Source organism: Achromobacter sp. FW305-C-28, from assembly GCF_058783235.1.
In genome coordinates this window covers 402423-457610 of the sequence record NZ_JBYSYL010000004.1, presented here as the reverse complement: position 1 = coordinate 457610, position 55188 = coordinate 402423, and the positions used below count along the sequence as shown (strand labels likewise).

Annotated in this window: 59 protein-coding genes (2 of these 59 running past the window's edge); 38 read left to right on the top strand and 21 right to left on the bottom strand. The window is 65.9% G+C overall.

Features of this window, described 5'->3' with window-relative positions:
* The 4 genes from AC3WMR_RS14230 to guaB all read right to left on the bottom strand — a co-directional run.
* On the bottom strand, positions 1-497 hold the 5' portion of the coding sequence (locus tag AC3WMR_RS14230) for a DEAD/DEAH box helicase (protein ID WP_492265551.1). The gene continues 2503 nt to the left of window position 1, outside the view; 497 of the gene's 3000 nt are visible here — the first part of the coding sequence; the start codon lies at positions 495-497; its stop codon lies off the left edge, out of view.
* Positions 498-764: 267 nt separating this feature from the next.
* Positions 765-2024 (bottom strand): tyrosine-type recombinase/integrase, encoded by a 1260-nt coding sequence (locus AC3WMR_RS14225; RefSeq protein ID WP_492265550.1) that lies wholly within the window; start codon positions 2022-2024, stop codon positions 765-767.
* Positions 2025-2348: 324 nt separating this feature from the next.
* Positions 2349-3941 (bottom strand): glutamine-hydrolyzing GMP synthase, encoded by a 1593-nt coding sequence (gene guaA, locus AC3WMR_RS14220; RefSeq protein ID WP_175192160.1) that lies wholly within the window; start codon positions 3939-3941, stop codon positions 2349-2351.
* 120 nt (positions 3942-4061) lie between these two features.
* Positions 4062-5522, bottom strand: coding sequence for an IMP dehydrogenase (gene guaB / locus AC3WMR_RS14215; protein ID WP_175192159.1), 1461 nt, complete (start codon positions 5520-5522; stop codon positions 4062-4064).
* 209 nt (positions 5523-5731) lie between these two features.
* Here guaB and AC3WMR_RS14210 point away from each other — a divergent pair, with 209 nt between their 5' ends.
* The 6 genes from AC3WMR_RS14210 (at position 5732) to AC3WMR_RS14185 (ending at position 11548) form a co-directional block, all read left to right on the top strand.
* Positions 5732-6382 carry a DUF2239 family protein gene (locus AC3WMR_RS14210; protein WP_492265549.1) on the top strand — a complete coding sequence of 217 codons (651 nt, stop codon included), beginning with the start codon at positions 5732-5734 and terminating at the stop codon, positions 6380-6382.
* Complete coding sequence (locus tag AC3WMR_RS14205; protein WP_492265548.1) at positions 6379-6942, top strand: hypothetical protein; 564 nt, start codon at positions 6379-6381, stop codon at positions 6940-6942. Before AC3WMR_RS14210 ends, AC3WMR_RS14205 begins: the two co-directional genes overlap by 4 nt.
* A gap of 17 nt (positions 6943-6959) precedes the next feature.
* Positions 6960-7343: a DCC1-like thiol-disulfide oxidoreductase family protein gene (locus AC3WMR_RS14200; protein ID WP_492265547.1), complete on the top strand. Its 384-nt coding sequence runs from the start codon at positions 6960-6962 to the stop codon at positions 7341-7343.
* 84 nt (positions 7344-7427) lie between these two features.
* Positions 7428-7931 carry a sigma-70 family RNA polymerase sigma factor gene (locus tag AC3WMR_RS14195; protein ID WP_492265546.1) on the top strand — a complete coding sequence of 168 codons (504 nt, stop codon included), beginning with the start codon at positions 7428-7430 and terminating at the stop codon, positions 7929-7931.
* A gap of 15 nt (positions 7932-7946) precedes the next feature.
* Positions 7947-8891, top strand: coding sequence for a FecR family protein (locus tag AC3WMR_RS14190; RefSeq protein WP_492265545.1), 945 nt, complete (start codon positions 7947-7949; stop codon positions 8889-8891).
* 206 nt (positions 8892-9097) lie between these two features.
* Positions 9098-11548 (top strand): TonB-dependent receptor, encoded by a 2451-nt coding sequence (locus AC3WMR_RS14185; protein ID WP_492265544.1) that lies wholly within the window; start codon positions 9098-9100, stop codon positions 11546-11548.
* Positions 11549-11556: 8 nt separating this feature from the next.
* On the opposite strand, the gene AC3WMR_RS14180 is transcribed toward AC3WMR_RS14185, so the two are convergent.
* Complete coding sequence (locus tag AC3WMR_RS14180) at positions 11557-12435, bottom strand: LysR family transcriptional regulator (protein WP_175192154.1); 879 nt, start codon at positions 12433-12435, stop codon at positions 11557-11559.
* Positions 12436-12671: 236 nt separating this feature from the next.
* Between AC3WMR_RS14180 and AC3WMR_RS14175 the strand changes: the two genes are divergently transcribed.
* On the top strand, positions 12672-13667 hold the full coding sequence (locus AC3WMR_RS14175) for a Bug family tripartite tricarboxylate transporter substrate binding protein (RefSeq protein ID WP_492265543.1): 996 nt from the start codon (positions 12672-12674) through the stop codon (positions 13665-13667).
* A gap of 56 nt (positions 13668-13723) precedes the next feature.
* Positions 13724-14689, top strand: coding sequence for a 2-hydroxyacid dehydrogenase (locus AC3WMR_RS14170; protein ID WP_492265542.1), 966 nt, complete (start codon positions 13724-13726; stop codon positions 14687-14689).
* Between the two features lie 161 nt (positions 14690-14850).
* Here AC3WMR_RS14170 and AC3WMR_RS14165 read toward each other — a convergent pair whose 3' ends face one another.
* Positions 14851-15090 carry a hypothetical protein gene (locus AC3WMR_RS14165; protein ID WP_492265541.1) on the bottom strand — a complete coding sequence of 80 codons (240 nt, stop codon included), beginning with the start codon at positions 15088-15090 and terminating at the stop codon, positions 14851-14853.
* 64 nt (positions 15091-15154) lie between these two features.
* Here AC3WMR_RS14165 and AC3WMR_RS14160 point away from each other — a divergent pair, with 64 nt between their 5' ends.
* From AC3WMR_RS14160 to AC3WMR_RS14145, 4 genes are all read left to right on the top strand, one after another.
* Positions 15155-15592, top strand: a complete 438-nt coding sequence (locus AC3WMR_RS14160; protein WP_492265540.1) for a GNAT family N-acetyltransferase — start codon at positions 15155-15157, stop codon at positions 15590-15592.
* Positions 15589-15795 carry a DUF7661 family protein gene (locus AC3WMR_RS14155; protein WP_025136133.1) on the top strand — a complete coding sequence of 69 codons (207 nt, stop codon included), beginning with the start codon at positions 15589-15591 and terminating at the stop codon, positions 15793-15795. Before AC3WMR_RS14160 ends, AC3WMR_RS14155 begins: the two co-directional genes overlap by 4 nt.
* Before the next feature lie 167 nt (positions 15796-15962).
* Positions 15963-16349, top strand: coding sequence for a hypothetical protein (locus AC3WMR_RS14150; protein WP_492265539.1), 387 nt, complete (start codon positions 15963-15965; stop codon positions 16347-16349).
* Between the two features lie 51 nt (positions 16350-16400).
* Positions 16401-16907, top strand: a complete 507-nt coding sequence (locus AC3WMR_RS14145; RefSeq protein WP_492265538.1) for a GNAT family N-acetyltransferase — start codon at positions 16401-16403, stop codon at positions 16905-16907.
* A 62-nt stretch (positions 16908-16969) separates the two neighbouring features.
* Here AC3WMR_RS14145 and AC3WMR_RS14140 read toward each other — a convergent pair whose 3' ends face one another.
* Positions 16970-17122 (bottom strand): hypothetical protein, encoded by a 153-nt coding sequence (locus AC3WMR_RS14140; protein WP_492265537.1) that lies wholly within the window; start codon positions 17120-17122, stop codon positions 16970-16972.
* Between the two features lie 151 nt (positions 17123-17273).
* On the opposite strand from AC3WMR_RS14140, the gene AC3WMR_RS14135 reads away from it, so the two are divergent.
* From AC3WMR_RS14135 to AC3WMR_RS14090, 10 genes are all read left to right on the top strand, one after another.
* Positions 17274-17567 carry a hypothetical protein gene (locus AC3WMR_RS14135; protein ID WP_492265536.1) on the top strand — a complete coding sequence of 98 codons (294 nt, stop codon included), beginning with the start codon at positions 17274-17276 and terminating at the stop codon, positions 17565-17567.
* 732 nt (positions 17568-18299) lie between these two features.
* On the top strand, positions 18300-19277 hold the full coding sequence (locus tag AC3WMR_RS14130; protein WP_025136128.1) for a LysR family transcriptional regulator: 978 nt from the start codon (positions 18300-18302) through the stop codon (positions 19275-19277).
* Positions 19274-20761 carry an NAD(P)-binding domain-containing protein gene (locus AC3WMR_RS14125; RefSeq protein WP_492265535.1) on the top strand — a complete coding sequence of 496 codons (1488 nt, stop codon included), beginning with the start codon at positions 19274-19276 and terminating at the stop codon, positions 20759-20761. Before AC3WMR_RS14130 ends, AC3WMR_RS14125 begins: the two co-directional genes overlap by 4 nt.
* Positions 20758-21732: an ABC transporter permease gene (locus AC3WMR_RS14120; protein WP_492265534.1), complete on the top strand. Its 975-nt coding sequence runs from the start codon at positions 20758-20760 to the stop codon at positions 21730-21732. Before AC3WMR_RS14125 ends, AC3WMR_RS14120 begins: the two co-directional genes overlap by 4 nt.
* On the top strand, positions 21729-22646 hold the full coding sequence (locus tag AC3WMR_RS14115) for an ABC transporter permease (RefSeq protein WP_492265533.1): 918 nt from the start codon (positions 21729-21731) through the stop codon (positions 22644-22646). The genes AC3WMR_RS14120 and AC3WMR_RS14115 overlap by 4 nt, the downstream gene beginning before the upstream one ends.
* Positions 22643-23677, top strand: coding sequence for an ABC transporter ATP-binding protein (locus AC3WMR_RS14110; protein WP_492265532.1), 1035 nt, complete (start codon positions 22643-22645; stop codon positions 23675-23677). Before AC3WMR_RS14115 ends, AC3WMR_RS14110 begins: the two co-directional genes overlap by 4 nt.
* Entirely contained in the window at positions 23674-24744 is a 1071-nt protein-coding gene (locus AC3WMR_RS14105) for an ABC transporter ATP-binding protein (protein ID WP_492265531.1), read from the top strand. The genes AC3WMR_RS14110 and AC3WMR_RS14105 overlap by 4 nt, the downstream gene beginning before the upstream one ends.
* Before the next feature lie 77 nt (positions 24745-24821).
* Positions 24822-26393, top strand: a complete 1572-nt coding sequence (locus AC3WMR_RS14100) for an ABC transporter substrate-binding protein (protein WP_492265530.1) — start codon at positions 24822-24824, stop codon at positions 26391-26393.
* 4 nt (positions 26394-26397) lie between these two features.
* The gene (locus AC3WMR_RS14095; RefSeq protein WP_492265529.1) at positions 26398-27720 is read left to right on the top strand and encodes an acyl-CoA thioesterase/bile acid-CoA:amino acid N-acyltransferase family protein; all 1323 of its coding nucleotides are present in this window, start codon (positions 26398-26400) and stop codon (positions 27718-27720) included.
* Between the two features lie 20 nt (positions 27721-27740).
* Entirely contained in the window at positions 27741-28910 is a 1170-nt protein-coding gene (locus tag AC3WMR_RS14090) for a CMD domain protein (protein ID WP_492265528.1), read from the top strand.
* Positions 28911-28991: 81 nt separating this feature from the next.
* Here the strand turns inward: AC3WMR_RS14090 and AC3WMR_RS14085 are convergent, their stop codons facing one another.
* Positions 28992-29891 carry a LysR family transcriptional regulator gene (locus AC3WMR_RS14085; RefSeq protein ID WP_492265527.1) on the bottom strand — a complete coding sequence of 300 codons (900 nt, stop codon included), beginning with the start codon at positions 29889-29891 and terminating at the stop codon, positions 28992-28994.
* A gap of 111 nt (positions 29892-30002) precedes the next feature.
* On the opposite strand from AC3WMR_RS14085, the gene AC3WMR_RS14080 reads away from it, so the two are divergent.
* The 6 genes from AC3WMR_RS14080 to AC3WMR_RS14055 all read left to right on the top strand — a co-directional run bounded on the left by AC3WMR_RS14080 (position 30003) and on the right by AC3WMR_RS14055 (position 35619).
* Complete coding sequence (locus AC3WMR_RS14080; RefSeq protein ID WP_492265526.1) at positions 30003-30998, top strand: Bug family tripartite tricarboxylate transporter substrate binding protein; 996 nt, start codon at positions 30003-30005, stop codon at positions 30996-30998.
* Between the two features lie 47 nt (positions 30999-31045).
* A complete protein-coding gene (locus tag AC3WMR_RS14075; RefSeq protein ID WP_492265525.1) occupies positions 31046-32125 on the top strand; it encodes an Ldh family oxidoreductase in 1080 nt (359 codons plus the stop codon).
* 30 nt (positions 32126-32155) lie between these two features.
* Complete coding sequence (locus AC3WMR_RS14070; protein ID WP_492265524.1) at positions 32156-33139, top strand: Bug family tripartite tricarboxylate transporter substrate binding protein; 984 nt, start codon at positions 32156-32158, stop codon at positions 33137-33139.
* Between the two features lie 4 nt (positions 33140-33143).
* The gene (locus AC3WMR_RS14065) at positions 33144-33914 is read left to right on the top strand and encodes an MBL fold metallo-hydrolase (protein WP_492265523.1); all 771 of its coding nucleotides are present in this window, start codon (positions 33144-33146) and stop codon (positions 33912-33914) included.
* Between the two features lie 40 nt (positions 33915-33954).
* Positions 33955-34689 carry a transporter substrate-binding domain-containing protein gene (locus tag AC3WMR_RS14060; protein ID WP_492265522.1) on the top strand — a complete coding sequence of 245 codons (735 nt, stop codon included), beginning with the start codon at positions 33955-33957 and terminating at the stop codon, positions 34687-34689.
* Between the two features lie 72 nt (positions 34690-34761).
* Positions 34762-35619: a class I SAM-dependent methyltransferase gene (locus AC3WMR_RS14055; protein ID WP_492265521.1), complete on the top strand. Its 858-nt coding sequence runs from the start codon at positions 34762-34764 to the stop codon at positions 35617-35619.
* Between the two features lie 110 nt (positions 35620-35729).
* Here AC3WMR_RS14055 and AC3WMR_RS14050 read toward each other — a convergent pair whose 3' ends face one another.
* A complete protein-coding gene (locus AC3WMR_RS14050; RefSeq protein WP_492265520.1) occupies positions 35730-35939 on the bottom strand; it encodes a hypothetical protein in 210 nt (69 codons plus the stop codon).
* A gap of 226 nt (positions 35940-36165) precedes the next feature.
* Between AC3WMR_RS14050 and AC3WMR_RS14045 the strand changes: the two genes are divergently transcribed.
* Positions 36166-36825, top strand: coding sequence for a DUF7716 domain-containing protein (locus tag AC3WMR_RS14045; protein WP_492265519.1), 660 nt, complete (start codon positions 36166-36168; stop codon positions 36823-36825).
* 21 nt (positions 36826-36846) lie between these two features.
* On the opposite strand, the gene AC3WMR_RS14040 is transcribed toward AC3WMR_RS14045, so the two are convergent.
* The 3 genes from AC3WMR_RS14040 to AC3WMR_RS14030 all read right to left on the bottom strand — a co-directional run bounded on the left by AC3WMR_RS14040 (position 36847) and on the right by AC3WMR_RS14030 (position 39160).
* The gene (locus AC3WMR_RS14040) at positions 36847-37929 is read right to left on the bottom strand and encodes a hypothetical protein (RefSeq protein ID WP_492265518.1); all 1083 of its coding nucleotides are present in this window, start codon (positions 37927-37929) and stop codon (positions 36847-36849) included.
* 349 nt (positions 37930-38278) lie between these two features.
* On the bottom strand, positions 38279-38572 hold the full coding sequence (locus tag AC3WMR_RS14035) for a helix-turn-helix domain-containing protein (RefSeq protein ID WP_492265517.1): 294 nt from the start codon (positions 38570-38572) through the stop codon (positions 38279-38281).
* A gap of 150 nt (positions 38573-38722) precedes the next feature.
* Entirely contained in the window at positions 38723-39160 is a 438-nt protein-coding gene (locus AC3WMR_RS14030; protein ID WP_492265516.1) for a bleomycin resistance protein, read from the bottom strand.
* Between the two features lie 253 nt (positions 39161-39413).
* Here AC3WMR_RS14030 and AC3WMR_RS14025 point away from each other — a divergent pair, with 253 nt between their 5' ends.
* Positions 39414-39725 (top strand): hypothetical protein, encoded by a 312-nt coding sequence (locus tag AC3WMR_RS14025; RefSeq protein ID WP_492265515.1) that lies wholly within the window; start codon positions 39414-39416, stop codon positions 39723-39725.
* Between the two features lie 90 nt (positions 39726-39815).
* On the opposite strand, the gene AC3WMR_RS14020 is transcribed toward AC3WMR_RS14025, so the two are convergent.
* A complete protein-coding gene (locus AC3WMR_RS14020; protein ID WP_492265514.1) occupies positions 39816-40547 on the bottom strand; it encodes an SOS response-associated peptidase in 732 nt (243 codons plus the stop codon).
* An 89-nt stretch (positions 40548-40636) separates the two neighbouring features.
* Positions 40637-41020, bottom strand: a complete 384-nt coding sequence (locus AC3WMR_RS14015) for a hypothetical protein (RefSeq protein WP_492265513.1) — start codon at positions 41018-41020, stop codon at positions 40637-40639.
* A gap of 310 nt (positions 41021-41330) precedes the next feature.
* Between AC3WMR_RS14015 and AC3WMR_RS14010 the strand changes: the two genes are divergently transcribed.
* Positions 41331-41759: a VOC family protein gene (locus AC3WMR_RS14010; protein ID WP_492265557.1), complete on the top strand. Its 429-nt coding sequence runs from the start codon at positions 41331-41333 to the stop codon at positions 41757-41759.
* A 106-nt stretch (positions 41760-41865) separates the two neighbouring features.
* Positions 41866-42459, top strand: coding sequence for a BPSL1445 family SYLF domain-containing lipoprotein (locus AC3WMR_RS14005; RefSeq protein WP_492265512.1), 594 nt, complete (start codon positions 41866-41868; stop codon positions 42457-42459).
* A gap of 30 nt (positions 42460-42489) precedes the next feature.
* Here the strand turns inward: AC3WMR_RS14005 and AC3WMR_RS14000 are convergent, their stop codons facing one another.
* Positions 42490-44403 carry a B12-binding domain-containing radical SAM protein gene (locus AC3WMR_RS14000; RefSeq protein ID WP_492265511.1) on the bottom strand — a complete coding sequence of 638 codons (1914 nt, stop codon included), beginning with the start codon at positions 44401-44403 and terminating at the stop codon, positions 42490-42492.
* Between the two features lie 99 nt (positions 44404-44502).
* On the opposite strand from AC3WMR_RS14000, the gene AC3WMR_RS13995 reads away from it, so the two are divergent.
* Positions 44503-44925, top strand: coding sequence for a hypothetical protein (locus tag AC3WMR_RS13995; protein ID WP_492265556.1), 423 nt, complete (start codon positions 44503-44505; stop codon positions 44923-44925).
* A 62-nt stretch (positions 44926-44987) separates the two neighbouring features.
* Here AC3WMR_RS13995 and AC3WMR_RS13990 read toward each other — a convergent pair whose 3' ends face one another.
* From AC3WMR_RS13990 to curA, 3 genes are all read right to left on the bottom strand, one after another.
* Positions 44988-45656: a hypothetical protein gene (locus tag AC3WMR_RS13990; protein ID WP_492265510.1), complete on the bottom strand. Its 669-nt coding sequence runs from the start codon at positions 45654-45656 to the stop codon at positions 44988-44990.
* Positions 45656-46801 (bottom strand): alpha-hydroxy acid oxidase, encoded by a 1146-nt coding sequence (locus tag AC3WMR_RS13985; RefSeq protein ID WP_492265509.1) that lies wholly within the window; start codon positions 46799-46801, stop codon positions 45656-45658. Before AC3WMR_RS13985 ends, AC3WMR_RS13990 begins: the two co-directional genes overlap by 1 nt.
* A gap of 205 nt (positions 46802-47006) precedes the next feature.
* Entirely contained in the window at positions 47007-48035 is a 1029-nt protein-coding gene (gene curA, locus AC3WMR_RS13980; protein ID WP_492265508.1) for an NADPH-dependent curcumin/dihydrocurcumin reductase, read from the bottom strand.
* Between the two features lie 123 nt (positions 48036-48158).
* Between curA and AC3WMR_RS13975 the strand changes: the two genes are divergently transcribed.
* Entirely contained in the window at positions 48159-49112 is a 954-nt protein-coding gene (locus tag AC3WMR_RS13975; RefSeq protein WP_492265507.1) for a LysR family transcriptional regulator, read from the top strand.
* Positions 49113-49121: 9 nt separating this feature from the next.
* Here the strand turns inward: AC3WMR_RS13975 and AC3WMR_RS13970 are convergent, their stop codons facing one another.
* Positions 49122-49901 (bottom strand): hypothetical protein, encoded by a 780-nt coding sequence (locus AC3WMR_RS13970; RefSeq protein WP_492265506.1) that lies wholly within the window; start codon positions 49899-49901, stop codon positions 49122-49124.
* A gap of 1 nt (position 49902) precedes the next feature.
* Entirely contained in the window at positions 49903-50559 is a 657-nt protein-coding gene (locus tag AC3WMR_RS13965; RefSeq protein WP_492265505.1) for a GntR family transcriptional regulator, read from the bottom strand.
* Between the two features lie 411 nt (positions 50560-50970).
* On the opposite strand from AC3WMR_RS13965, the gene AC3WMR_RS13960 reads away from it, so the two are divergent.
* Positions 50971-52053, top strand: coding sequence for a porin (locus tag AC3WMR_RS13960; protein ID WP_492265504.1), 1083 nt, complete (start codon positions 50971-50973; stop codon positions 52051-52053).
* Positions 52054-52103: 50 nt separating this feature from the next.
* The gene (locus AC3WMR_RS13955; RefSeq protein WP_492265503.1) at positions 52104-52577 is read left to right on the top strand and encodes a VOC family protein; all 474 of its coding nucleotides are present in this window, start codon (positions 52104-52106) and stop codon (positions 52575-52577) included.
* A 55-nt stretch (positions 52578-52632) separates the two neighbouring features.
* Here AC3WMR_RS13955 and AC3WMR_RS13950 read toward each other — a convergent pair whose 3' ends face one another.
* Positions 52633-53607: an NAD(P)-dependent oxidoreductase gene (locus AC3WMR_RS13950; protein WP_492265502.1), complete on the bottom strand. Its 975-nt coding sequence runs from the start codon at positions 53605-53607 to the stop codon at positions 52633-52635.
* A 169-nt stretch (positions 53608-53776) separates the two neighbouring features.
* On the opposite strand from AC3WMR_RS13950, the gene AC3WMR_RS13945 reads away from it, so the two are divergent.
* Positions 53777-54703 (top strand): fumarylacetoacetate hydrolase family protein, encoded by a 927-nt coding sequence (locus AC3WMR_RS13945; RefSeq protein WP_492265501.1) that lies wholly within the window; start codon positions 53777-53779, stop codon positions 54701-54703.
* Positions 54704-54780: 77 nt separating this feature from the next.
* Positions 54781-55188: the 5' portion of a VOC family protein gene (locus AC3WMR_RS13940; protein WP_492265555.1), read on the top strand. Its footprint extends 162 nt past the window's final position; only the first 408 of its 570 coding nucleotides appear in the window; the start codon lies at positions 54781-54783; its stop codon lies off the right edge, out of view.

The window sequence follows — 55188 nt, the reverse complement described above, 5'->3', positions numbered from 1 at the left end:
TTGGTTGCACAGGCTGCAAGCAGAATGCGCCCTTCGCCGTACACGCCAGTCAACGCAAATGCGCTTCGCGGGCGCGCTGCAGCCTCCAGCACGCGCGCAGGTGCCTGGCCGCTGAAGCAGCAGTCAAGAACGCACAGCACCGCACGCGCCTTCGTCGCTTTGAAGGCATCGCCCAAGTCCGCCATTGACAGGCCTGTGCTGGAAAGATCAGTTGGGTTGGTATCGAACAGGACCAGGTTCCCATCGGGAGAACCGTGCCCAGCGAATGTGATGACGACCACGTCGTCCCGGCCCGCAGCCGACAGTGCCCCAAGGATCGTCTGCGACACCTCGGCATGTGTGGCTGCCTCATCGACAAGCAGTCGACCAGCCAAACCCTCAATGGTGTCGGTGAACAGTGCCCACAACGCAGTCGCGTCGCGGCGGGCTCCGCTCAGCTCTGGGATCTTCGCATCGAGATGTTTGTTGATACCGACGAAAATCGCTTTGATCGCCACGCAATCTCCTAGCTTCCAGCTTGGTAGACGCCTTCCGGCAGGAATGCATCGTTCGAGGAATTCTTGGTCATCCGTGCCATTCGAAAGATCGGAGAATGGAGCGGCAAGTCGCCAATACCTTATAGGTTTGAACCAGATTGGGCGCAGCAAGATGTCGAGACACCGGCCCACGTCGATCGGCGGATTCCTCATTTGGACCTGGGCGCTGTGCGGCCGACATGGCCACACAGCGCCCAGGTCCAATATTACCCAAAACGTTACCTGAAGCTACAATCCCCGACCATAATGAACAGGAACCGCCAAGTTTTCCGGAAACAGTCTCGGAACATAGGTCTGCTCGTTGATCCAGGCATCCACCATGTCCGCCCACTCTTGCAACATGTGTCGCCGTTGCTCAGCGTACTCGGCCTTGTTGTAGATCGAGCGCGAGGATCGTCCGTCTTCATGCGCAAGGCACTTCTCGATCCAATCCCGGTTGAAACCCAATTCGTGCAGCAGCGTTGATCCCGTACGGCGCAAATCGTGAACGGTAAACGGCTCCAGTGGTAAGCCCGCGACTTTGGCTCTCTCGACCACAAGCTGCGTGACACGGTTCAGGGTCGCCTTGGACATGCAACTGTCAGCGTTGTAGCGCGACGGCAGGACAAACTTGGAACTGACCGCACAAGTATGCAACGCCACGAAAATGTCGAGCGCCTGACGTGAGAGATAAACCACGTGCGGCCTCCTCCCCTTCATTCGCTGCTTTGGAATGGTCCAGGTTGCCTTCTCGAAATCGACCTCGTCCCAAGTCGCCTCGATCAGCTCACTCTTTCGCACCAACGTCAGCAAGATCATGCGCAATGCTAATCGGATCGTCGGATAGGTAGCCACGCACTCTAATTGCTTGGACATCAGATGGATTTCCTGCGGGGACAAGGCACGATCCTTCGGTACGAAAGTCGCAATGGAAGCCGCTTCTACACTATCAGCAGGGTTTGCCACCTTCTCCCCATGCAGATTCGCGTAGCCGTATATCTGCTTCACAAGGTCCCGAATATGAACGGCGGTAGCTGGTGCGCCTCGCGCTCTCACACGCATGCACAGAGCGCGTAGATCCTCCCCATGGATTTCGCCAAGAAGGCGTTTGTTGAACGCTGGCAAGATGTCGCGATCCAGTACGCTCTTCCGCATCGAACGGGTCGACTCGGCCATCGTGGCCCCATAAAGCCAACGGGTGGCATGATCGCTGAAGGTCTGGGTCTCCGGCCCACGTCCCTTCTCTCGTTGCTTCTGTAGCGCTGGCGAAGTGCCCTCGCCCAGCAGCCTCCTGGCGCGCCGCAGTTTTTCTCGGGCTTCGGCTAGTGAAATTCCTCCGAAGCCGTAACGGCCTATGGTCAACGTCTCTCGTCGGCCATTGATCCGGTAGTCGTATCGGAAGGTAATGGTGCCTTTCGGCGAAACGATGGCGTACATGCCATCGCGATCGGCGACCTTGTAGAGGATCGCGCGGGGTTTCAAGTTCCGCAGGGAAAAGTCTGTAAGCACGGGAATAGTCTCCTGATTGAAACGGCCGATTGCCGTCACCTATCACGAGACCTACATGCCCTTGCGAGCTCGCATAAATCCTGATGTCTAAGGAAGAACTACCGTCGCTGACGGTAGTTCTTTCGTGGCTACGCCAACCCCAGTCCAAAGAGCTTGCGCACCCCGTCAAATTTACCGTCAGCTTCGCTGCCTGGAAGCTCTTAAAAACAAATTACTCACACGAAATAGTCTTTAAAATCAACAACCTAGAAGAATCACATTCTTGTTGATGATCTTTTGAGAGACCTTCTAGACTGTTGATTTAGAAGGGAAAACTGCTTCCCCTCACTCCCACTCGATCGTCGCAGGCGGCTTGCTCGACACGTCGTAAACAACCCGATTGATCCCGCGCACTTCATTGATGATCCGCGACGACACCCGAGCCAGCAACGGATGCGGCAGCGGTGCCCAGTCGGCCGTCATGAAGTCAAACGTCTGCACCGCACGCAGGGCCACGACGTATTCATACGTACGGCCATCGCCCATCACGCCCACCGACTTCACCGGCAGGAACACGGCAAACGCTTGCGAGGTCAGCTCGTACCAGGTCAGGCCGCTGGCTTCGTCCTTGGTGTTGCGCAGTTCTTCGATGAAGATGGCATCGGCGCGGCGCAGCAGTTCGGCGTATTCGTGCTTGACTTCGCCCAGGATGCGCACGCCCAGGCCGGGGCCGGGGAACGGGTGGCGGTAGACCATCTGCGGCGGCAGGCCCAGGGCCACGCCCAGCTCGCGGACTTCGTCCTTGAACAGTTCGCGCAGGGGTTCCAGCAGTTGCAGGTTCAGCGTGTCCGGCAGGCCGCCCACGTTGTGGTGCGACTTGATGGACGTGGCCTTGCCGGTCTTGGCGCCGGCAGACTCGATGACGTCGGGGTAGATGGTGCCCTGGGCCAGCCACTTGGCGCTTTGCTGCTTGCCGGCTTGTTCCTGGAAAACTTCGACGAATTCGCGGCCGATGATCTTGCGCTTGGCTTCGGGGTCGGCCACGCCGGACAGCTTGCCCATGAATTGGGCGGTGGCGTCGACGTGGATGATCTTGACGCCCATGTTCTCGGCGAAGGTCTGCATGACCTGCTTGCCTTCGTCCAGGCGCAAGAGGCCGTGGTCAACGAACACGCAGGTGAGCTGGTCGCCGATGGCCTTGTGGATCAGGGCGGCAGCCACCGACGAATCGACGCCGCCGGACAGGCCCAGGATGACTTCGTCGGTGCCGACCTGCTCGCGGATGCGGGCGACGGCTTCGGCGACGTAGTCGGGCATGTTCCAGTCGCCCTGGCATTCGCAGATCTCGTTCACGAAGCGGGCCAGCATGGCCTTGCCTTGAACGGTGTGCGTGACTTCGGGGTGGAACTGGACGGCGTAGAAGCGGCGGTCTTCGTCGGCCATGCCGGCGATGGGACACGACGGCGTGGACGCCATGATCTTGAAGCCCGGGGGCAGCTCGGTGACCTTGTCGCCGTGGCTCATCCAGACCTTGAGCATGCCGTGGCCGTCGGCGGTGGTGAAGTCTTCCAGGCCCTCCAGCAGCTTGGTGTGGCCGTGGGCGCGGACTTCGGCGTAGCCGAATTCGCGGTGGTCGGAGAAACTGACCACGCCGCCCAGTTGCTGCGCCATGGACTGCATGCCGTAGCAGATGCCCAGCACGGGCACGCCCAGCTCGAACACGGCGTGGGGCACGCGCATGGAGCCTTCTTCGTAGGCCGATGCGTGGCTGCCCGACAGGATGATGCCCTTGAGGCCCTGCGCCATTTGTTCGCGCACGAAGGCGTCGTCGACGTCGCCCGGGTGCACTTCGGAATAGACGCCGGCTTCGCGAACGCGACGGGCGATCAGTTGGGTGACTTGCGAACCGTAGTCGAGAATGAGGATGCGCTGGTGCATGGAGACTCTACCGGTAAGGAATGAAATCGCTGTAAATAAAACCGCACCGGCAGACCCGCTGACTGATTTTGCGGTTCTGCCGGTGCGTGATGCATGACATTGTAGTTGACTGTACGGGGATCAGTCGGCGCGGTAGTTGGGCGCTTCCTTGGTGATCTGTACGTCGTGCACGTGGGATTCGCGGACACCGGCGGAGGTGATTTCCACGAATTCGGCCTTGGTGCGCATGTCGTCGATGGTGGCGGCGCCGCAGTAGCCCATCGAGGCGCGGATGCCGCCGACCAGTTGGTAGATGATGGCCAGCACGCTGCCCTTGTAGGGGACGCGGCCTTCGATGCCTTCGGGGACCAGTTTGTCGGCGTTGTTGGCCGGGTCCTGGAAGTAGCGATCGGCCGAGCCGTCGGTCATGGCGCCCAGGCTGCCCATGCCGCGGTACGACTTGTACGAACGGCCTTGGAACAGCACGACTTCGCCCGGGGCTTCTTCGGTGCCGGCGAACATGCCGCCCATCATGCACGAGAAGGCGCCGGCCGCCAGGGCCTTGGCGACGTCGCCCGAGTAGCGGATGCCGCCGTCGGCGATGAGGGGCACGCCCGTGCCTTCGAGCGCCTTGGCGACTTCGGAGATGGCATGGATTTGCGGCACGCCGACACCGGCGACGATGCGGGTGGTGCAGATCGAACCGGGGCCGATGCCGACCTTGACGCCGTCGGCGCCGTACTCGACCAGCGCGCGCGCGGCGGCGGCGGTGGCGATGTTGCCGCCGATGACTTCAACCTTGGGGTAGTTCTGCTTGACCCAGCGCACGCCTTCCAGCACGCCCTTGGAGTGCCCGTGGGCGGTGTCGACGATGAGGACGTCGACGCCGGCTGCAACCAGCTTTTCCACGCGCTCTTCGGTGCCGGCACCCACGCCGACCGCTGCGCCGACGCGCAACTGGCCCTGGGTGTCTTTGCTGGCGAGCGGGTGTTCGGTGTTCTTGACGATGTCTTTGACGGTGGCCAGGCCACGCAGTTCGAAGCCGTCGTTGACGATCAGCACGCGCTCGAGGCGGTGCTTGTGCATCAGGGCCTGCGCTTCATCGAGCGTGGCGCCTTCTTTCATGGTGACCAGGCGTTCCTGCGGCGTCATGATGTTGCGCAGGGGTTGGTCGAGGTTTTCTTCGAAGCGCAGGTCGCGGTTGGTGACGATACCGACCAGCTTGCGGCCTTCGACGACCGGCAGGCCCGAGATGCCATGCTGGCGCTGCAACGCAATGGCGTCGCGCACTTTCATCTGGGGGGTGACGGTGACCGGATCGATCACGATGCCGAATTCGTGGCGCTTGACGCGGGCGACTTCACGGGCCTGGGCGTCGGCGGACAGATTCTTGTGGATGATCCCGATGCCACCTTCCTGGGCCATGGCAATGGCCAGGCGGGACTCGGTGACGGTGTCCATGGCGGCGGACACGAGGGGGATGTTCAGGCTGATGTTGCGGGTGAGGCGCGTGGCCAGGGAGGTGTCGCGCGGCAACACCTCGGAATACGCAGGCACCAACAACACATCGTCGAAGGTGAGCGCTTTTTGAACGAGACGCATGGGTAACTCCGGGCGCAAAGCAAGATTATACGCCGCCTGTGTGTTTTGACTAGGTATTGACCCTAGGTCGGCGCAGGATTTTTGCGACTTTTTTCAGGGGCGTGGCGTGGTCGCGACCATTTTTACCCGGATCATATTGACAGACGCTTTTCGGCGGATCACAATGCATTCCATCAAATTTACCCGGGCAAAATTTAACCCGTACCGCCATGACCACGATTCCCTCTCCCGCCGCCCCCCCGCCCGCGACCTATCTGCATACCGCCTTTGAGGGCCACCGCCTGCTGGCGCGTGGGCCGCTGGCCGATGTGGCGCTGGCCGTGCGGCAAACCTCGGCCACCGGCAGCGATGCCGCCATCCTGGTGTTCGATGACCAGAGCGGCAAGCAGGTCGACCTGGACCTGCGCGGCGACGACGCGCAGATTCGTCAGCGCTACCAACCGCAGCCCCTTGCCGGCGCCGCGCCATCGGAAGACGCGGTCGAGGCTGCCGACGCTGCCCCGCGCGGCCGCGGCCGGCCCAAGCTGGGCGTGGTGCCGCGCGAAGTGACGCTGCTGCCGCGCCACTGGGACTGGCTGGGCGCGCAGCCCGGCGGCGCCTCGGTGGCGCTGCGCAAGCTGGTGGAACAGGCCCGCCGCGACAACGAGGCGCGTGACCAGCAACGCCAGCGCCAGGAGGCCGCCTACCACTTCATGTCCAGCATGGCGGGCAACCTGGCGGGCTTCGAAGAAGCCACGCGCGCCCTGTATGCCGGCGACCGCGAGCGCTTCGCGCAGCAGTTGGCCGACTGGCCGCAGGATGTGCGCGATTACGCCATGCACTTGGCCTGGGCGGACGCGGCGGCGCAGGCGGCGAGATGACGCGCGGTATCCGGATAGGCGGGGCCCGGGCCTGGATCGGCGGGGCCTTGGCCGTGGTGGCGTTGACGCTGGCCGGCGCCTGGGGCTGGCATGCCCATCGGCAGCCGGGCGCGTCGGACGTGCCCCGGCTGGAGGCCTTGCTTGCCTATGTGCAACCGCTGCGCATTTCGAGCTATTCGGCCGAGGGACCGAAGCAGTTGGCGTTCGCGGCCAGTCAATACGCGGCCATTCCAGAAGCAACCAATCGATATTGCGAACCCGCCGGGGAAAATTGCCAATTGCCCGGTCAACCGCCGGCCCAGGCCTTTGATGCGCAAGCGGCCGCGCAGCATGCGGCTTTGCATCGGCGCATCCGCGAGCTTGGGTTGGCGATTGACGCCTTTCATGTCGAGTACGACGCGTCGGGCGCCGTGGCGCATGCCACGCTGGACGTGGCGGACCGCTATCTGCTCTGGTACGAATATTCGCCGCAGGAACCGCTGCTGTCGTCGCACCCCCAGTTGGTCGTCACGCCCCTGGCCGGGCCGTGGTATCTGCAGGAAGATATCGACTGGAACTAGGCTGGTAAGCTCTCTATATGGATACCACCCCCCAGAACTTCCTGTTGTACGATGGCGACTGCCCGTTCTGCACGAATTACGTGCAAATGCTGCAGTTGCAGAAGGCCGTGGGGCCGGTGGCGCTCTTGAACATGCGCGAGCACCCGGACCTGGCCGCCGCCTTTCGCCAGCAAGGCTATGACCTGAACGAAGGCATGCTGCTGCGGCTGGACGGCAAGACCTACTGGGGCGCCGACTGCATCAACCGGCTGGCGCTCATCAGCACCGACAACGACCTGTTCAATAAAGTGAATGCCGCGGTGTTTCGCAACCCATGCCTGTCGGCCGCGCTGTATCCGTTCATGCGGCGCGGGCGGGCGCTGACGCTGGCGTTGATGGGCAAGAAGAAGATGCCGGCCTGAACGGGCGGGCGCTGCGGGCCAAAGCCGCTTGCCACAATCAAATGCAACGCATTATCATTCCGGTCCCACTTTACGGCCACCGGTATGGCAAGCCGCTTATCACGCGCGAAGGGATTCCTGCCCTTCTACGAGGAATTGCTGCGCACGTGGACGCGACGCCTGGGCAACCGGCCCGCGGCCGAAGACCTGTCGCACGACACCCTGCTCAAGTGCCTGGAGGCGGATGACGCCGCCGTGCGCGAGCCGCGCGCCTATCTGCACCAGACGGCGCGCAACCTGGTCATCGACCAGCATCGGCGCGAAGGCGGCGTCGAACTGCTGCCGCTTGATATCATTGCGGCCCACCCCAGCCGCGTGGGCGACCCGGTGTCGCAGGCCCGGTCGGGCCAATTGACGCAAGACCTGGAACGCGCGCTAGCCGAGCTGCCCGAAAAATGCCGCCAGGTGTTCCTGTGGCAACGGCTGGAAGGCCTGACCCAGGCCGAGATCGCCGAACGCATGGGCCTGAGCAAGAACATGGTCGAAAAACACATGATCCGCGCCTTGCGCCATCTGCGGCAGCGCCTTAGCGCGCATGCGCCGCACTAGCCGCCCGCCCCAGCCATGACGCACACGCTGCCCCCTCCGGATGAAGCCGCCGCGCGCTGGTTCGCGCGCGCGCAGTCGGGCGACATGACCGAGGCCGAGCGGCAGGCGCTGCGCGATTGGTTGGAGGCCAACCCGCGCCACCGCTACGAATACGATTTTCTTGAGCGCCTGTGGCAAGCGTCCGACCAGGTGCAACCCGAACGCGTGCAACGCCAGGCCGCCGCGCCGCGTCGGCGCAAATTCCTGGTGGGCGCGGGCGCGACGCTGGCCCTGGCGTTGGCCGTGGCGGGCGGCGTCGTGCTGATGATGCCCGGTGACAAGATGGTGGAACTGGCCACGGGCATCGGCGAACGCAAGCAACTGCAATTGCCCGATGGCTCGCTGCTGGAATTGAACACACGCAGCCAGGTGCGGGTGCGGCTGGGCAAAGCGCAGCGCCAGGTGGAACTGGTGGCGGGCCAGGTGATGTTCACGGTGGCGCAGGATTCGCAACGGCCGTTTGTCGTTGACGTGGGCCGCGGGTCGGTCACCGTCACGGGCACGCGCTTCGAGGTGCGGCGCGACGACAGCGGCGCCGACGTGGTGGTCGAGTCCGGGTCGGTGCGGGTCGACGGCGCGTCCGGCCCCACGGGCGCGACCGCCGCGCTGACGGCCGGACAGCGCGTGACGCTGGACGCCCAGGGCCGCCTGGGGCCGGTGACGGCCGCCGATGTCGACGCGGTGCTGGCCTGGCGCAACGGCAAGCTGGTGTTTTCCAACGCGGCGCTGGCCGACGTAGCACGCGAAGTGTCGCGCTACCGTCCCATGCCGATCGTGGTCGATGCCGCGTCGGCCCGCATGCGCCTGACCGGCATGTTCAACACCGCCGACCCCGACAGCCTGCTGGCCGCCCTGCCCCAATTGCTGCCGGTGGCGGTGCGCCGGCTGCCGGACGGCACGGCGCAGGTGAGCGCGCGCTGATCCTGTCGGCGCGGCAGGAATCGACTTGCGCCCCGCCGTTACAAATTTCCATTCAGGTTTTTTCGCCGGATTGCGTCTTCCTCAGAAGCAACCCCGCTTCATCACGCCTGTCCCGGGCGGCAAAAGCGGCGGACACCCCTACGGCAAAGAACAGGAGCAGGAACGTGCAGGCATGGTTGGAACACTTGGGGCTGGAACACTCCGGAATGGACTCGCGTCGCCCCTCGCGCCGCGGCATGCGAGCCGGCGCGCTAAGCCTGGCGCCGGTCGCCCTGGCGCTGGCTTGCGCCTGCGCACCGGCCGCCGCGCGGGCACAGCCCGCTGCCGCCTCGATCGTCTTCAGCATGCCCGCGCAACCGCTGGACGCCGCACTCAAAAGCCTGGCGCAGCGCACGCCGCTGCAATTGTTCTACACGCCCGAGGTGGTGGCGGGCCTGCAAGCGCCGGCCCTGTCGGGCAGCTATACGCCCGAACAGGCGCTGGCGCAGTTGCTGCGCGGCAGCGGCCTGGAACAGCGCCGCGAAGGCAATGCCATCGTGCTGCAACGGGCCGCGGCCGCCCAGGCCGGCCCCGTGACGCTGGCCGCGGTGGAAGTCAGCGCGTCGCGCACCCAATCCGACCTGGCCAGCCCGACCCGGCAGACCACGGTGATCGAGCGTGAGCAGTTGCAGGAACTGCGCACGGGTTCGGACAGCCTGGCCACGGTGCTGGCCAAGGCAGTGCCGGGCATGGCCGATTCCAGCCGCACCATCACCGACTATGGCCAGACGCTGCGTGGTCGCAGCATGCTGGTGCTGGTGGACGGCATTCCGCTGAACACCAACCGCGATTCCGCGCGCAACCTGGCCAACATCGACCCCGGACTGATCGAGCGGGTGGAAGTCCTGCGCGGCAGCAGCGCGATCTACGGCGCGGGCGCCACGGGCGGCATCGTCTCCATCACCACGCGCCCGGCCGGCGGCCCCGATGTGGCCGAGACCACGCTCAGCGCCACGTCGCCGTTGACGCGCCTGCGCGCCGACGGCCTGGGCGGCCAGTTGCAGCAGCACTTTGCCGGCAGCCAGGGCAAGCTGGACTATGCCTTCGACGTAGGCGGCCGGCATATCGGCAGTTCGTACGACGCCAACGGCAACCGCATCGCCCCCGAGCCCAGCCAGGGCGACATGTTCAACGCCAACGCCTTCAATGTGGGCGCCAAGCTGGGCGTGCGGCTGGACGACAACCAGCGCGTGCAATTGTCGGTCAGCCACTACAACGCCGACCAGGACACCCGCTACGCGTCGGACCCTGCGGTGGCACGCCTGCCGCCGGGCTCGGCCACGGCGCGCCCGCTGGACGGGCTGCAGCTGGACGACCAGAACCAGATCCGCAACACCCTGGTGAACCTGGAATACCAGCACCAGTCGCTGTGGGGCAGCAAGCTCAGCACCCAGGTGTACTACCGCGACTACTACACCCGCTTCACGCCGTTCGATGCGCGCGCCGTGGTCACGCGCGGCAACAACGTCGACCAGGTGATGCAGAATTCGCACGTGCTGGGCAGCCGCATCACGGTGGACACGCCGCTGGGCGATGCCAAGCGCACCAAGCTGCTGTGGGGCCTGGACTTCAACCAGGAACGCAGCGACATGCCGAACGACATCTTCGACCCCGTGGCGTACGACGCCAGCGGCGGACGGGTGTTTCGCCGCACCGGCACCGTGACCTACATGCCCGAGCTGACCACCCGCAGCACCGGCCTGTTCGGCCAGCTGGAACACAAGTTCAACGACCAGTGGTCCGCGCAAGGCGGCGTGCGCTACGAGTATTCCAGTGCCCGTTTCGACGAGTTCGTGCCGCTGTCGCAGTCGCGGGTGGCGAATCCGCAGACGATCAAGGGCGGCTCGGTCAGCTACGACGCGCTGCTGTTCAATGCAGGGCTGGCCTATTCGCCGGTGCGCGGGCAGGAGTTCTACACCTCGTTCAGCCAGGGCTTCCAGCTGCCCGATATCGGCGTGCAGATGCGCAATGCCCGCCCGGGCTTCGACATTGCGTCGTCGGACCTGCAACCGGTGAAGACCAACAACTATGAGCTGGGCTGGCGCGGCGGCTTCGGCAATACGTCGGCGACGCTGGCGGTGTTCTATTCCACGTCCAAGCTGGGCGACGTGCAAAGCTTCAACAACGGGCTGATCCTGACCCGCACGGAAGAAAAAATCTTCGGCGTCGAAGGCAGCCTGGACTACAGCACCGACGACGACCGCTGGGGCGCCGGCGGCACCTTCACCTGGACGCGCGGCCGCGAAACGCCGGACGGCCAGCCCAGCCAGCCCATGACCGGCTACCGCATCCCGCCGCTCAAGCTGACGGGCTACCTGCAATACCGCCCCAACGAGCGCTGGAGCAACCGCATGCAGGTCACGTATTTCGGCAGCAAGGACTACCGGCTGGATGGCGTGAACAGTTTCGGGCGCCGCGAGGTCAGCAGCTACACCACGGTGGACCTGATCAGCCGCTACGAATTGAGCAAGCAGGACACGCTGACGCTGGGCATCGAAAACCTCTTCAACCGCGACTACTACCCGCAGTACAGCCAGCTGATGCGCAACAGCCTGAACAGCAGCCGCCTGCCCGCCGCCGGCACGGTGCTGACGGCGATGTACACGCATCGCTGGTAGGCCACCTGTCACGCCGTTTCCGCGACCTGCGTGAGAAACGCGGCCAGCGCGGGGTTGTCGTGCTGCGCGTGCCACGCCAGGTACATGTCGGCATAGAGATCGCGCTGGCCCAGCGGCCGGAATTCCACGCCTTCCAGGCGCAGTTCGCGCGCCGAATCCGGCACGATGCCTGCGCCAAGCCCGGCGCGCACCAAGGCCAGCAAGGTGTGCGTCTGGCTGGCGCGCTGCACGTATTCCGGCTGTACGTCGGCCAGCCCAAAGGCGCCGACGATGCGGTCATAGAAGTACTTGCCTTCCCGGGGCGAATACAGCACGAACGGCTGCCCCTGCAACAGGCGCAGCGGCACGACGGCGTGCGCGCACAGCGGCGACCCCGCCGGCAGCGCCAGCACCAGCGGTTCGCGTTCGATCAGGCGGGCCTCGATGCCGCTTTGCTGCGGCACGCTGCGCGCCAGAATCGCATCCACCTCGCGCGCCACCAACAGGCGCGACAGGTCGGTGCTGACGGTTTCACGCAGCTGGATGTCCACGCCGGGCAGCCGCTTGCGCGCCCGCACCACCAGCGACGGCATCAGCCGGTACGACGCCACCGCGGTGAACCCCAGCGTGATGTGGCCGGCCTCGCCGCCCGACGTGCGCCGGGCGATGGCCGCGGCGCGGGCGGAATATTCCAGCAGGTGGCGGGCATCGCGCAAGAAGCGCCGGCCCGCCGCGCTCAGTTCCACCTGGCGGCTGCTGCGTTCGAACAGCGTCACGCCCAGGTCTTGCTCCAGCAACTGGATCTGCCGCGACAGCGGCGGCTGCGTCATGCACAGGCGCTGCGCCGCGCGGCCGAAGTGCAATTCTTCGGCCACGGCGATGAAGCATTCAAGCTGGCGGAATTCCATCGATTCAATCCTTGAATTGATCAATGCTATTTATAGCTCGAACAGTCATCCATCGACAGGCATTCCTATACTCGGCCGCAGGGACCAGACCCCGGTCCACCGGCACAAAAGGAGGCTTCGCGCCGTGTCGGCGGGCCCTGCCCCCAACCCTCGAGGCGAACCGCCGCAGCCTGGTTTTCGCGGACGGAATCGCCCGACCTTCGTTGCCCCACTCATCCACCACAAAGAGAAAATCCATGGAGACAAACCGACCCGCGCGCCCCCGCATCCGGCTCATCGCCGCGCTGCTGGCCCTGGCCGCCAGCAGCGTCCTGCCGGGCGCGGCGCAGGCTGCGCCCTACCCTGAACGCGCCATCAACCTGATCGTGCCGTTCGCGCCGGGCGGCGGCACCGATATTTCGGCGCGGCTGCTGGCCGCGGCGCTGGGCGACAAGCTGTCCGCGTCCGTCGTGGTGGACAACCGCCCCGGCGCCGGCGGCCAGATCGCCGCCGACCTGGTGGCGCGCGCCAACGCCGACGGCTACACGCTGCTGTTCGCCAATTCCGGCATGCTGGCCATCAACCCGTGGATCTACAAGCTGCACTCGGACCCGGCCAAGGCTTTTGCGCCGGTGTCGCTGTTTTCGGACCTGCCGTTCGTGCTGGTGGTGCCCGCCAGCCTGCCCGCCAAGGACGTGACGGAACTGGTGAGCCTGGCGCGGGCGCAGCCGGGCAAGCACACCTATGCCAGTTCGGGCACGGGCGGCGCGCCGCACCTGTCGGGCGAAATCTTCCAACAGGCCACCGGCGTCGACCTGATGCACGTGCCCTACAAGGGCGGCGGCCCGGCCATGACCGACCTGATGGCGGGCCGGGTCGACATGCTGTTCGCGTCGGTACTGGAGACGATTCCCTACGTCAATTCCGGCAAGCTGCGCGCATTGGCGGTGACGGGCCCCACGCGCTCGCCCGCCCTGCCCGGCGTGCCGACCATCGACGAAGCTGGCGTGAAGAATGCGCAGACGGGCTCGTGGACGGCGGTGCTGGCCCCGGCCGGCACGCCGCAAGCCGTGATCGACAAGCTGTCGGCCGCGATCCGCGAGGTGGCCAATGACCCGGCCATGAAAACCAAGCTGGAATCCCAGGGCGCCGTGGCCCATGGTTCCACGCCCCAGCAACTGGAAGCCCTGGCCGCCAGCGAGCGCGAACGCTACGGGCAGATCATCAAGACCCGGCATATTCAAGTTCAGTAATTCAACCTGTGGCGGCCCGCGATCCCGCCGGCCGCCCTTCACCCCGCAACACCGCCATGACATCCACCTTGACCGCCCCCGCCGCCGACCTGCTGATGGTCGGCCCCCTGCTGCCCGAACTGACCGCCGACCTGGAATCGCGCTACCGCGTGCACCGCTGGTGGGAAAGCCCTGACCAGGCCGCGCTGCTGCGCGAACACGGCCCGACGATCCGTGGCATCGCCACCAGCGGCCGCTTTGGCGCGCCGCGTTCGCTGATCGACGCGCTGCCCGCGCTGGAAGGCGTATTCAGTTTCGGCGTGGGCTACGACACCATCGACGTGGCGGCGGCGCAGGCGCGCAATGTGCTGGTCACCAACACGCCCGGCGTGCTGGACGCCTGCGTTGCCGACACCGCGCTGGCATTGATGCTGGCCGCCCCGCGCCGCCTCGCCGAAGCCGACCGCTTCGTGCGTGCGGGCCGCTGGCCGCAGGAAGGCTTCGGCCTGGGTACCCGCATGAGTGGCAAGCGCTGCGGCATCGTGGGCCTGGGCAACATCGGGCTGCAGATTGCGCGCCGCGCAGAGGCCTTCGACATGCCCATCCTGTACACCAGCCGCAAGCCGCGGGCAGATGCACCTGCCCACTATCAATACTGCGCCGACGTGCTGGAACTGGCCGCCCAGAGCGACTTCCTGGTGCTGGCCGTGCCGGGCGGCGCCGCGACGCGCCACCTGGTCAACGCCGCCGTGCTGGACGCGCTGGGGCCGCAAGGCTGGCTGATCAATATCGCCCGCGGCAGCGTGGTGGATGAAACCGCGCTGGTCGCCGCACTGCGCGATGGACGCATTGCCGGGGCGGGCCTGGACGTGTTCGAACACGAGCCGGCCACGCCCCCGGCCCTGAATGGCATGGACAACGTGGTGATGCTGCCGCACATCGCCAGCGGCACGCATGAAACCCGGCGCGCGATGGCGGATCTGATGCTGGCGAACCTGGACGGCTGGTTTCGGGACGGCACGACGGTGACGCGGGTGGTCTAGGTGAATGTGTCCGACTTGTGGACACAGGGCATTGCAATTTATCGCATATCTGATAAATTTCTCATCGCACTGGCTCGTGCCGGCGAGCCGTTGTGCTTGTTGTTGTAACTTTCTCCGGCCTTCGGGCCGGATTTTTTTTGCCGTGTTGGCGTCTTCCTGCGTCAGCCGTCGATCCGTATCGACAAGCCGTTGCCTTGTACCTCGATCGACCGCACGCGTATCGTCCACCCCGCGTTGATCGCTTCTTCCTGATCGTCGAAGACGCCGTACTCGGTCACCGTCACGGCGCCCCGCAACGTCCGGCCGTCCGGCCCCTGGCCTTGCGCCTCGATGACCGGCACGAAACCCTCCTGCACCTGCACGGCGCCGCGCGTGATCTGAAAACCGTCCTGTTCTTCCATGGTCGCTCCTGGTGGGGTAGGCCATGGTAGCCTGACCGCCCGACAGACCATCGATGGGAATTCCATGATTGCCGTGCAAAGAATCGAGCCGTCCAACTGGGGGCTGGCCTATCCCCTGATCGCGCAGTTGCGCAAGCTGGACGAAGCCGAATTCCTGCATCGCGTGCGGCGCCAGTCGCACACGGGTTATGAGCTGGTCGGCGCGTACCTGGACGGCAAGCTGGTCGGCGTGATGGGCATCCGGCCCGTGCATACCCTGGCCCGCGGCGCGCACCTGCATGTGGACGATCTGGTGGTCGACGAAGCCATCCGCGGCAGCGGCGCCGGTCGGGCGTTGATGGCGTACGCCGAAGCCGATGCCCGGGCCCGCGACATGGGCGCCGTGTTCCTGGATGCCCGACCCGATGCGGTGGCTTTCTACGAACGCGAAAAATACGCGCTGCATCCGGCCCCGTCGATGAAGAAGCTCATCGACAAAGACGCAGGCGGGAAGACACCGTGAAATTCGATATCTACCGCCGCTTCCAGCTGGTCATCCTGCGCGAAGACGATCAGTGGGTCGTCTATGACGCCCAGCCCGGCAAGCGGGTGCGCAACAACCTGGTGATTCCGGCGGACGTCGCCGCCGACGAACTGCCCGCCTACCTGGACGACATCTATCATGAGCTGGCCCGGCCCGGCGACACGGTGACGCCGGTTTCCTGACCGGAGTATCGTGACATTGACTGTTCGAAAAGGAGCCGGCCGCGCCTGGCTGGATTCGCGCGAAAAAACACAGCTTGATCCGACGCCATGGCGCCGCGGTGCTATGGTGCGGACATGACGGTCGATAACCGGCTGCCCCCTCCAAGACTTCCCCTGAAGGCACGACCATGGAAAATCCCTTTGGCGATTCGGACGAACCGTCCAGCAACCGGCGCCAGTACCTGGTCCTGATCGCGGCCTCGAAAGACAACGCGTCGATGGCCCAGAAGCTGCTGGAAAACCTGAAGACCCACGTCGACGAACGCGCGGCGCCCTTATGGATCGATGCCAAGGGCATCGGCGTATTGCTCACCACCGAATTGGTCGCCTCGGAAATCTGGCAGGCCATGTTCCAGAAGGCGCCCGGCCAGGATTTCGGCGACACCCGCAACATGCTGGTGCTGGAACTGGGCAAGGACTGGGCCGCCCGCCGCGACGACAAGATCGAACACTGGCTGGCCAGCCATGTCGGCACGCCGCTGCCGGCGCCGCGGCGAACCGACAAGCGACGCTGATGGCCCTGCCCTCTATATATAGATAGCCCCAACACCGACGACCGCTTTCCCGTGACCCCGACCATTCTCATCGAACGCTTCGCCGACGCCCACCTGGCCGGCATCACCGCGCTGTACAACGACCCGGCCATGGCGCGCCAGGTGCTGCAGATGCCTTACCAGCCGGCCGAACGCTGGCGCCGGCTGCTGGCCCCCGACAACGAGCGCCTGGTGGCCCTGGTGGCCACGCACCAGGGCGAAGTCATCGGCAGCGCCACGCTGGAACAATTTGCGCGCGTGCGCCGCAGCCATTGCGGGTCCATCGGCATGGGCGTGGCCGGCGCCTGGCAACGCCAGGGCATCGGCAGCCGCCTGTTGGGCGAACTGCTGGATATCGCCGACAACTGGATGAACCTGCGCCGGGTCGAACTGGCGGTCTATTGCGACAACGAGGCCGCGGTGGCGCTGTACCGCAAGCACGGCTTCGAAGTCGAAGGGCAACTGCGCGACTACGCCATCCGCGACGGCGGCTATGCGGACGTGTACAACATGGCGCGCCTGCGGTCGGCAGTGGCCTGAACAGAATCAAACCGCAAGCCTATGCCGCCGCCAACCGGTCGTAAAGACTGGCCGGCTGCCGCCTAACAGTTGCCTTTCTTGGCTTGCCCCGGCGGACAGAATCCGCCGCGGCCACCGCCGTCGTGGGGATCGACGACCACGGATCCGCTGGGCGTATAGACCGCACAGCCCGTCAGCAGGAAGGCGATGACAGCCAGGGTAGAGAGTAGTTTCATGAAGGCGCTCGGCGTGGTCATTTGAGATGCCGCGAGTCTAGAAGAGAGCCTGGAAACAGGGTTCGGCGATTGGTAACACTTGGCCGGCCTGCAACAAACCCGGCCCTGTTTTTGGCGGATTATACTGGATATATAACCAGTGTTTTTCACCATGCCGTTCAAAGTCCCCCTTACCCATGCCGAGCTGCGCGTCATCCGCGAGCGCCAGCCCTGGAACGCCGATGTCCTTGCCCTGCTCTGGGAGGTCAAGCGCATGCGCTCGCTCTTGCTGCGCGTGCATCAAGTGTCCTATGACCTGAAACGGCCCGCCGGCCTGATGGGCGACATCTACGACGAACTGCTGGCCGGCCTGGCCCTGGAACCCTGCATCCTGGAACGTGACCAGATGACGGCCGAACTGCTCGAAACGGCCGCCGGTCAACGCAAAGGCATGGCGCCGCGCTGAAAGGCCGCCCCTGGGGGCACGGGGCGAGCCGGGGGGGGTCCTAAGTCATTGAAATAGCGGACGGTAATGCCCGGACATCAGGAGATCCCCCACTGGGGGATTTTCCTTCGCCAAAATCCTAAGCAATTGATTTACGAGCGCATGGCGATCACTTCTGAACAGGTCGAAGAGACAGAGGCGAGGATTGCCGTGCGGGTTGAGCCTTTGGCGATGCCGTTGCAGCAAGGCTGTCACAGGCCGGCTGGGGATGATCGCATCCGCTCGAGGCCCTGGGCTACAAGAGCGACCAGCCCACTGCCTCATCTCGTTTGTCGTGGAAGTAGTCCCATTCCGCACCGCATACCGAGCACACAAACGCCTCGTGGGTCACGCCTTTCCGGGCCGTAGCGAGGCTACGGACATAGCCAAGGCTTATCAGCCCGGCGTGCCCCTGCGCGCCCCGCTTGTTCTGAATGATCCCGCTGCACTCCGCGCATAACGACATTCCCCAACCTTTCGTTTTTCTTTCATCCTAAATACTACAAAATGAAACTAGCAAAAAGGCTCACGAATATTCACCTTTCCCCGGCACAGGGCTGACCGCCTAGGGATATCCCCTAAGTCATTGAAATAACTCGCAGTAATGAAAAGCCATCAGGAAATCCCCATTAGGGAATTTGCTTATGCCCTTTAATTATTTGTAAAGCGCATACTGAGTGGGCAAGAATTCGTTCTGAGCATAAAGCACCCCAGATGGAACTTCGCCAACTCGAGGCCTTCGCGGCCGTCATGTCCACAGGCAGCGTCACCGCTGCCGGGCGGCTGCTCGGCCGTTCGCAACCGGCGATCAGCCGGCTGCTGCAAGAACTGGAAGCCGAGATCGGCTACGCCCTGTTCACCCGCAGCGGCCCCCGCGTGACCCCGACCGACCAGGGCTTCCTGCTGTACGACGACGTCGAACGCGCCCTGTCCAGCCTGCAACAGATACGCGGCCGCGCCGAGGAAATCGCGCGCGGCCAGGCGCAGCCGTTGCTGCTGGCCGCCACGTCGGCGCTGGCGGCCGGGCTGGTGCCCGATGCGCTCAAGCGCATCGAAGCGCAAAGCGGCGCCGCGCGCATTCAACTGCGCAGCGCATCGCCCGAACGCGTGGTGCACGCGGTGTTGAGCGGCGCGGCCCAGCTGGGCGCGACCAGCCTGCCGTTGGAACACCGCGGCCTGACGGTGCATTGGATCGGGCAGGCGCCCTGTGTGGTCGCATTGCCGGAAAACGACCCGGCCGCACGCCATGACGTGGTGCCCGTGGCCGAGCTGGCCGGACGCCGCGTCATCACCATGGCCAACCCGTACCGGCTGCGCCGTCGCCTGGACGCTGCGCTGCCGCCTGGTGGCAACCCGCTGGGCGCCATTGAAACCAATTCGTCCGTCAATGCCCTGGCCGCCGTGCGCGCCGGTTTGGGCGTGTCGGTGCTGGAACCCATTACCGCCTACGGTGCGCCGATGGCGGGCGTGGTGATCCGGCCGATCGACCTGGACATTCCTTTTTTCTTCGGGGTCATCACCCCGCAGTCGCAAGCGCCGACGCCGGCCTGCCAGGCCTTGGCCGATGCCCTGGCGCAGGCCGCGGCGGCGCTGCTGCCCGGCTTCGTGCTGCACGACGCCTGCCAGCACGGCGCGCTGCTGCAGTCCATCTACGGTGATGAAGCCCCTCTTACGGATACCCCCGCACTATGAACTTGCCGCTTGCCCACCCAGCCGCCCCGGCGCCCGCGCCGCAAGGCCTGGCCAATCTGGAAGCCCGCCTGCGACAGGACCTGTCCTGGCTGGAAATTCCCGCCAAGAACTGGGTCACGCCGCGCGTGGTCGATGGCCAGCCGGTGCTGGACGTGGCCATCGTGGGCGGCGGCATGGCCGGCCTGGCCGCCGCGGCGTCGCTGACGCACCTGGGCATTGTCGCCCCCATCTTCGACCAGGCGCCCGAAGGCTATGAAGGCCCCTGGGCCACCACGGCCCGCATGGAAACGCTGCGCTCGCCCAAGCAGTTGACCGGCCCCGCGCTGGGCCTGCCCGCCCTGACCTTCCGCGCCTGGTTCGAGGCGCAGTTCGGTCTTCAGGCCTGGGACGCGCTGGACAAGATTCCGCGCCTGCAATGGATGGACTACCTGCGCTGGTACCGCCGCGTGCTGAACCTGGACGTGCGCAACGAACACCGCATCCTGGCCGTGCTGCCGCGCGCCGACCAACTGGTGCAGCTGGACATCGAATCGCCCGCGGGCCGCAGCACGGTGCTGGCGCGCCGCGTGGTGCTGGCCACCGGCCGCGACGGCCTGGGCGGCGCCTACGTGCCGGCCTTTGCGCACAAGCTGCCGCGCGACCGCTGGGCCCATTCGTCGGACGTGATGGACTACGCCACCCTGGCCGGCAAGCGCGTCGGCGTGGTGGGCGCGGGCGCGTCGGCCATGGACAGCGCGGCCACCGCGCTGGAAGCCGGCGCCGCCAGCGTGGACCTGCTGATCCGCCGCAACGACATCCCCCGCATCAACAAGGGCAAGGGCGCCGGCAACCCGGGCCTGACCCACGGCCACCTGAACCTGCCCGACGACTGGAAGTGGAAGATCCGCCACTACATCAACGCCGCCCAGGTGCCGCCCCCGCGCGGCAGCACGCTGCGTGTATCGCGCCACCCGAATGCCTACTTCAACCTGGGCTGCGGCGTGCAGGACGTGGCACTGGCCGGCGATGACATTCGCGTCACCACGCCCAAGGGCGTGTTCACGCTGGACTTCCTGATCTTCTCGACGGGCTTTCGGATCGACTGGACCGTGCGTCCGGAATTCGCCGCGCTGGCGCCGCACGTGCGCGCCTGGGGCGACCGCTACACCCCGCCGGCCGGCGAAGAGGACCAGGAACTGCACGATTCGCCCGACCTGGGCCCCGTGTTCGAACTGCAGGAAAAGACCGCCGGCGCCTGTCCGGGCCTGGACCGGGTGCATTGCTTCTCGTACCCGGCCGCATTGACCCAGGGCACCGTGTCCGGCGACATACCCGCCATCAGCGAAGGCGCCAAGCGCCTGGCGCAGGGCATCGCGGGCCTGTTCTACCGGGAAGACGTGGCGATTCACTACGCCAACATGGAAGCGTTCTCGGAGCCGGAGGTGTTCGGCGACGAATGGACGCCCGCCGCGGCGCCGACCAAGCAAGCGGAGACCGCGCAATGACCGGCTGGCTGCTACGCCGCATCGCGCAAGCCGCGGTGGTCGTGCTGCTGATGACGTTGATCGTCTTCGTGGGCCTGCACGCCATCGGCAACCCGGTGGACATCCTGATCGGCCAGGACGTCGACCAGATCGACCGCGCCCGCATCATCGCCGAGCTGGGCCTGGACAAGCCCCTGTGGCAGCAGTACCTGGGCTTTTTGAACGGTGCGCTGCATGGCAACCTGGGCAACAGCTTCGTCTACAACATCCCCGCCATCGAGCTGGTGATCCAACGCCTGCCCGCCACGCTGGAACTGGCGATTGCCGCCCTGCTGCTGGCGGTCATTGTCGGTCTGCCGTTGGGCCTCTTGGCCGGCCTGTACCCCGACAGCCGCTTTGCCAAGCTGATCATGGCGGGCAGCATCGTCGGCTTTTCGCTGCCGACCTTCTGGGTCGCGCTGATGCTGATCATGACGTTCAGCGTGTCGCTGGGCTGGCTGCCGGCCAGCGGCCGCGGCCAGACGGTGGAATTCCTGGGCTTTCAGTGGTCGTGGCTGACGGCCGACGGCTGGCGCCACCTGATCCTGCCGGCGCTGAACCTGTCGCTGTTCAAGATCTCGCTGGTGATCCGCCTGACGCGTGCCGGCGTACGCGACGTGATGCCGCTGGACTTCGTCAAGTTCGCCCGCGCCAAGGGCCTGTCGCCGTTTCGCGTGGTCTGTGTGCACGTGCTGCGCAACACCATGATTCCGCTGGTGACGGTGCTGGGCCTGGAACTGGGCTCGACCATCGCGTTTGCCGTCATCACCGAAAGCATCTTCGCCTGGCCCGGCGCCGGCAAGCTGATCCTGGACAGCCTGAACGCGCTGGACCGCCCCGTGATCGTGGCCTACCTGATCGTGGTGGTGTGCCTGTTCGTGACGCTGAACCTGATCGTGGACATTCTTTATAAAGTGCTGGACCCCCGGGTGCGGCTGGAGGCCTCGGCATGAGCGCCACGTCTACCCCTACCCCTACGCCCGCTCTGCGCCGCGAGTCCCCCTGGCGTCGCAATCTGCTGGAATTCCTGTCGTCCAGGACGGCGGTGTTCGGCCTGGTCATCGCCACCCTCTTGATCCTGGCGGCCGTGCTGGCGCCGTGGATCTCGCCGCAGAACCCGTACGACCTGCTGCAGATCGACGTGCTGGATTCGCGCATGACGCCGGGGTCGATGAACGGCCTGGGCACTTTCCATTACTGGCTGGGCACCGACGGCCAGGGCCGCGACCTGCTGTCGGGCATTCTGTATGGCCTGCGCATCAGCCTGATGGTCGGCGTGGGCTCGGCCCTGATCGCCGGCATCATCGGCACGCTGCTGGGCCTGTTGGCCGCGTACGCGGGCGGCAAGGTCGATGCGCTGATCATGCGCCTGGTCGACCTGATCCTGTCGTTCCCGTCCATCCTGGTGGCCATGATGATCCTGGCCTACCTGGGCAAGGGCGTGGGCAACGTGGTGCTGACGCTGGTGATCCTGGAATGGGCCTACTACGCCCGCACCGCGCGCGGCCAGGCCCTGGTCGAACGCCGCCGCGAATACGTCGAAGCCGCCCGCTGCCTGGATATTCCCAACTGGCGGATCATGCTCAAGCACATCCTGCCGAACTGCCTGCCGCCGCTGATCGTCATCGGCACCTTGCAGATCGCGCGCGCCATCACGCTTGAAGCCACGCTGAGCTTCCTGGGGCTGGGCGTGCCGGTGACCGAACCGTCGCTGGGCCTGCTGATTTCCAATGGCTTCCAATACATGCTGTCCGGTGAATACTGGATCAGTTTCTACCCCGGCATCGCGCTGCTCGTCACCATCGTGGCGATCAACCTGGTGGGCGACCGCCTGCGCGACGTGCTGAACCCGAGGACCCACAAATGACCGCCGCCCGCCCCGTCGCGGCGCCGGCCGCCGCATCGAACCCGGCCGCACCGGCCACGCTGCAAGTGCGCAACCTGCGCACCCATTTCTTCACCCGCGCCGGCACCCTGCCCGCCGTGGACGACGTGTCGTTCACTCTGGAACGCGGCAAGATCCTGGGCCTGGTCGGCGAGTCCGGCTCGGGCAAGTCCGTCACCGGCTTTTCCATCATGGGCCTGGTGGACGCCCCCGGCCGCGTGGTCGGCGGCCAGGTGCTGTTCCAGGGCCGCGACCTGACCCAGCTGACCCCGCGCGAACTGCGCAAGCTGCAGGGCAACCGCATCGCCATGATCTTCCAGGATCCGATGATGACGCTGAACCCCGTCTTGCGGGTGGATGTGCAGATGATCGAAACGGTGCGCGCCCACAACAAGATGAGCAAGTCGCAAGCCCGCGAGCTGGCTCGCGACACGCTCGGCATGATGGGCATTCCCAGCCCGGAAGAACGCCTGCTGGCCTACCCCCACCAGCTGTCCGGCGGCATGCGCCAGCGCGTGGCCATTGCGATCGCCATGCTGCATCGCCCCGACCTGATCATTGCCGACGAGCCGACCACCGCGCTGGACGTCACCATCCAGGCGCAGATCCTGTCCGAAGTGCAGAAGCTGGCGCAGCAGCACGGCACCAGCCTCATCTGGATCACGCACGACCTGTCGGTAGTGGCGGGCCTGGCCGACGAAGTGGCCGTGATGTACGCGGGCCGCATCGTCGAACACGGCAAGGTCGACGACGTGCTGGATCGCCCCCAGCATCCCTATACGGTGGGCCTGATCGACAGCCTGCCCAGCAACAACCAGCGCGGCCAGCGTCTGCGCCAGATTCCCGGCATGACGCCCAACCTGCTCAACCTGCCCGCCGGCTGTGCATTCGCGGCGCGCTGCGCGCGCGCCACGGCGCAGTGCGGCCAGGCGCCCGCCATCACCGACGTGCTGCCCGGCCACCAGGTGCGCTGCTTTCACCCGACGATTCAACTGCGCGAGGTGGCGGCATGAGCCAGCAATCCGCTATCGGCACGCCGTTGCAAGCGCAGCCTGACACGACGGCCGGCGCACAAGCCGGCGTCACGCCCCTGATCGATCTGCGCCAGGTCAGCAAGCGCTTTGGCGAACGCCCCGTGGGCGCCGCCGGCCGCGCCTTGCAGCGCCTGGGCCTGTCCAAACCGCCCGCCGTCACGCGCGCCGTCGACCATGTCGACCTGATCGTGAACCCCGGCGAAGTGGTCGGCCTGGTCGGTGAATCCGGCTGCGGCAAGTCCACCCTGGGCCGCATTGCCGCGGGCCTGCTCACGCCGTCCGGCGGCGACGTGCTGATCAACGGCCGCCGTCCGGCCGAGATGACGTCGGCCCAAGCCCATGCCGCCCGCCTGAAAGTGCAGATGATCTTCCAGGACCCCTACGCCAGTCTCAACCCGCGCCTGCGCGTGGACGAGATCGTGGGCGAAGCGGCCCGCATCCACGGCCTGGTGGGCAACGGCGAGTTCGACGATTACGTCAGCGCCCAGCTGCAGCGCGCCGGGCTGGACCCCGCGCTGCGCCAGCGCTATCCGCACCAGTTCAGCGGCGGTCAGCGCCAGCGCATCGGCATTGCCCGCGCCCTGGCCGTGCAGCCGTCGATGCTGGTGTGCGACGAAGCCGTGGCCGCGCTGGACGTGTCTATCCAGGCGCAGATCCTGAACCTGTTCATGGACCTGCGCGAACAGCTGAACCTGACGTACCTGTTCATCAGCCACGACCTGGGCGTGGTCGAGCACCTGTCGGACCGCGTGGTCATCATGTACCTGGGCCGTGTCGTGGAAACGGCCACGGTCGACGAGGTGTTCCAGCGCCCCAACCACCCTTATACCCAGGCGCTGCTGGCCGAGATTCCCAACCTGAAATCGCGCCACAAGACCTTTACCGCCATCAAGGGAGAGATTCCCAGCCCGCTGAACCCGCCCTCTGGCTGCCACTTCCATCCGCGCTGTCCGCATGCGATGCCGCGCTGCAAAACCGAGGTTCCCACTTTGAAGGGAATCGCCATCAACCACCTGAGCGCCTGTCACCTGAACGACATGGCCTGACGCTCGCGGACCACGGCGCCTGCGCCGCGATCCATGGAACCTTTACTGCTCGTTCCCCCTCACCAAGGACTCCGAACATGAAACGCCTGATTCTCTCGACCCTGACCGCCGCCATCCTGGGCGTGTCCGCCGCGGCCTCGGCCGACAACCTGTCCATCGGCTTTGCCGACCCGCTGTCGTCGCTGGACCCGCAACTGAACAACCATGCCGGCGACCGCTCGGTGGCCCTGCACTTCTGGGACCTGCTGATCGAGAACAAGTGGAACAAGCTGCAGCCCGGCCTGGCCGTGAGCTGGAAGCCGCTGGACAGCACCACCTGGGAATTCAAGCTGCGCGAAGGCGTCAAGTGGCAGGACGGCACGCCGTTCACCGCCGACGACCTGATCTATTCCTACACCCGCGCCCGCGCCGTGCCCGGCAGCGTGGCCACCTACGCCGGCTACCTGCGCACCATCGACACGATGACCGCCAAGGACCCGCTGACGCTGATCGTCAAGACCAAGACCCCCAACCCCGACCTGCCGCTGAACCTGGCATCGGTCCACGTCGTCAGCAAGCACGTCGGTGAAAAATCGACCACCGAAGACTACAACTCGGGCAAGGCCATGATCGGCACCGGCCCGTACAAGTTCGTGTCCTACACCCCCGGCGACCGCGTCCTGATGGAACGCAACGACGGCTACTGGGGCGAAAAGGCCACCTGGGACAAGGTCAACTACCGCTACATCAACAACGCCGCCGCCCGCACCGCCGCCCTGCTGGCCGGCGACGTGGACGTGATCGACAAGGTCTCGGTGTCCGACCTGGCCAAGCTGCAAAAGGCCCCGAACGTGTCCGTCTACCCCTACGACGGCCTGCGCGTGATGATCCTGCAGCCCAGCTTCAACCCCGCGCCCAATCAGTACATCACCGACAACAACGGCAAGCCGCTGGACAAGAACCCGCTGCTGGACGTGCGCGTGCGCCAGGCCCTGAACCTGGCCATCAACCGCAAGGCCATCGCCGACCGCATCCTGCAAGGCGCCGCCACCGAAGCCAACCAGTGGATGCCCAAGGGCACCTTCGGCTACAACCCCGACGTGAAGGACATCCCCAACGATGTCGAACAGGCCAAGAAACTGCTGGCGGCCGCGGGCTTTCCGGACGGCTTCAAGCTGACCATGCACGTGCCCAACGACCGCTACCCGCAAGGCCCGGAAACCGCCCAGGCGGTGGCGCAGTTCTGGACCCGCATCGGCGTCAAGACGCAAGTGGAAGTCGTGCCGTGGGCCGTGTATTCGGGCCGCGCCAACAAGAACGAATTCGCCGTCAGCATGCTGGCGTGGGGTAACGGCACGGGTGAAGCCAGCTACGCGCTGGTCAACATCCTGGCCACCGTCGACGCCAAGAAGGGCCTGGGCGCGTCCAACTGGGGCCACTACAGCAACCCCAAGGTCGATGCCGCGCTGGACCAATCCACCTCGGAATTCGACGTGGCCAAGCGTGAATCCATCCTGCGCGACTCGGTCAAGCTGGTGGCCGACGACGTCGGCATCATCCCGCTGTACCACTACAAGAACATCTGGGCCGCCAAGAAGGGCCTGAAGGTCACCCCGATGACCAGCGACCGCACCGCGGCCATGATGGTCACCAAGGACACGGGCAAGTAAGACCATGGTCCCGACCCTTTCCATCTCCCCCGCGGACGCGTTGATCGACGTGCCGCGCCACCTCCGGGTCGAGCATGTCGCGCCCGGCCAGACGGTCGAGATCACCGCCTTGACCCGCCGCAACGGCGTGCTGTGGCAAAGCCACGCCGCCTTCGTGGCGGGCGAGGACGGCGTGGTCGACCTGTCGCGCGACGCCCCGGCCTCGGGCGACTACGCCGGCGTGTCGCCCATGGGCCTGGTGTGGTCGCAGTCGCCCGTGGACTCGCCCAGCCGCGAACACTTCAACCACCCGGTCACCGAGGCCCTGGTCACCGACATCGTCGTGCGCGCCGCGGGTGCGCGGGCCCAGGGTCGCTTCGTGCAGCGCCTGGCCGCCGACGGCGTCACCCGTATCGACGTGCGTGAAGCAGGCCTGGTCGGCACGTTGTACCTGCCGGCCGGCGCCACGCCCGGCTCGCACCCGGCCGTGATGATCCTGAACGGCTCGGGCGGCGGCATCAACGAACCGCGCGCGGCGCTGTATGCCTCGCGCGGCTATGCCGCCTTTGCGCTGGCGTACTTCAAGGCGCCGGGCCTGTCCGACTACATCTCGAACACCCCGCTGGAATACTTCCAGACCGGCCTGCGCTGGCTGCGCAAGAAGGTCCAGCCCAAGCACGACTTTGTCGCCATCAGCGGCCAGTCGCGCGGTGGCGAACTGGTGCTGCTCCTGGGCGCCACCTTCCCCACCGAAGTGTCGGCCGTGGTGGCCTATGTGCCCGGCGCCGTCGTGCATAGCGGCCAGAACGCCTGCGACCCCAAGATCGGCCGCGAAGGCCCGACCTGGCTGCTGGGCGGCAAGCCCCTGCCCCACGTCTGGGAAAACAACCGCACCGCCACCTGGGCGCCGTTCGACGAAGGCCCCAACCCGCATCGGCACGAGAAGGCCATCCTCACCGCCTTGCAGGACCCCGACGCCGTGGCGCGGGCCCGCATCCGCGTCGAAGACATCCAGGGCCCGGTCATGCTGCTGTCCGCCACGGACGACGGCTCGTGGCCGTCCAGTCTGTATTCGAAGATGGTGCAGGACAAGCTGGCCGAGGTGAAGCACCCCTACCCGGTCAAGTGGCTGGACTACGAGAACGGCGGGCATTCCATCCTGTTCCCGTATGTGCCGACCACGCAGCTGGTCTACGCCCACCCCGTGTCCGGCAAGATCAGCACCAGCGGCGGCAATCCCAAGGACAACGCCCGCGCCGACCAGGAATCCTGGGAAGGCGTATTGAAGTTCCTGGACGCGGCAGTGAAGGCTCGCGCGGCCGGCACGCCCGCCAAACCGGCGCAATGACACTCAAGGAGACGCTCTCAATGGCACAACAACCCATCGTCTACGACGCCGCGAAAGACCTCGTTGACCAGCTCATCGGCCTGAAGGCCGACAGCACCACCTACGCCGTGCGCCACCAGCGCGACAAGGTCGCGGCCGCCACGCAAGGCAGCTACGACGCCCTGTTCGACCCCGCGCTGCCCGGCCTGACGCTGGCCGAGCGCCTGCTGGTCGCGCTGTACGCCTCGCGCCTGACGCCGTCGCCCGCGCTGGCCGCCCACTACCGCCAGCGCCTGGTGGACGCCGGCGCCAGCGCCGCCGACATCCAGGTGGCCGAATCCGGCAAGCCCGCGGACGCCGTCGATCCGCGCCTGGCCGCCATCCTGGAATTCACGCGCAAGCTGATCGAAAAGCCCGTCGAAGGCGACGAAGCCGCGCTCAAGACCCTGCCCGCTGCCGGCGTGTCCACGCCAGCCGTCGTCACCTTGTCGCAGCTGGTCGCCTTCCTGTCGTACCAGGTGCGCCTGGTCGCGGGCCTGGACGCCATGAAGTCGCTGGCCGAGCAACCCGGCCACCCCACCGGCACGCCCGCCGCGCCCTTCCCGCCCAACACCGCCGCCACCGCGCCCGGCGACGTCATCAAGAACCACGGCTTCACCAACGAATCGCTGGAATGGAAGGCCTGGCTCGACGTCATCGACCTGGACAAGGCCACGCCCGACCAGATCGCCGTGCTGGAAGAAAGCCACCCCAAGGCCAAGGTCTCGGACTACTACCGCTTCCTGGTGCACCAGCCGGAAATCCTGCGCCAGCGGTCCACGGCGTTCAACGCCATCATGTATGCGCCGGGCGGCCTGTCGCGTGCCGAGCGCGAGCTGGGCGCCACCGTCGTGTCGCGCGTCAACGGCTGCGTGTATTGCGCGTCGGTGCATGCGCAACGCTTCGAACAACTGGCCAAGCGCAATGACGTGATCGCCCAGGTGTTCGAAGACCCCGCCACCGCCGGCACCACCGCGCGCGAACTGGCGATCGGCAAGTTCTCGATCCAGATCACCGACGCGCCGGCTGCCGTCAATGCCGACAGCATCCAGGCGCTGAAGGACGTGGGCCTGACCGAAGGCGAGGTGTTGGACCTGCTGCATTCGGACGCGATCTTTGCGTGGGCCAATCGCTTGATGCTGAACCTGGGCGAGCCGGTTTTTCCGGCTTGATGCCGCCGATGCGAGTCGGGTAGATATCGGACCACGCCTCGCACCCGGCACCGCAAACACAGGCCGCCTTCGGGCGGCCTGTCATTTTTGGCGCGCTTCCACCCGCTGCGCCAACAGGTCGTAGAACAGCCGCGCCACCGGGTTGAGCGCCTTGCCGCGCGGATGGATCAGGCCGATGGTGCGCGTGACCGTGGGGTTGCGCAGCGGCACGCTGACCAGCATGCCATGTTCCGGCCCCGGCATCGCCAGGCGCGGCACCACGCCCACACCCAACCCCGCCTCGATCATGCTGACCAGCGCCGGCACGTGCTGCACTTCGCAGAAATGGCGTGGCCGGCAGCCGCTATGCACCAGCGCCTGGTCCATCAGGAAGCGATTGCCGCTGCCCTGGGCCAGCGTGATGTACGGATGGTCTTCCAGGTCGGCCCAGCCCACCCACTTGCGCCGCGCCAGCGGATGCTTGCGGCTCACGGCCGCCACGAAGGCCTCTTCCAGCAAGGGCTTGAATTCGATCTCGGCGTCGTTGGCGCCGATGTAGGTCAGGCCGAAATCGGCATCGCCTCGCGCCACCGCCGTCAGCACCTGCGACGACGACTCGTCGATGATGCGGATGCGGATGCGCGGGTATTGCGCGTGATACTCCCGGATCACATCCGGCAGGAAATACGCCACCGCCGATGGCACGCAGGCAATCGTCACCATGCCCGACAGCCGTTCGGCCACGTCGCGAATGCCGATCAACGCGCTTTCCAGTTCGTTCAGCACGCTGCGGGCCTTGGGCACGAAGCCCCGGCCGATGGTGGTCAGTTCCACCTTGCGGGTCGTGCGTGTCATCAATTGCACGCCCAGCGCCGCCTCAAGCTTGTCCACCCGCCGCGACAGCGCGGATTGCGACAGATGCAGCGCCTCGGACGCCGCGCGAAAACTGCCCAGGTCGGCCACCGCCAGAAAGGCGCGTAGATCCGCGAGATCGAAATTCATGCGTTTTCATCAAGAATTGAACTAATTTTTGCACTTTACTCGATTCCGGGCGCCGGGCACGATGTCTTCCAGCCGCAACCAATAGCGGCCCAGACCAGGAGACCCCACCCCATGAAGCCGTTACGGAGAGCCTGCCTGCGCACCGCGCTGGCCCTTGCGACCGCCCCCTTGCTGCTGTCCGCCATGCCGTCCGCCCACGCCGCCGACGCCTGGCCGCAGCGCCCCATCCGCCTGCTCGTGCCCTACGGCCCCGGCGGCAGTTCCGACGTCGTGGCCCGCGCCGTGGCCGTGGAAATGTCGCGCGACCTGGGCCAGCAGGTCGTCGTCGAAAACAAAGGCGGCGGCCAGGGCACCATCGCCACCCAGGAAGTCGCGCGGGCCCGGCCCGACGGCTACACGCTGATCCTGGGCCATGTGGGCACGCTGGCGGTCAACCCGACCATGATGCCCAATCTGTCGTACGACCCGCGCCGCGACTTCGCCCCCATCGTGCTGCTGGCCAAGCTGCCCATGGTGTTTGCCGTGGGCGACAAGGTGCCGGCCGCCACATTGCCGCAATTCGTCGCCCTGGCCCGCGCCAAGCCCGGCGTCTTGAACTACGGTTCGGCCGGCAACGGCAGCGCCGGCCACCTGGCCTTCGAAATGCTCAAGACTGCCGCCGCCATCGATGTCGTGCACGTGCCCTACAAGGGCACCGGCGCCCAGGTCACCGACCTCTTGGCCGGCAACATCGATGCGGCCGCCGCCGGCATCCCGGGCCTGTTGCCGCACGCCCAGGCCGGCAAGATCAAGATCCTGGCGGTGGGCTCGGAACACCGCCTGCCCATCCTGCCCGACGTGCCCACCGTGGCCGAACAAGGATTTGCCGGATTTGAGAGCTCGCAATGGTTCGGCCTGCTGGCCCCGGCGGGCACCCCGGACGCCGTCGTCGCGCGCCTGCAGGCCGCCGCCAACACCGCCCTCAAAAGCGCTGCCGTGCACCAGCGCCTGGCCCACGACGCCGCCGAGCCGTCCGGCGCCGGCCCCGCCGAGTTTGCCGCCTTCATCGACGCCGAAGAGCGCCGCTGGAGCAAGGTCGTGCGCGACGCGCACATTTCCGCGCAATAGCCCCGCCCCAATCGCCTCCCTCTTTTGTTTGCACAAGGACTTTGACCATGGCTGCCCCCACCGGCGTCACGACCGCCCCCGCTCGTTCCCCTGCCCCCTCCGTCATTGCGGAAGCCGACCTGCGTGACCTGGGCGTACGCGCCTTCCAGGGCCTGGGCCTGCCGCCCCAGGATGCCGCCGACGTCGTTGAAGTGCTGGTACTGGCCGACCTGTTCGGCCTGTCCACCCACGGCCTGTCGCGCATCGAATCGTATGGCGAACGCCTGCAGGTGGGCGGCATCAATGCCCAGGCCCGCATCCAGGTGACAAGCCCCGCGCCCGCCCTGCGCCTGGTGGACGGCGACAACGGCGTCGGCCCGCTGGTCGGCATGCACTCGCTGCGCGCCGCCATGCAGGCCGCCAGCGAATGCGGCGTCGGCATCGCCTTCGCCCGCCAAAGCAATCACTTCGGCCCCATCTCGCCCTACGGCCTGATCGCCGCCGAAGCCGGCTACGCCAGCATCATCGGCAGCAACGCCACCACCACCATCGCCCCGTGGGGCGGCACCGACGCCCGGGTGGGCAACAGCCCCATCGGCTTTGCCGTGCCCAACCCGGGCGGCCAGCACTTCCTGCTGGACATGGCCATGAGCGTGGTCGCCCGCGCCAAGATCCGCAACGCCCTGAAGGCCGGGCAGGCCATCCCCGACACCTGGGCCACCGACGCCCAGGGCCAGGCCACCACCGATCCCAAGCAGGCGCTGGACGGTTTTCTCTTGCCCATCGGCGGCCACAAGGGCTACGGCCTGGCGCTGATGGTGGACCTGTTCGCCGGCCTGCTCTCCAACGCGGCCTACCTGACCCACGTCAAATCCTGGGTCGACGCCCCCGACGAACCGCAGAACTTGGGGCATTTCTTCTTGCTCATCGACACCCGCCGCCTGGGCTCGACGCAATGGCTGGCCGAGCGCATGAACGACTTCGCCGCCATCCTGCACGACAGCCCACCGGCCGACCCCCAACGCCCCGTAATCCAGCCCGGAGAAATCGAACTGGCCAAGCTGGCCCGCCAACGCCAGCACGGCATCGACATCGCCCCCGACGTGCTGGCGCTGCTGCGCCGCCACGCCGGCCAGCCCCACGGCTGACGCGGCCACGCATCCAGGAGGAGACACATCATGAAAGGCTCAGCCTTCTTTGCGCTGGGATTGCTGGCCGCCCTGGCCGCCCCCGCGTCACACGCCGCGGACGCAGCCGCGAGCTACCCCAGGCAGCCCATCCGCCTGATCGTGCCCTACGTGGCCGGCGGCGCCGCCGACATCACCGCGCGCGTCATCGCCGCGCACATGGGCAAGACCCTGAAGGGCACCCTGGTCGTCGAAAACAAGCCGGGCGCCAACGGCATGATCGGCACCGACTTCGTCGCCAAGGCCGCGCCAGACGGCTACACGCTGCTGCTGGACGCCAGCGGCCCGCTGGTCGTCAACCCGTCGCTGTACAAGAAAACGCCCTATGACCCGCTGAAGGACTTCGCGCCCATCAGCCAGATCACCAGCTACCAGTACGCCCTGGTCGTGCCGCAGCAATCGCCCGTGCACAGCCTTGACGATTTGATCGCCGCCGCCCGCAAGAAGCCCGGCGCCGTCACCTATGGCTCGGCCGGCCTGGGCGCTGGCGGCCACCTGGCCGGCGAACTGCTGGCGCTGCAGACCGGCACCCAGATGACGCACGTGCCCTACAAGGGCAACGCCCAGGCCCTGACCGACGTGCTGGGCGGCCAGCTGACCTTCACGTTCGACACGACGGTGACCGCCACCCCGCACATCCAGTCCGGCAAGCTGCGCGCCTACGCCGTCACCGGCCCGCGGCGGGCGTCCAGTCTGCCCGATGTGCCCACCATGCAGGAACTGGGCTACCGCGACTTCGTCGTGACCCAGTTCCAGGGCTTGCTGGCCCCGGCCGGCACCGATCCCGGCATCCTCGCCACGCTGCACCAGGCCGTGATGCGGGCCGTGCAAGACCCGGAGGTGATACGTAAACTGGCCACCGAAGGCGGCAACGAAATCGTCGCCGGCACGCCCGACGATTTCTCGCGCCAGCTGCGCGACGACCTGCAACGCTATCGCACACTGATCACCAACGCCCACATCACCGCGGAATGACGCCATGTACCAGATCGACATCCTGATCCAGGGCTACCCCGGGCGCGCCGTCTGCCACGGCGGCCTGGGCTGGAGCACCAGCACCTTGCTGCGCTCGGCCACTCACAAGATCCTGGTCGACGTCGGCGCCTTTGGCGTGCGGCACCAGTTGGCCAGGCACCTGGACGCCTGCGGCGTCGCGCCCGCCGACATCACCGACGTCGTGCTCACCCACGCCCACTACGACCACGCCGTCAACTTCACCCTGTTTCCCAACGCCACGGTGTGGATCGGTCAGCAGGAACTGGAATGGGCCGCCGCGCAACCGCCGGGTTTTAACCCCTTGCCCGAGCTGTACGTGCAGGAACTGAACCGCCAGACGCGCGTTCGCCGTATCGGGGACGGCGACACCTTCCTGCCCGGCATCACCGCCATCGCCTCGCCGGGCCACACGCCCGGCCACTTGCTGTTCTACGTCGACGATCCCCGCCAGGCGGTGCTGTTCACCGGCGACGCGGCCAAGAACCGGGCCGAACTGCTTTCCGGACAAGTGGCCGACACCGCCGATGCGGCAGCCAGCCACGCCAGCCTGCAACGCATCTGGGCGTGGTGGCGCAAGCGGCCCGGCACCTTGCTGGTGCCGGGCCATGACCTGGGCATGACGCTGGATGACAGCGGCGCGCCCGTCTACGTCGGCGAGCGCCGCGCCGCGATCAATGCCTGGTTTGGCGAAGATCTTCAGCCCACGCGGATTGATCTTTGTTGTGCAGGCATGGCGGGGCGGCACGAGGTCTGACGCCAGTTATCCCCCTGACGCTCTCTTTTTTCCATTCACCATGACCGCCATCGCCCCCCACATCCTGCAAGCCTTCACTCCCACCGGCACCCTGCGCGCCACCATCAACCTGGGCAACCCCATCCTGGCCCGGCGCGATGCCGCAGGCCATGCCGCGGGCGTCTCCGTCGACCTGGCCCGGGCCTTCGCCGACCGCTTGGGCGTGCCGTTGACCCTGGTCGTGCTGGACAGCGCCGGCAAGGCGGTCGACACCGTCAGCCAGGACAACGCCGACATCGGCTTTTTCGCCATCGACCCCAAGCGCGCTACCGACATCGCCTTCACCAACGCCTACGTGCTGATCGAAGGCGCCTACCTGGTGCGCCACGACTCGCCCCTGCAAGACATGGCCCAGGTCGACGACCCGCGCCACCGCGTCACCGTCGGCCAAGGCAGCGCCTACGACCTGTACCTGACGCGTGAACTTCGCCACGCCGTCATCACCCGCGCCGCCACCTCGCCCACCGTCGTCGACACCTTCCTCGAACAGGGCACGGAAGTCGCCGCCGGCGTGCGCCAGCAGCTCGAAGCCGACGCCGCTCGCCTGGGGGACTTGCGCCTGTTGCCCGGCAGCTTCATGACCATCCGCCAGGCCATGGGCCTGCCGCGCCGCCGCGGCGAGGCCGCGCAGCAGGTGCTGGCCGCCTTCGTCGAAGACATGAAACGCAGCGGATTCGTCGAGCAGGCCTTGGCCCGCCATGGCATCGAAGGCGCCGCGGTCGCGCCTGCGGCGTAGGGATTTCGTTAAACTGACGCTTTCCCGCCTTCTTTTGCGCCCCGCTGCCCGCGGGGCGCATTGCCTTGCCCCATGTCCGAAAAGACCCACGACATTCGCCCCGGCCAGTCGATTGAACTGCTCAAGGCCCTGCACATCCTGACCCGCGACGGCAAGATGAACCAGGACAGCCGCAGAAAGCTGAAACAGGTCTACCACCTGTTCCAGTTCATCGAGCCCCTGCTGAAAGACGTTCAACAGGAACGCGGCGCCGTCACGTTGGCGGATCACGGCGCGGGCAAGTCGTACCTGGGCTTCATCCTGTATGACCTGTTCTTCAAGGAACAGAAAGACGCCGCCAACAGCGGCTCGCACATCTACGGCATCGAAACCCGCGAAGAACTCGTCAAGTCATCCGAAGAACTGGCCAGGCGCCTGGGCTTTGACGGCATGTCGTTCCTGAACCTGTCGGTGGCCGAATCGATCACCTCGGACAAGCTGCCCAAGACCATCGACGTCGTCACCGCCCTGCACGCCTGCAACACCGCCACCGACGACGCGATTCATTTCGCGCTGGAAAAGAAAGCCAAGTACATCGTCGTCGTGCCCTGCTGCCAGGCCGAAGTGGCGTCCGTGCTGAGAAAGAACAAGGCGCGCGCCCTGGCCGACCCGCTGGCCGAAATCTGGCGCCACCCGCTGCATACGCGTGAATTCGGCAGCCAGATCACCAACGTGCTGCGCTGCCTGCAACTGGAAGCCCACGGCTACCAGGTCAGCGTGACCGAGCTGGTCGGGTGGGAACACTCGATGAAGAACGAACTGATCATCGCGCAGTACAAGAACCTGCCGAAGAAGAAACCGGCCGAACGCCTGACCGAGATGCTGGACCGGATCGGCCTGCAGGAATTGAAGGATCGGTTTTTCCTGCCGGAAGCGGCGGTGGCGGCATAAAGCAAAAAGCGAAACCTGGCATGGGTTTCGCTTTTTTTCGCTTGTCTTTTGACGGCTTTCGGCGCGGACTGGCCGGTGACCTCGCCCGCTTCAACGCGCGCGCCGCGAAATCAATTGCTGCGACGCAGCCGATCCGTGGATTGCTTGTTCAGCCGCTTGGCTTCGGCTTCGGCGTAATCCTCTTCGCCCTCTTCGTACTTGCCGTCATACATGCAGCTGCTGCGGACCCAGCCGCATTCGCCCACGACCTTGGCGCAGCCCGAACTGAGCAGCGCGAGAAACAGCACGACACCGTAACGGCCCAACGTTTGAATCGACATATTGCTCCTTGAAGTTCCCGCTAGTGTACGGGTGAGGATGACGGCTACGGCCGCCAAACGCAGTAAAAAATGGTGTCAAACGCCGGTGGCGGATCAATGAAAGACACAACCGTACCCTGGTGGCGGGCGTCTGAATCATTGCAAGCCGGGTCCTGCATCGCCGCGCCGGCCTGCCGCCCAGGCATCGGAATCTGGCATCATCGCCCTTTTCGGCGGATCACTTTCCATGCGCAAACTCCTCTGCCTTCGCGACGGCATCGAAGCCATTGCCGCGTGCCATGACGACAGCGATGTCTGGGACCGTTATTGCTGGGTTTACGTGACCGATGGCGTGCCGCTGGTCGACGCCCAACTCTATCTGTCGACCCGCGAAGACGAAGATGACCCCGCCGTCGATGAAGACGGCGAGGAACATCCCGCCTTCGCCATCGAGCACGGGCTGGTCAGCTATCTTGAAGCCACCACCTTCGCCGACGTGTTGAGTGTTCAGAAACGGCAGCAGCCGTTATCGCGGCTAGAAGACTATGCTGCCGCGCTCGAACATTATGCCGAGCAAGACGCGTTCCTGGACCGCGGCGAGTTCTACAGCGGCGGCAACGAACCCGAGCCGACGCCAGGCTTGTCGCGCGACATTTACGCGGAATACGACCTTCATCTGACCGCATGCCCGGCGGACCGCTTGCTGGCCGCTGCGAAGGCTGCCGCCGGCCTGCTGGATATCAACGCGGCCGACGCGCTGAACCGCTGCCGGCAACTGCCGCTGATACTGGGCGAACGCGTCGATGCCCGCGAGCGCGACCGCATCGAAGCGCGATTTGCCGACACGGCCTTGCCCTTGCAAAGAACGACCCACGTACCGCTGGCGTGGCAGATGGACCGCCCTTGAAGCCCTGCCCGGGGTGCGAGATCAGCGCGCCTGACCGATCTGCAACAAGGTCAACTCGCGCCGCATATAGCGGTTCATCACCTGCGCCAGAATCGGGTTGCCGGCATTGTCCGCCTTCGGCGACACCAGCCTGACCACCCCCGCGCACAGCTTGCCGGCCTGGACCGTGCTGCTGGACACCTGGGCTTGCACCGCATCGGCCATACTGGCCCGCCAGGCCGCGTGGATGCCCCCCACTGCCTGCTTGGCCGTGGCGCAGTCCGCGTAGGCCAGCGAAATCACCACCGCCGGCACGTCGTCAATCTGGGCATCCGCGATGATCCCCGAGAAATACGGCGCAATGCCGCGCCCGTTCGCCTCGACCGCCGCCTTCAGATTCTGCTTGGCGATATCCGCATCTGCGTTCGTCGACAGCAACACCTTCGCCGGGTCCACCGCGGCCAGGCCCATGATCGGCGAGATGACAGCCGCCTGCACGATTCGGCCCCGGTCGGCCGGCACGCCCTTTTTCAAACCCGCCAAGGACGTGGCCACGATCTCGCTATCCGCCACCGATGGCACAGGCTGGGCCAACATCGGCATGACCTCGCCCGACGGCGCCTGGATCAACGCCGACCCCAGCGGCAGCACAAAACTGGACTTGCCCATCATGCCGCGCCACGGGTCTTTCGGATTGGCCTTCTTCAGGTCCATCTGGCCGGCGCCGCCATTGGCGATCAGCCCCGACACGCCGCCCTCGACCGCCACGAAATCGCCCTGCTTCAAGCTGGCAACCAGTTTCCCGACCGCCTTTTGATCCTTCAACCCCCAATAGCTGACATTGGAAGGCGGCTGGCCAAACCCCGCGAAATAAACCACGTCGTCGAACGCGACCTTCGCGTTCAGCGACCATTGATCCAGACCCGAACCGATCGATTCAAGCGGTCGAATCGACTGCGCCATGCTCAGCCGGCGCATGCCATCGGCCGTGGGCCCGGACTTTTCCAGGTCCCGCCAGGCGGGCACGTCCAGAAAGACGATCTGCATCGCCTGGGCACCGGAAAGCACCGCCTGCGGTATCTGCTTCAAGGCCTGTTGCAGCGTTTGCGTGCTGTCCTGTGCCACGGCGGAAGATCCAAATCCTGCCAAGAGGCAAAGTGCAAGAGCCTTCAAGCGCATCAACTTTCTCCGTTTTTCTTGATGGGTTTGCCGTGTGAGCGATCCCCATGGGTGGCGAGCCACCCGCCAAGCCGCGTCGCGGCAATCGGCGGCGACGCAGGGCAAGACTGCCCTTGCGGGGTTTGAAATGGCCTCGACCAAAATTCGGGGACACGACAAAATCGATGGGAGATAGTACCTGAATGCCGAAGGATCGCCCCCGATGCACTCAATTCAGCAAAGCGGCAACGCGGACAGGGCAACGCGTTGCGGGCAGGCAGGACGCCAGCTCAGATCGGCCTGCCTGCACCTGCCGTCACGCGTTCGCCCTGAGCTTGCGCCACTGCCCCGGCGTGCTGCCCAACGCCTGCCGAAACGCCTTGCCAAAGGCCGCCTCGGATTGATAGCCCACGGCCTCGGCAATATCCGCCAACGTGCGCCGCGTCTGCTGCATCAGCCTGCTGGCGTGCATCATGCGAACCGCCAGCAACGCGGCACCGGGCGTCATGCCCGAAGCCCCTTTGAAGCGCCTGGCGTAGGTGGCCCGCGACATCGCCGCGGCCGCGCCCAGGGAATCCAGCGTGAATGCATACTGCGGGTTGGCCAGCATCGCGCAACGACGCGCACAGGCGCCCGTCGGCAATCAGGGCCAGCCAGCTGGGTTGGGGCGCTTCAGATGACTCGCCCTCGCCATAGGCGCGCATCGCATAGGCCAGCAAAGCCTGTGGTCGAGTCACTTGACCTCCACAAGTTGCGAGCGCTATCCAACAACCCACTCTTCCGCGCTCCGCTCCCCCAACCTCGCCGAAAACCGCACCAAATACCCATCCGGATCCTGCACCAAGAATTGCCGCACGCCCAATTCAACGGCATTACTCCGATACCACTTCTCTTCCGGGGCCATGAACAACGGCCAGCCCGCCTCCGACAGCGCGGCAAGCAGCGGTTCGATGGCAGACACCGTGATCTGAAAATTCACCCCACGGCCAAGCGGTGCACTCAGCGGGCCGGTAATCCAGTTGCGGCCGCCTTGCTCTTCCAGCATGACCTGCGCGCCTTCATAGTCCAGGTACGCAAAGCCCTCTTCCATTCGGCTATACAGCACGGCAAAGCCGCAGGTATCCACCCAGAATTGCAAACTGGCCGAGATATCGGTGACTAGCAGCTCGGGGACAAGCCTGGCCCACTGATTCGTCATGGTTCACTCCTTTATGCTTATGATGAATGTCGCTCGATCACGAGCGACAGTTTGGTCGCGACTGCGGAGTGTAGATTTATCTGCGCGCCAGGCAATCCAACCCGCCGCCGCGCACATCTTCACAGACGATCACAACTCTCCCGTATCTGATCGTCTGAACACGCTGCACAATAGCGAGATACCTTCATCACGGCGCCCCCGCACACCTTGCGAGCCGCCCGTGCAGGCCCCCAGTTTTCAAAGGATGCGCCCCATGCCGACCTTCCGAATCCAACTGCTCGCAGGCGTTGCGCTGCTTGCCACGGCGGCCACCGCGTCGGCCATCACGACCGACCCGGTGTTTTCCACCCAGGCACTTGGCTTATCCAAGGCCACCGCGGCACAAGGTGATAACGCACCGCAAAATGGCGCCGAGCCTTGCGACCCCAAGGAGCGGCTGCACATCGGGCTGTCGGACAGCGACACGAAATTGGTGTTGCCCTGGTTCGTGACCGAGCTGAAGGAGGCGGTGAATGAAGGCCGGTCGCTAGAGGACACGGCCCAGGGGCTGGCGCGGGGGCTTTGAACCGCCCCGATCTGAGAGCGTGACTGCCCTGGCTGGATTACGCGGCCCCATTAGCGATCAGCAGCGCACGCCGAGCTTGGCCATGCGCGACTAAAACAACGATAGATTCGTCGCATTTCCCTGCGGCATGGGCGTGGCGCGCCAGTATTCCGCCGGCGTCCCATGCAGCATGGCCATGGCCTCGTCAGGCGTGGCGTCCAGCCATGCGTCGTAGGCGGCATCCGTCAATAACACGACCATGCGCTTTTCTTCATTGGCGCGGTGATACCGCTGAAATAGCGGATGCGCGTCAGCGTTGACGGTGATCATGCTGTAGGTTTCCAGCGGATCGCCCGCCGTATCCACGCCCCGTTCCCAGAGACCCGCCAGACCAAGCGGACTGCCATCCGCGCGGGTGAAACGCGTGGGGATCTGGAATTTCTGACGCCAGTCCGGCTCGAAAATGGCGTCGGCCGGGATGATGCAGCGTTGCCTGTCGAACCACGCGGCCTGGAAGGTGCGAGCCGAGTCGAGTCGGTCGGATCGGGCGTTGAAAGTGGAAATTTTCGCCAAGGGCGCCGTGCCGCGCCGGGTCAAGCCCCAGCGTCCGACGACGGCTTCGCGTTGATTGCTGTTGCCGCTATTGCCGCTATTGCCGTTGTCGCTGTTGTTGCTGCTGTTGCCGTTACCACTGCCATCACCACCGCCCTTGATTGGCCGGCGCACGAATATTCCTTCACCGCCCGGATGCATATCGTGCGCATAAGACTTTTCGGGCATCGGCACGCCGAATAGTTTCAGCAGCAGTTCGGCGTCCTTCAGGGTCTGGTAGTGGCTGCACATGGCACCCTCCCATTGGAAGGGCCAGTATATGACCGGCGTCGTAGCGGCGGTTGCAGCAGCAACCCGCGCAACGCCCCCCCTTAACCGCCCTATTTCTTCGGCGCGTACACCACCTTGATCGGCGAGCCCGGCTTGAAGTTCGCGGACTGCGGCCCGTATTCCGGATTGAATGACGGATGCCAGGCGCGCAGCTCGGTATCCGACAGCCATTCCAGTTGCAGTTGATCTTCCGGCGTGGGCGCATCGAATTGCGCCAGGGATTTGACGGCGGACTGGCATGCTTCCGACACGCCGCGTTCCAGAATGGAAACCTGGGTCTTCTCCGTCCACGTCAGCGACCCGGGTTGCGGGCATTTGCGGACTTCGACGTGGTATTTGCCGCCGGGCGACGGCAGATCGACGATGATCTTGTTGGGGCCGCACGCGGTCAACAGGACGGACATGCCCAGCAAGAGCGGGAGGCTTTTTTTCACCGGTGATCCTTTTATCTCTTTTGTCTGTTGGGCCGTTTTCTTGGCGCGGCGCCTGGTTCTGATCGAACGCATGGCCATGCATCCGTCGGCCTGGAAACTGCTGGAAATGATACCGTGGGACGCTACCGAGACGTTCCGCGATGTTTTAACCCAATATGTTCCAAACGCCTGCCCGGGTTCTACAATTTCCACCGCGCCAGGCCGTCAACTTCCTGCCGCAGCGGCATGGGTGCGGATCGGGACGCCAGCCGGCACAGGCGGCAACCAGACCCATCCGCGCATACCTCCACCCACTGACCAGGAGTGTTGCATGCTGAACCGGGAACGTTATCGTGGCCGCCTGATCGACCATATCGGCTTGGTCGTGCGGGATTTCGCCGCGAGCAAGGCTTTTTATACGGCCATTTTCAACGCGCTGAATATCCCCATTGGCGGCTCGGACGAGCGCAATCTGTGGGCGGACGAGCTGTTTATCTCGACGTCCGACAGCAACGAGGTTCAAGGCCACCTGACCGGCCGCATGCACCTGGCGTTCCAGGCGCGGGACAGGGCGATGGTGGATGCGTTCTACCAGGCAGCAATGGCGCAAGGCGGACGGGATAACGGCCCGCCGGGCGAACGCCACTACCACCCCGGCTATTACGCGGCGTTTGTGCTGGACCCGGACGGCAACAATATCGAAGCTGTCTTCCACGGCAAGTCCGAGCGCAGCGCGGCCGCGGTGCATATTCGGTATTAAGACCCACGCAGATCAAGGCCATTCACCCCAAGGCCGGAGTATGCTGCCCCTGAGCACTCGCTCCCTGACGCGTCGTCAAGGGTCTTACCGACCCAAAGGAACCGCCATGCTTGATCTCTCGTCGAAATCGCGCCGCATCGCCCTGACCGCTTTGACCCTGGGCCTGGCCAGCGCCCTCTTCACCGGCTGCACCACCACGGGCCCGCAATCGACGGCCTCTGCCGCCGACAAGCGCCAGGAATTGAATGCCGCCGCCACGGCGACCTTGTCCAAGCTGTACGAGGCCGCGCCCCAATCCAGGCAGCTGGTGGCCCAGGCGCGTGGCGTGCTCGTGTTTCCGGCGGTGTTGAGCGCCAGCTTCATCGTGGGCGCCCAGCACGGTTCAGGCGTTCTGCGGGTGAATGGCCAGGACACCGGGTACTACAGCATCACGGGCGGGTCCATTGGCCTGCAGATCGGCGCGCAGTCCAAGGCCATGGTGGTCCTGTTCATGACGGACGATGCCCTGGCCAAGTTCCGCAACAGCAGCGGCTGGACGGTGGGCGCCGACGCGACGGTGGCCGTGGCGAATCTGGGCGTGAACGGCAATATCGATTCGTACACGGTACAGCAGCCCATCGTGGGTTTCGTGCTGAACAACGGCGGCCTGGTCGCCGGGGTGTCGGTGGACGGCAGCAAGATCTCGCCGTTGCTGCTGTAGCCCCCGGGGCGGGTTTTGTAGAGACCCGCCCTACCCCCGCTGGCTCAACGCGCGGCTGATGCGGTTCTTCGCGACCGTGGTCTTGGGCACCTTGAACGGAAACCACGTCCGCACGTCTTCGTCCAGCCCGATGCCGTGCATGTAGTTGTAGATCGCCTTTTTCAAGGCCCGGCCGAGCGCGTCATGGTCCACGCCGGTCGGGTCGTGAAAGCCGATGTCGTTCTTGGCGAACGTGACCTCGGGCAGCGGCTGCAACGTGACGCCGTATTCCTCGGGGTTCTTGCCCACCGGGGAATGCACCGTACAGGCAAAGCGGTGGAAAAAGCCGCTCTGGATGCAGTCGTTCTCGAACAGCTGGCGCACGTATTCCAAGGCATCGACGGTGTCCTGCACGGTCTGCGTGGGAAAGCCGTACATCAGGTAGGCGTGCACCAGGATGCCGGCGTCGGTGAAGGCGCGGGTGACGCGGGCGACCTGGTCGACCGAGACGCCTTTTTTCATCAAGGTCAGCAGCCGGTCGGACGCGACTTCCAGGCCACCCGACACCGCGATACAGCCGCTGTCGGCCAGCAGTTCGCACAGTTCGGGGCTGAAGGTCTTTTCAAAGCGGATGTTGCCCCACCACGAGATGCCGGCATTGCGTTCGATCAGCTCGGTGGCCAGGGCTTTGAGCGACTTGGGCGGCGCGGCTTCGTCGACGAAGTGAAAGCCGGTCTGACCGGTTTCGCGGACGATGGCTTCGATGCGGTCGGCCAGCACGGTGGCGGACGCGCCTTCGTAGCGGCCGATGTAGTCCAGGCTGACGTCGCAGAAGCTGCATTTCTTCCAGTAGCAGCCGTGGGCCACGGTGAGCTTGTTCCAGCGGCCGTCGCTCCAGAGACGATGCATGGGGTTCAGCATGTCCAGCAGCGACAGGTAGCGGTCCAGCGGCAGGCCGTCCCAGGTGGGGGTGCCGACCTCGGCAAAGGCCACGTCGGGTTCGACCATGTTGATGTAGCGGACCGCGCCGGATTCGGCGTCGCGCACGAAGGTGCGGACCAGGCGCGAGCGCGAGCGCTTGCCCTGCACGTGTTCCAGCAGGGCCAGCAAGGGGCGTTCACCGGCGTCCAGGCAGACGTAGTCGAAGTAATCGAAGACGCGCGGGTCTTTCAGTTCGCGCAATTCGGTGTTGACGAAGCCGCCGCCCAGCACGGTGACGATGCCGGGGTCGTGCGCCTTGATGGCCTGGGCGATGCGGAAGGCGGCGTAGACGGCGCCGGGGAACGGCACGGACAGCAACACCATGGTGGGCGCGTGGCGCGCCAAGGCTTCGTGGGTCAGGTCGCGCAGCGTGTCATCGACCAGGTTCAGCGGCGCCGCCAGGGCTTCGGCCAAGGGGTCGAAGGTGGGCTGGCTGCCGGCCAGTGACTCGGCATAACGCACGAATTCAAATCGCGGGTCGATGCCGTCGCGCAGCACGTCGGCCAGGTCGTTCAGATACAGCGTGGCCAAATGCTTGGCGCGGTCTTGCAAGCCCAGCGCGCCGAAGGCCCAGCCCAGGGGATCGCCGCCGTCTTCGTCCATGTACACGTCCAGCGTGCTGAAACGCGGCCCTTCCGGCAGGAAGTTGCGGCCGACGATACGGTGCGCCAGGGTGGAATCACGGCCTTGCAGGAAGGCGATGACCGGGCCGATGGTGGCCAGGTAGCGCGGCTGCATCGCAATGAAGGCCTGGATAGGCGGGGTGTGCTGTTCCAGCGGCAGGGTGTCGATCTGGGCGGCGACGGCGCGCAGGCCGTCCGCCGACAACAGGCGCAGCACCAGGGCCAGCGCCAGGTCTTCCTGCACCGCCGGGACCTCGCGCGAACGCAGAAAGCCCGTCAGGTAGGCGGTGGACGGATAGGGAGTGTTGAGCTGCGTCATCGGCGGAATGACCGACAGGACGCGTAAAGGCAAAGAGGACATGAGGCACGGCAAGGCTGCCGTCAAAGCGGGGATCAGGGTGGATTATAGGCAGTGCGGCCCCTGGCCCGCTGGCGCAGCCCGATTCGCTACACTGGCTCGATGCGCCAAGCCTCCGACCCCTTCGCCCCGCTCAGAAAAGCCCGCCCCGCTCGCCAGAACTCGTTGCTGTGGATCATCGAGCCCCTGGAACGGGACCCGAATTTCACGCACCGCAAGATGTTCGGCTGCGACGCGGCGTATCTGGATGGGTCGCTGTATCTGGTGGTGGCCGAGCGGGACGAACCCTGGAATGGGGTCCTGGTGTGCACCTCGCACGATCGCCAGGAAGCGCTGATCGACGAGGTTCCCGCCCTGGTGCCGCATCCGCAATTGAGCAAGTGGCTGTACCTGCCGCAATCGGACGAGCAATTTGAAGCCTGGGCCACGCATCTGGTGGAACTGGCGCTGGCGCGGGACCCCCGAATGGGCGTGGTGCCCAAGCCGCGGGCGCGGCGACGCAAGTCCTGGCGCAGTGACGAGTAAGCGTGGCATAGCCCGGCTGGCTCAGGCTGGCGCATCCCCTAACAGTGCGGGAAGACGAAGGCTCAGCGCTGGCCGGCGGCCTTGGGCGCCGCGCAACAATGTTGGGTATCGATGCGATGATTGCGGCAGGCCGGCAGCCCAGGCACGCTTTTGCACACCAAGGACTGATAGGGCAGCGCATAAGTGAAACGCTGATCCAGCATGCATAGCTGGGCCGCGGCGATATCGTTCAGCGGCATGACGTCGACAGGTTCCTGGGTAGTGGTATATCCGCACGCCTGCATGGCCTGCCTGACGCCTTCGGAATCCGTGTCGAGCCGCGCCCAGCGGGAGGATTCCGCCGGCCTGGGCGGCCGTGGGCGGATTCGCGCCGGGTCGAAATCCGGATCGGTGCCGAATGTCTTGCCGCGCGGCACCTGTGCGCAGGCAGGCAGATCGGGCGCGTCAGTGCAGACAATGCGCCGCCCCAGGTAGCGATAGCCCTGATCCAGCATGCACAATTCGGCGCGGGCATAGTCGTCTGGCGTCATGCGGCGGTTGTCGATATAGGCTGAATCCGCAAAGCCGCAGCCCAGCAGCGCTTCGCGCACGCCGGCCTCCTGGACGCCGGACTTCTGCCAGAGCGTGTACAGCGGCGGAATGGGCTGCAGCGGCCGCGACGCCATGCAGCCGGCCAACAGCCCCAGGCAAGACAGCGCGACCCACCAGGCGATGCGGCGCAGGGAACCCATCACCGAAACCGCAGATGCCGCCGCTGCAGATCGGCCACGGTCTGGCAGCCCATCAGCTTCATCGCCCGTTCGATTTCGATGCGCATCAGGTCCAGCGCCCGTTCCACGCCAGGCCTGCCGGCAGCGGCCAGGGGGAACAGGTAGTAGCGGCCCAGGCCCACGGCCTTGGCGCCCAGCGCCAGGGCCTTGAGCACGTGCGTGCCGCGTTGCACGCCGCCGTCCATCATGACGTCGATGCGGTCGCCGACGGCGTCGACGATTTCGGCCAGCTGGTCAAACGCGCTACGTGAGCCATCCAGTTGGCGCCCGCCGTGGTTGGACAGCACGATGCCAGTGCAGCCGATGTCGACGGCGCGTTTGGCGTCTTCGACGGACATGATGCCCTTCAGGCAGAACTGGCCGCCCCACTCGGCCACCATCGCGGCGACGTCGTCCCAGTTCATGGCGGGGTCGAGCATGTCGGTGAAGTAGCGGCTGATGGACATGGCGCCGCCGCCCATGTCGACGTGGGTGTCCAGTTGCGGCAGCCGGAAGCGTTCGTGGGTGACGTAGTTGAGCGCCCAGGCCGGCTTGGCGGCAAACTGCGCGATGCCGGCCAGGTTCAGGCGAAACGGAATGGCAAAGCCGGTGCGTTTGTCGCGTTCGCGGTTGCCGCCGGTGATGCTGTCCACGGTCAGCATCATGACCTGCACGCCGGCGGTCTTGGCGCGCGCCATCATCTCGCGGTTCAGGCCGCGGTCTTTGTGGAAGTAGAACTGGTAGACCTGGGGGCCGCCGCTGATCTGGCGGGCTTCTTCCAGGCTGACCGTGCCCAGCGACGACACGCCGAACATCGTGCCGAACTTGCCGGCGGCCGCGGCCACGGCGCGTTCGCCATCGTGATGGAACAGGCGCTGCAACGCCGTGGGCGAGCAATACACCGGCAGCGCCAGCTTCTGGCCCATCACCGTGACGGACATGTCCACCTGGGCCACGCCGCGCAGCACGTCGGGCACCAGGTCGCAGGCCTCGAAGGCGCCGGTGTTGCGGCGGTAGGTGGTCTCATCGTCGGCGGCGCCGTCGATGTAGTTGAAGATGGGGCCGGGCAGCCGCTGGCGCGCCATGCGGCGAAAGTCGTGGAAATTCTGGCACTGAGTCAGACGCATTGCGGGGTCCTTGGTCAACGCTGCAGGGGCGCGACGGCGCCGTCATGATATCGCCAAAGATCAGGCCGACCGGGCCCCTGCGCCCGGAAATTTCCGCTGGGGGCATGGCGAAATTTTCGATACCCGGCACCGTCATGGCGCGTTGCGGCCAGGGGCTGACGGCCCTGTGCAACGCGCGGCAGACGACGCCAGGGTCCCGTGACGGCTAGCGACCCAGCCGCACCACCAGCTTGCCGAAGTTCTTGCCCTCGAGCAGGCCGATGAACGCTTGCGGCGCCTGTTCCAGGCCGTCCACAATGTCTTCGCGCCAACGCAGCTGGCCTGTCTTGATCCATTGCGCCGCCTCGCGCAGGAAGTCGTCCTGCTGCGCGTCGACGAATTCGTGCTGGATGAATCCGCGCAGCGTGATGCTCTTGGCCAGGATCTCGCGCATGGTGGTCGGCAGGCGGTCGGGGCCGCTGATGGCCGCCGGGTCGTCGTTGTAGTTGGCGATCAGGCCGCACACCGGCACGCGCGCAAAGTTGTTCAACAGCGGCAGCACTGCGTCCCACACGTGGCCGCTGACGTTCTCGAAATACACGTCGATGCCGTCGGGGCACGCCTGGGCCAGTTGCTGCGCGAAGTCAGGCGCCTGGTGGTCGACCACCGCGTCAAAGCCCAGCTCGTCTTTGACGAAGGCGCACTTCTCGGGGCCGCCGGCAATGCCCACGACGCGTGCGCCCCGAATCCGGGCGATCTGGCCCACCACCGAGCCGACCGCGCCGCTGGCGGCTGCGACCACCACGGTTTCGCCGGGTTTGGGTTGGCCGATGTTGCGCAGGCCCGCATAGGCGGTAAAGCCCGGCATGCCCAGCACGCCCAGGGCGGTGGAAGGCGCGGCGACGGCCGGATCGAGCCGCCGCAAGTCGCTGCCGTCGGACAGCGCGTACTGCTGCCAACCGGCCGCCGACAGCACCACGTCGCCCTCAGCCCAATCGGGATGCCGGGAGACTTCCACGCGGGCCACGGTGCCGCCCACGATCACGTCGCCGATCTCGATGGGCGGCGCGTAGGATTTGGCCGCGCTGATGCGCCAGCGCATGTAGGGGTCCAGCGACAGGTACTGAACCCGCAGCAGCACCTGGCCGTCGGCCGGCTCGGGGATGGGGGCCTGCTCGAAACGAAAATCGTCGGGACGCGGCCGGCCGACGGGGCGGGTAGCCAGGACGACACGCAGATTCTGAGGGGCGGACATGGAAGTTTCTCCGTAGTTCAAGGGGACGCGAAGGGCATTCGGTTTCGCGATACGGGGATACTAGGAGCGCCGCAAAGATACAGGTAGACTGAACTCTCATAATCCAGACTTAACAGATTGATAATGTCAGACCCTGCCCTGTCCGGTGACTTCGACCCCGCCCTGCTACGCACTTTCGTGGCCGTTTGCCGCCACGGCAGCCTGAGCCGTGCCGCCGATCAGGCCGGGCGGGCCCAATCAGCGCTCAGCACGCAGATCCGGCGGCTGGAAGAACAGGTGGGCAAGCGCCTCTTGCACCGAACCGGCCGCGGCATGGCGCCGACCACCGAAGGCGAATTGCTGCTGAGCTACGCCAACCGCATCCTGGCGCTGGGCGAAGCCGCCGCGGCCCGGTTGCGCGAACGCGCGGTGGCGGGCAGCGTGCGCATCGGGCTGTCGGAAGACGTGGCCGTGGTCGCCCTGCCCGCCGCGTTGGGCCGCCTGCGGCGCGCCTGCCCGCAGTTGCACCTGGAGGTCGTGGTGGACGACGGCGAAAGGCTTGCGGCGCGCTGGCAGGAAGGCACGCTGGATGTGGCGGTGGGCGTATGCGCGGCGTTCCTGGATGAACCTGTGCAGACCTGGGCGGTGGACCTGCACTGGGTCTGCGCCATCGACGAAGCGCCCGACCCGGACGCGCCGCTGGAGGTGATCGTGTATGCCGAACCGTGCTCGTGGCGCCGCCTGGCGTTTGATGCGCTGACCGCGGCCGGGCGTGATTTCCGCGTGTCGCTGACCAGCCACAACGTAGGCGCCACGATTGCCGCGGTGGAAAACGGCTTGGGCGTGGCGCTGCTGTCCAGCGAATGCGTGCGGCCCGACACCATGCGCATCATTTCGCTCGGGCCCGATGGCCCGCCCAGCCTGCGTGCGCAGTTTGGCATGTATGCATCGAAGCGGCTGAACGACAGCGGCCGCGCCGCGGTGTCGTTGCTGCGGGAAAGCCTGCAGAATTGGGGCGTGCCGCAGCCAGCATGGCCGACCGGCGCGGGGTATTCGCCCTTGCCGGACGCCCTGCCCGTCGTGGGGCTGGCCGGCTAGTTCGGCGAATTATCCGGCCGTGGCCGGCGCATCCACGGGCTCGCCGAACACGCCGCGCCAGGCCTGCGTCAACACTGCGGCCTGTCCGTGGGCGACCCACTGCGCGCCGCCCAGCGCCATGGCGGCGTACAGGCAGGCATCGCTGACATTGCGCCACATCGGCGTCAGCCATTGTTCGATTTCACCGTCGTCTTCGGTCAGCTCGAAAGCGGCGTCGCCGTCCAGCGCCTGGGCGCGTTCGCGCACCAGCGTGTGTATCAGCAGAAAGCCGGCGTGGATGGGCGAACGTTGCTTGTCGATGCGGCGCGTGGCCGAGAGCACGCCGTCCCAGGCTTGCAGGGCGCCATCGGTTTCAGGCGCGGCGCCATCATCAGCGGACCAGCGCATCCAGGCGCGGCCCCAGGCCCGCCACGCCTGCGGCGGCACGCCGGCCGCAAGTTGCTCGGCCTGCGGGCGCGACAGCTTGCGTATCTGCTCAAGCAAGCCGACGATCGCTGCGCCCTGCGGGCCGAACAACGTCGAGACGGGCAATTCCTCGAGCAGTTCGATCACGGCGGCGCGCCAGTAGCCAGGCTGCGCCACCAGACCCGACATATCGCCCAACTGCGTCACCCGCACCCGCCACAGACGGCCGGGCCAGCGGCTGCCGATCGTGATGCCGGCCACGGACTGCTCGACCACCATCCAGGGCGGCACGGCCTGCGGCAGGCTGACCTGGTTGCCCGATCGCTTCAGGGACAGCGATGCGTCGGCCGCATCGAACCAGAAGCCCTCGCGTTCAGCCGGCAAACTACGCCGCCTTGCCTGCGCGCTGGGCCTGGATCAGTTCCATGACGTTCAGCGTCAGGCGCGTGGTGTGGCTGCGCATGGCCAGGTAAGCCTGTTCCGGCTGGCCGGCCAGAATGGCTTCGACGATTTTCTGGTGTTCGCGGTGCGAGACCTCGAAGCGGCGCTCGACGCCGGATTGCGCGGCGCGGAACGGCGCCAGCCGTTCGCGCAGGCTTTCGACGGCGGCAACCAGCGTGGCGTTCTGGGTGCCCTGGCAGATCAGTTGGTGAAAGCGCGAGTTCAGTTCCAGATAGGCCTCGGTATCACGCTTGTCGGCCACCGATTCGGCTTCTTCGTGCAGCAGTTCCAGCTGACGGCGCTGCATGGCGCTCATGCGTTGCGTGGCGATGCGGCAACAGAGCGATTCCAGTTCGCACAGGGCTTCGAGCATGTCGGCCAACTGGTCGGGGCTGGTGTTGATGACGACGCCTCCGCGGCGCGGCACCAGTTCGATCAGGCCGCGCGCGTCCAGCAACCGCAATGCTTCGCGGACGGGCGTGCGCGACACCTGGAATCGTTGCGCCAGGGCGGGCTCTTCAAGCTTCTCACCGGGAGGCAGGAGGCCGGAGATGATGTCTTCGGCGAGCTGTTGGCTGATTTGGGCGGCGATGGTTGGCACTAATGTCCTTCGAATCAGTGTCGGGAGTGGCAAAAATTATACACGCCCCCATTTTTTCGCCTGATTTGTGGCTAAAGATATTTCAGCCAAGCCATCTGCGTGCATATCCACATTTTTGTACACATTGAGTGAACACGACTTCGTGTCCGCCTTGAGCAGGTACGCCGTGCCGGCCGTTTCCGTCACTTCTATCCAGGGGTTTCCCTCATCACAGGTCCGCTTCCCCTGCATTTGGCCTAGGAATCCCAAAAATCCTTTGTGTATACACATCAATAACAATGTACACTTTGAGAAAATTATGTACCTTAAACAGGACAAGGGGAGACCAACCACATGGCATCGACTTCAGCCGTTTTCAGGGGCGTCACAAGATCGGGTTCGCGCACCGCGCGCCAGCCCCACCGAAGGCGGGTGGCCGCTGCCGCCGTGCTGGCGGCCAGCGCCGCCGGCCCCGCGCTGGCCCAGCCCGGCAGCAGCGTGCAGATCTACGGCTTCATCAAGGAAGACGTGGAAACCGTCAGGCTGTCGGGCAATGGCCGCTCTGAATCCCTGACCCGGCTGGTGAACGACCTGTCGGTGCTGGGCTTTCGCGGCCAGGAAAGAATCAGCGGCGATCTTGAAGCGTTCTTCCAGATCGAAACCAATCTGCGCATGACCGGCACCGGCACGTCGGAAATCTCCGACCGCAATTCCGGGCTGGGGCTGCGCGGCCCCTGGGGCGAGTTCCTGATGGGGCAATGGGAAATGCCGCTGCGCTTTGCATCGGTCTATACGGTGGACCCGTTCACGGCCGGCGTGTTCGCGTCGAACTCGATCATGGGCAATGGCTTCACCACGGCCGGCAATGGCGTGGCGCCGCATTCGTTCGACCGGCGCCAGAAGAACCTCTTCCAATACGCCACGCCAAACTGGCGCGGCTTCAGCCTGAAGATGGGCGTGACGCTGCCCGAACGCATGCCCACGGGCAATCCCATGGCGTGGTCGGGGCTGGCCAGCTACGCCAGCGGCGACTGGTTCGTGGCCTGGGGCCACGAGTACCACCGCGACTACTTCTACGACGGCTCGGCAGACCATGCCGACCGCCTGGCCGTGACCTACACCTTTGGCGGCACCAAGCTGCGCGGCGCCTACGAGCGCTTGCGCTACCAGCCCGCCCCGGGGCAGTCGGTGTATCGCGATGCCTGGCAACTGGCCGCCACCCAGAGCTTTGGGCCGCATCAATTGCGCGCGTCCTACACCTACGGCGCCGACGCGCACGGGGACACCACCAAGGCGGTGGGCGGCATCGGCGTGCCGGGCTCGGGGTCCGGCGCCTGGCAGATCTCGCTGGGCTACGGCTACACGCTGTCCAAGCGCACCGAGGTCTGGACGTCCTTCACGCGGCTGGTGAACGGCGAGACCGCTCGCTACAACCTGTCCGGCAATCCGCTGCCGCAACTGACGGCGGGCGACGCCGCGACCGCTTTCGGGGTGGGCATCACGCACAAGTTCTGATGCCGCCCGCCACCGTTTTCATCCACCCGGTTCCAACCAGGAGCATCTCCATGAGCAACAAACTGCGCCACATCGCCCTGTCCGTGCCCGACCCCTGGGCCGCCGCCGAGTTCTATCAGAACGCATTCGGTTTTCGCAAGGTCGGCGAAACGGATTCGTCGCTGGCGCGCGGCGTGTACCTTACCGACGGCACCATCAGCATCGCGCTGCTGAACTACAAGAGCGACCACGCGGCGGGCGAAGACCGCGGCAAGGATTTCGTCGGCCTGCACCATATCGGCGTCTGGGTCGAAGATATCGCCGAAGCCCGCAAGACGGTCGAGGCCGCGGGCGGCAACTACTACATGGGCGAGGTGCCGGTGAAGGGCAACATCTTCTATGAAGTGAAGTACCGCGACCCGAACGGCATCATCATCGACCTGACCGACCACGGCTGGGGCGGTGCGTCCCGCGCGGGCGGTGACGGCGATGCGGGTCCGGCCCTGCGCAACCCCGATTTGAAAGCCGATCGCGACGGCCTCTGAGGCCACGCTTGCGCAGCGATACCCCGCCGGGGCATCGCTGCTTGCCTGCCTGCAATCAGGCGGGCAAGCGAACGGGATGGGCGGGCGCGCCCCGCTCGAACCAGCCGTCCAGGTTGCTGGCCAACGCCGCGTGCTGCGCAATGCGCGTTTCCGGCGAACGGCCCGCCAGGTGCGGCGTCAGAATGACCTGGTCCATCGTGCGCAGGGCTTGCGGCACGACAGGCTCTGTTTCCAGCACATCCAGCGCGGCCCCGGCAATGACGCCGCGCGCCAGCGCGTCGATCAGCGCGTCGGTATCCACGACCGTGCCGCGCGACACATTGACCAGAAAGCCGGCCGGACCCAGCGCCTGCAACACACTGGCATTCACCAGGTGATGCGTCTGCGGGCCGCCCGGGCAGGTCAAGGCCAGCACATCCGACGCGGCGGCCAGCGACACCGCGTCGCCATGCGGCGCGTAGCCCTCGCCGCCCTGCGTGCCTTCGTGCCACAGGTAGGCCACCTGCATGCCCACCGCCGCCCCCAGCCTGGCAAGCCGGTGGCCGATATTGCCCAGGCCCACGATGCCCAGCGTCTTGCCGCGCAGGCCGGGCCGCGCGGCGCGCAGGGCTTCCCAACCGCCGGCCTTGACGCCGCGGTCCAGCGCGGCAATGCCGCGCGCCAGCGCCAGCATGAGGGTCAGCGCGTGGTCGGCCACGACCTGGCCATTGGCGTCGGGCGCATGGCAGACGCGTACCTGCCGTGCCTGCGCCGCATGCAGGTCGATTTTCTCGTAGCCGGCGCCAAAGCTTGCCACCAGCTGCAGCGCAGGCAGCGTGGCCAGCTCGTCGGCGCTGAGCCCGGTCGAGCCGTTGGTGACCACCGCCCGTGCGCGGGCGCGCAGGTCGGCGTCGGCCTGCGTCCAGGGGGTCACGTGGTAGCGGGGGGCCACGGCGGCCAGCCAGTCCGCGTCCAGCGGCAGCCGGGTCAGCACGTGCAGCGGGCCGGCGTGGTCCGCGTCGGTGTTCGAGTCTTTCGGGGTTCCGTTCATGACGGCGATTGCCTCCTCAGGGGGTGAAACGGGGGTGGAACGATGAGGGGGCAAAAATTATCACAAACCCTTTGACGTGTATACACGTAAGCTTTAAAGTATTCATCAAGGCGGCAGTGAGAACACGCAGGCCGCCGCTACACCTCATCATCACAACAAGGAGATCCCCGTGATCTGGCACGGCCTAGCAACCTACGCACTGAACGGCGTCCAACAACCCGGCCTGGTGGTCGACAACACGCTCTATGACCTGGCGCAACTGGCCCGTGCCAGCCAGGCCGGGCAGAGCGGCGACCTGCCCGCCGTGGACGGCCTGCTGGAAGACTGGGATGCCGCCGCCCCGCGCCTGGCGTCGCTGGCCGAGCAGGCTCGTGGCCTGGCCGCCGAAGGCCGCGTGGCCGCCATCGACGGCGCGGCCTACGCCATTCCCTACCGCCCGCGGCGCATCTTCGGGGTGGCCTCCAACTTCTACGAACACGCCGACGAAATGGGCACGCAGCTCGCCGCCCGCGCCGAAAGCCAGCCCTACGTCTTCATGAAGGCGCAGAGCAGCGTCATTCCCACCCAGGCCACGGTGCTGATGCCGCCGGAAACCGAGAAACTGGACTGGGAAGTGGAGCTGGGCGTGGTCATCGGCAAGACCTGCCGCCATGTGTCGGTGGACGACGCGCTGTCGGTCATTGCCGCCTACACCGTCTTCAACGACATCAGCGCCCGCGACCTCAACCGTCGCACCGACTATCCGTTCAAGCACGACTGGTTTCGCGGCAAGAGCTTCGACACGTTCGGGCCGATGGGCCCCTGGCTGGTGCCGGCCGGCTGCATCGCCGATCCGCAGAACCTGCGCATGACGCTGAACGTCAATGGCGAATCCATGCAGGACGGCAACACCTCGCAGATGATCTTTTCGGTGGCCGAGCAGATCGCCTACCTGTCGCGCATCCTGACGTTGCAGCCCGGTGACCTGATCGCCACGGGCACCCCGGACGGCGTGGGCATGGGCCGCGGCGTGTATCTCAAGCCTGGCGATACGATGACGGCCTGGGTAGAGGGCATCGGCACCCTCGAGAACCCCGTGGCCCTGGAAAGCCGTTAGCCTGCTACGCAACCTGATAACGACGGGGCCGACAGCCCCGCGAGGAGACAACCGTGAATGCCGCAGACACAAAGGCCATCGCACCCATCCGGACCCGCAAGCTCGGGCACCTGGTGCTGATGGTGCGTGACCTGGAAGCCTCGACGCGCTTCTACACCGAGGTGATGGGCCTGAAGGTATCGGACCGCATCGCCGACCAGATGGTCTTCCTGCGCGCCGGGCAAGACCACCATGACCTGGCCCTGTCGCGCCTGCCGGCCGACGCCCCCGACCGCGATGACCTGCCGCGTTACACCCGCCCAGGGCTGGAGCATTTCTCGTACTACGTGGAATCGCTGGACGAAATGAAGCGCGCGGTGGACGTGGCGCGTGCGCTGGGCGTAGAGATCGAGCGCGGCATCGGGCAGCACGGCCCGGGCAGCAACTGGTTCCTGGTGTTCAAGGACCCGGACGGCAACAACGTCGAGATCTACACCGACATGGAA

Bases quoted from the DNA above. Each gene is read 5' to 3' on its own strand.
- guaA (WP_175192160.1), bottom strand. From the start codon at position 3,941: ATGCACCAGCGCATCCTCATTCTCGACTACGGTTCGCAAGTCACCCAA.
- guaB (WP_175192159.1), bottom strand. From the start codon at position 5,522: ATGCGTCTCGTTCAAAAAGCGCTCACCTTCGACGATGTGTTGTTGGTG.
- AC3WMR_RS14210 (WP_492265549.1), top strand. From the start codon at position 5,732: ATGACCACGATTCCCTCTCCCGCCGCCCCCCCGCCCGCGACCTATCTG.
- AC3WMR_RS14205 (WP_492265548.1), top strand. From the start codon at position 6,379: ATGACGCGCGGTATCCGGATAGGCGGGGCCCGGGCCTGGATCGGCGGG.
- AC3WMR_RS14200 (WP_492265547.1), top strand. From the start codon at position 6,960: ATGGATACCACCCCCCAGAACTTCCTGTTGTACGATGGCGACTGCCCG.
- AC3WMR_RS14195 (WP_492265546.1), top strand. From the start codon at position 7,428: ATGGCAAGCCGCTTATCACGCGCGAAGGGATTCCTGCCCTTCTACGAG.
- AC3WMR_RS14190 (WP_492265545.1), top strand. From the start codon at position 7,947: ATGACGCACACGCTGCCCCCTCCGGATGAAGCCGCCGCGCGCTGGTTC.
- AC3WMR_RS14185 (WP_492265544.1), top strand. From the start codon at position 9,098: ATGGACTCGCGTCGCCCCTCGCGCCGCGGCATGCGAGCCGGCGCGCTA.
- AC3WMR_RS14180 (WP_175192154.1), bottom strand. From the start codon at position 12,435: ATGGAATTCCGCCAGCTTGAATGCTTCATCGCCGTGGCCGAAGAATTG.
- AC3WMR_RS14175 (WP_492265543.1), top strand. From the start codon at position 12,672: ATGGAGACAAACCGACCCGCGCGCCCCCGCATCCGGCTCATCGCCGCG.
- AC3WMR_RS14170 (WP_492265542.1), top strand. From the start codon at position 13,724: ATGACATCCACCTTGACCGCCCCCGCCGCCGACCTGCTGATGGTCGGC.
- AC3WMR_RS14165 (WP_492265541.1), bottom strand. From the start codon at position 15,090: ATGGAAGAACAGGACGGTTTTCAGATCACGCGCGGCGCCGTGCAGGTG.
- AC3WMR_RS14160 (WP_492265540.1), top strand. From the start codon at position 15,155: ATGATTGCCGTGCAAAGAATCGAGCCGTCCAACTGGGGGCTGGCCTAT.
- AC3WMR_RS14150 (WP_492265539.1), top strand. From the start codon at position 15,963: ATGGAAAATCCCTTTGGCGATTCGGACGAACCGTCCAGCAACCGGCGC.
- AC3WMR_RS14140 (WP_492265537.1), bottom strand. From the start codon at position 17,122: ATGAAACTACTCTCTACCCTGGCTGTCATCGCCTTCCTGCTGACGGGC.
- AC3WMR_RS14135 (WP_492265536.1), top strand. From the start codon at position 17,274: ATGCCGTTCAAAGTCCCCCTTACCCATGCCGAGCTGCGCGTCATCCGC.
- AC3WMR_RS14130 (WP_025136128.1), top strand. From the start codon at position 18,300: ATGGAACTTCGCCAACTCGAGGCCTTCGCGGCCGTCATGTCCACAGGC.
- AC3WMR_RS14125 (WP_492265535.1), top strand. From the start codon at position 19,274: ATGAACTTGCCGCTTGCCCACCCAGCCGCCCCGGCGCCCGCGCCGCAA.
- AC3WMR_RS14120 (WP_492265534.1), top strand. From the start codon at position 20,758: ATGACCGGCTGGCTGCTACGCCGCATCGCGCAAGCCGCGGTGGTCGTG.
- AC3WMR_RS14115 (WP_492265533.1), top strand. From the start codon at position 21,729: ATGAGCGCCACGTCTACCCCTACCCCTACGCCCGCTCTGCGCCGCGAG.
- AC3WMR_RS14110 (WP_492265532.1), top strand. From the start codon at position 22,643: ATGACCGCCGCCCGCCCCGTCGCGGCGCCGGCCGCCGCATCGAACCCG.
- AC3WMR_RS14105 (WP_492265531.1), top strand. From the start codon at position 23,674: ATGAGCCAGCAATCCGCTATCGGCACGCCGTTGCAAGCGCAGCCTGAC.
- AC3WMR_RS14100 (WP_492265530.1), top strand. From the start codon at position 24,822: ATGAAACGCCTGATTCTCTCGACCCTGACCGCCGCCATCCTGGGCGTG.
- AC3WMR_RS14095 (WP_492265529.1), top strand. From the start codon at position 26,398: ATGGTCCCGACCCTTTCCATCTCCCCCGCGGACGCGTTGATCGACGTG.
- AC3WMR_RS14090 (WP_492265528.1), top strand. From the start codon at position 27,741: ATGGCACAACAACCCATCGTCTACGACGCCGCGAAAGACCTCGTTGAC.
- AC3WMR_RS14085 (WP_492265527.1), bottom strand. From the start codon at position 29,891: ATGAATTTCGATCTCGCGGATCTACGCGCCTTTCTGGCGGTGGCCGAC.
- AC3WMR_RS14080 (WP_492265526.1), top strand. From the start codon at position 30,003: ATGAAGCCGTTACGGAGAGCCTGCCTGCGCACCGCGCTGGCCCTTGCG.
- AC3WMR_RS14075 (WP_492265525.1), top strand. From the start codon at position 31,046: ATGGCTGCCCCCACCGGCGTCACGACCGCCCCCGCTCGTTCCCCTGCC.
- AC3WMR_RS14070 (WP_492265524.1), top strand. From the start codon at position 32,156: ATGAAAGGCTCAGCCTTCTTTGCGCTGGGATTGCTGGCCGCCCTGGCC.
- AC3WMR_RS14065 (WP_492265523.1), top strand. From the start codon at position 33,144: ATGTACCAGATCGACATCCTGATCCAGGGCTACCCCGGGCGCGCCGTC.
- AC3WMR_RS14060 (WP_492265522.1), top strand. From the start codon at position 33,955: ATGACCGCCATCGCCCCCCACATCCTGCAAGCCTTCACTCCCACCGGC.
- AC3WMR_RS14055 (WP_492265521.1), top strand. From the start codon at position 34,762: ATGTCCGAAAAGACCCACGACATTCGCCCCGGCCAGTCGATTGAACTG.
- AC3WMR_RS14050 (WP_492265520.1), bottom strand. From the start codon at position 35,939: ATGTCGATTCAAACGTTGGGCCGTTACGGTGTCGTGCTGTTTCTCGCG.
- AC3WMR_RS14045 (WP_492265519.1), top strand. From the start codon at position 36,166: ATGCGCAAACTCCTCTGCCTTCGCGACGGCATCGAAGCCATTGCCGCG.
- AC3WMR_RS14035 (WP_492265517.1), bottom strand. From the start codon at position 38,572: ATGCTGGCCAACCCGCAGTATGCATTCACGCTGGATTCCCTGGGCGCG.
- AC3WMR_RS14030 (WP_492265516.1), bottom strand. From the start codon at position 39,160: ATGACGAATCAGTGGGCCAGGCTTGTCCCCGAGCTGCTAGTCACCGAT.
- AC3WMR_RS14025 (WP_492265515.1), top strand. From the start codon at position 39,414: ATGCCGACCTTCCGAATCCAACTGCTCGCAGGCGTTGCGCTGCTTGCC.
- AC3WMR_RS14020 (WP_492265514.1), bottom strand. From the start codon at position 40,547: ATGTGCAGCCACTACCAGACCCTGAAGGACGCCGAACTGCTGCTGAAA.
- AC3WMR_RS14010 (WP_492265557.1), top strand. From the start codon at position 41,331: ATGCTGAACCGGGAACGTTATCGTGGCCGCCTGATCGACCATATCGGC.
- AC3WMR_RS14005 (WP_492265512.1), top strand. From the start codon at position 41,866: ATGCTTGATCTCTCGTCGAAATCGCGCCGCATCGCCCTGACCGCTTTG.
- AC3WMR_RS14000 (WP_492265511.1), bottom strand. From the start codon at position 44,403: ATGTCCTCTTTGCCTTTACGCGTCCTGTCGGTCATTCCGCCGATGACG.
- AC3WMR_RS13995 (WP_492265556.1), top strand. From the start codon at position 44,503: ATGCGCCAAGCCTCCGACCCCTTCGCCCCGCTCAGAAAAGCCCGCCCC.
- AC3WMR_RS13990 (WP_492265510.1), bottom strand. From the start codon at position 45,656: ATGGGTTCCCTGCGCCGCATCGCCTGGTGGGTCGCGCTGTCTTGCCTG.
- AC3WMR_RS13985 (WP_492265509.1), bottom strand. From the start codon at position 46,801: ATGCGTCTGACTCAGTGCCAGAATTTCCACGACTTTCGCCGCATGGCG.
- curA (WP_492265508.1), bottom strand. From the start codon at position 48,035: ATGTCCGCCCCTCAGAATCTGCGTGTCGTCCTGGCTACCCGCCCCGTC.
- AC3WMR_RS13975 (WP_492265507.1), top strand. From the start codon at position 48,159: ATGTCAGACCCTGCCCTGTCCGGTGACTTCGACCCCGCCCTGCTACGC.
- AC3WMR_RS13955 (WP_492265503.1), top strand. From the start codon at position 52,104: ATGAGCAACAAACTGCGCCACATCGCCCTGTCCGTGCCCGACCCCTGG.
- AC3WMR_RS13950 (WP_492265502.1), bottom strand. From the start codon at position 53,607: ATGAACGGAACCCCGAAAGACTCGAACACCGACGCGGACCACGCCGGC.